Here is a 57,671-nt window from a genome sequence, read left to right as displayed (position 1 = left end):
TGAAGACCCGAATCTGCGGTGAGTTTTCCTGCAGTGCCCTCGGTTTCGGCTTCGATGAGCCCGATGATCTCGTGGGTGATCGCGCGCAATGTCGTCGGCGGTCCACCGGCTGTTGTCACTTCCGGGTTCCGCCCCACTGGATGGCGGCGGCCCCGGCGAAGTCTCCGGCATGCGCGAACCCCGCCATCATCACGATGTCGCCGGCACCGATCTGGCCGTCGAGGACCGCGGCCTCGAAGTTGATCGGGATAGCGGCCGCGAACAAGTTGCCGCACTCGTGGAATGTGTCCCGGTGTCGGTCGGACGAAATGCCCAGCGCCTCATTCCAGTTGCGCAGCAGCAGCCGGTTCGGCTGGTTGGTGACCAGCAGGTCGAGATCTCCCGGCTTCACCCCGATGCGGTCACACACCGCGCGCACCACCTGGGGTACCTGGCGGTTGCCGCGAGCGAGGACCTTGATGATCTTGCCCTCGTTGAACCCGACGTAGCCCTGTCCCGGGCCGGCCTCCCACCACCGGCGCGCCGGATCGGCCGCCAGGGTCATGTCGGTGGCATTCTCACCGAAGTAGCGGCATTCGATGTCGAGTACCGGCGAGCTGTCCGACAGGGTGACCAGACCGACCGCCGCACCGTCCCCGGGAACCGACGCCTGAGCCAATTTGCGCACCTGCTCCTGAGAGAAGATCTTGCCCGCGGCGTTCTGCGCAACCGCGATCAGTGCCGTGCGTCCGGCCCCGCCGGCCAGCAGTTGGCGTGCCAGTTTCAGCATCAACACGAATGCCGCGCAACCACCGTTGTGCACATCGACGATCCACTCGGGATTGATGCCGAGCCGCTTGGCGACCTCGCCGCCGGCGCCGAGGATGGGCAGATCGGGCAACTGCGAGTGGGTGAGCAGTACGTCGACATCGTCGAGCACCGACCGTCCGTGGCGGTCGACGAGCGCCGCCACGGCGCGCTCGATCATGTCGACGTTGGACTCGTCATCGGCGGCATGGTGGCGGAAGTCGGGGGGCCGGAACATCGGGTTGTCGCGTAGATCGTCCTTGCCGCTGAATTGTGTGTACCACTCTGCGGGAACGCGGTTTTCAGGCAAGTAGGTGGCGACGTCGAGCAGGCTGACCGCGGCGGTCATGACGCCCGCATCCAGTCCGGAGTGACGGGCAGTCCGTTGTGATGGCGATACTCGGCGATCGCCTTGAGGTTCTTCAGTTCCAGCAGATGACCGGCGCCGAACATCTCCCAGAAGTCGCCCACCCAGACCGGGCGCTGCGGCGGGGCGGTTTCCGGATACGGGTTGTCGTCGTAGAACGGGTGGTGGCAGTTGGTCCACAGCACCACCGAGCCGGGCTTGTTGAACACCACCTGCGCGTCGACCACCCGCATCAGGTAGATCATCCACAGGTGCCGGCCCTGATCCCAGGCGCAGTGGTAGTCGACGGTGCGGGCCTCGCGGTTGGCGACGGTGCGGGTGTAGATCTCGGTCTCGCTGCCGAGCCGGTCGTAGGCGAGCCACAGACCGTCCTCCTCGGTGCGGGTGAAACCCCGCAGGCTGTACGTCCACTCCTCCAGGGAGCGGGTGTCGGCCAGGTAGTCGAACAGCTCGTCGGGCGGGCAGTCGATGAAGTCGTTGACGGTGCAGAACTCGCCGAACACCTCGTCATGCGGATAGACCGCGTGAATCATCTCCATCAATATCGGCGTCGCCTTCTCCCTGGGCGACGTCTCGATGCGCATCAATCCCGGAATCGGATCGGTGCCGCCGTGGTGCGCGGTGATGTCCTCGAGCGCGGGCAGTGTCATCAGCTATTCCTCGATATCGTTGATTGATCTGCTGACTGGTTCAAAAAGGCTGTGAACGGCGGGATTTCGTCGGCCGAACACTCGACAGCGACCACCGAGGGTCCGTCGACGTCCAGCGCGGCCTTGACCGCCACCCCTAATTCGGCGATATCGGTTACGTCCACCGAGGGCAGTGCCGGGAACATCGCGGCCAGCCCGGCCCCGAGCCGGCTGGGACCGAACCGGTTGTAGCTGTATCGGTCGCCGTAGAACAGCTGCTCGCGGGTCACGCACATCGCGTGCGCGTGGTTGTCGAACAGCACAAAGGTCACCGGAAGCCGGTAGTGCAGCGCGGTGTGAATTTCCATGCCGTGCATGAAGAACGCACCGTCTCCGGCGATCACCACGGTGCGGCGTCCACGTGCCATCGCCATCCCGATCCCGGCGCCGAAGCTGTACCCCATGCCGCCCATTCCGAGGGCCACCAGGAACCTGCCCTCGCGGCGCGCCGGCAGCCAATGGATCGCGGCCGCCCCGATATTGCCCGCGTCGACGGCGATGTCGGTGCCGTGCGGCAGCACCGCGTCGAGGGCGAGCATCGCGTCGCGATAGCGCACGCCCGACCCGACGTGCGGTGGGGGTGTCAGCTCGCCGCGCGTCACCTGATCGCCCCCACGCCCCCGATTCGCGGGATCCTCGGCGGCCAAGGCGGCGAGCTGTGCCAGTGCGGCGCGCAGATCGTGGCTGTCGGCGTGGGTAGCCGGCAGGTATGGCGGCGCCGAGCCGATCGAGGCGACGGGCAGCGACGCCAACGACGCCTCCAGGCCGGCGCGCGCCATCAGCGGCAGCCGGGTTCCCACCAGCAGGCACACCGCACTGTCGGCCAGCGCGGCGCCGATCGCGGGATGGCCCATCACCCCCGTCACGCCCGCCGCCGAGGGCGCCGCGACGACGTCCTTGGCGTCGGGCACGGTGGCGATCCTCGCCCCCAGCACCGATCGAAGCGTCTCCAACTCGGCGCGCGCATCGTCGCGAGCCACCTGATCTCCGGCGATGATCGTCACGGGCCCACCGATGTCGCGAAGCAATCGCGCCACCTCGGACAGATCCCCGATCCGGCGCGGTGACTGTGCGGTGACATCCTCGGTCGGGGGGCCGATCAGGGCCTGTTGGACGTTCTTGGGCAGCAGCAGCACCGCCGGACCGCCGATGGTCATCGCGGCCGACAGCGCCGCCGGCAACACGCTCACGATGTCGGCCGGGTCGCGTACCCGCCGGCAGAAGACGGCTACCGCCGCGAACAACGCCTCCCCGTCCAGCGCGCCGCCCAAGCCGCTGGTGTCCTGAAACGATCCGAGGCCGTCCGTCGTCGTCGGGGTCTGACCGATAAGCGCCAGCACCGGCACCCGGCTGGCGAATGACTCCCCCAGTCCCGGGATGGTGTTGAGGGCCCCGCCGCCCGACGTCGCGGCGACGACGCCGATACCGGCTCCGGCGCGGCTGTAGGCGTCCGCCATGGCCGCCGCGGAGAACTCGTGCTTGGCCACGACCGCGGTGATCTCGACAGACGAGTGGGCGGCGTCGTAGAGGTCCTCGATGTTGGCGCCGTCCACCCCGAACACATGGCCGATACCGCGACGCCCGAGGTGTTCGACGATGTAGTCGACTACTCGAATGCGCCCATCCCCCGCGCCGTTGCGCTCAGAGCCGACCGGCATGATGTTCGAGCGCGGTCGCCCCCGGCACCTGCCTGCCAACAGCGCTCGCCATGACCCCCACCTAGTCTGTCTAATTGGCACGAACCCTAATCCAGGTCTCGGTGCTCGTGCGGGACTTTGGCGATCTCACAGGAGACCCGGGAGGTCGGTCGCCGGTTGTGACACCTGAGATCGCTTGCACCGGCGCCAGACCCGCTTCTCGGCGCCGTCGGCGAAGGCCCAGGAATACAACGACCGGAGCGAGGGATGGGTCAGAAGGGTCGGCTGATCGATTTCGTCGGCCGCGGCCGCGTCGAGACGTGTCGCCGCGCAACATCGTCCTTCGTCGTCACTGGGCTGGGCCGCCACAGACGTGCGGCGGCACCAACCGCAATCCGCGTTCGCGCACCCAGGCGTGGTGTTGTCGTCCGAGCGCGGTGATCGGTTCGGCGACGCCGTCGGTGTCGTCGAGGATCGCCCGTACCGGCAAGGTCGCGCCCAGGGTGGTGCAGATGTTGACCAGGTTGAGTTGGATCCGGGCGGTGAAGGCCATCATTGCGGGCAGACTCACCCGGGCCAGCGTGTGGTCACGATCCCGGAAGTCGAACATGCTGCGGATTCGGCGAGCACGGAATTCGGGCGTGTAGGTGACCGGCTGAGGTGCCGCGATGAAGTCATACATCAGGTCAACCGCCCACCGGTACAGCTCGTCGGCGGTCAGGGTCGGGTCGGCATCCAACAGGCCCATCTGCGCCGCGAGGTCCCGCATATCGGCCTTGCGCCCGTCCACCGCGGCCCGGATCAGTGCGGTCCAGCCGTAGCACTCGTGTTGGGTTTTGACCTGCACGCAGCCGAAGTCGAGGAACCCGACGGTCCCGTCGCCGAAGTACCGGTAGTTGCCCGGATGAGGATCACCGTGCAGCAGGTTGGACAGCCGACCGGTGCTGTAGTTGAACCGCATGATCGTCTCGGCCCAGGTGTTCTTCAGATCTTGGTCGGCGTGCTGGGCTTGAGCCCAGTCCATTCCGTCCAGGTAGGTCATGGTGAGCACCCGATCGCCGGATGCCTCGTCAACGACCTGCGGGATGCGGATGAAGGGGTGCCCCCGATAGAGCTCACCGAAGGCCTTGATCGTGGCCGCTTCGTGCCGGTAGTCGACTTCTTCGCGGATCCGCGCGGCGACCTCGCGCGCGACGTCGCCTACGTCCGTACGCATTGCCGTCGCGGCACGCACCACTTTCAAAAACGTCCCCAGCAGTTCGGCGTTGGCCAGATCGTCCTCGATCGCCCGGGCCACTCCGGGGTACTGGACCTTGACCGCGACCGCACGGCCGTCGCGTAACACCGCCCGATGCACCTGGCCGATCGAGGCGGTCGCGATCGGCTGATCGACGAATTCCGCGAACTGCCCGACACCGGCGCCGAGTTGGGCGTCCAGGAGCTGACGAACCAGCACCGGATCCATCGGCGGGACCTCGCACTGCACCTGTTTCAACGCGTCCAGGTAGGGGCCGAACCCGCCGCCGCCCCACTCCCGGGTATCGGCCATCGACAAGATCTGGCCGGCCTTCATCAACACCCCACGCGACCGACCGAGCAGTTCGGCATACCGCGCGGCCGTGCTGAGATGAAACCGTTCGAGGGCTCCGTCCTGGCCGGCCCTCTCCCGCAGCCCGGCGATCACACGACCGCACGCGGCGTGTGCGGTGAGACTTGCCAGTGGCATGCTCCGGCGAATCCGCCCACAGGGGACCGCGCGATCCCGACCTTCCACCGTGTATCCCTGACCCCGCTAGGCAGTAAAGTACCTTTGTACTCAAGCTAAGTGATCACTTCTGAGAGTTCAAATGACAGCACCCACACCCACCCGCGAACGACTGGTGAACGCAGCGATGCAGCTGTTCAGCGCCAATGGGTACGAGGCCACCAGCATCTCCCAGATCGAGGCCGCCGCAGGACTGGCCGCCGGCTCGGGCGCCCTTTACCACCACTTCAAGTCGAAGAACTCGCTTCTGGAGGCCGGCATCAACCGGCAACTCGACCGTCGCCGCGCCATGAGCGACATCCGCGCGCTGTTCGCCGGGCTGGGTGACCTTCGATCCGAACTGACGGCTCTGGGTCGCTACCTATTCGCGGTCATCGACCAAGAGACCGAACTGCTCCAGATCGCTGCCCGTACTCCGGCGGGCCGGTCAGCTCACCTCGACGCCGCCTATGCGGCCTTCAGCGACGGACTCAACGCCCAACTGACCGACTGGATCACCACCTGGGCGCCGAGACTCAGCCAGCAAGAGCGCGCCGTCCTCGCCGCACACGGAATCAACAGCCTCCTCGGCGCGCGTTTCGCGACAGCCCTTCTCCACCAGCCCGCCGCGCGCATCGCCGACGATGTCTACCTGGCCGAGTGGACAGCGCTACTGACCACTCGAATTCAAGGCGTCAGCTGACCCTTCGCCAGCCGATCATGGCCGTGGCCGGCACGCCGGGGCAGATAATCGCACCGGGTGGTAGCGGTATTTGCCCGAGCCCTGGGCCGGCCAGGCGTGCGCGAAGTGTGAACACAACGATCTCCGGTCGGGGTGCCCGGTGCTGCGCACGGCTTCGGCATGGCGAGCCACGATCCGGGAGGGTTCCATCCTCCGGCCCACCGCCAATTGAACACACTGTCAATTTCCTGTGTATTGCTCGGTCATTTGCGGCGGCCAGCCGGCGCCGAAAACATGGGTCGACTTATTCGAACTATGGGTGGAATCAGGCAACTTTCGGTCACCCACGGCCGCAACACGTGTCCTCGCACGTTATTGACCCCGCCGCAACAGTCGGCCGCCGCCGAGCGCCGCGGCGCGGCGTCGAGAGCCCTTGACGATCGTTTGTGGCGTACATCACACTGAACTTCTTTCCGTGAACACACCCCCACTGCCGCTGGTACAACGCACGTACTCGTACCGCTGGTAAACGCGCGACATCCAAGCTCGACCTTTGCTGGGGGAAGAAGCCACACCAGCGACTAAGGAGGTGCCTGCCGTTGACCGCAGGTGTCCATGACGGGACTGCGGCCCAAGCGGCGACCGAGACAGAAGGCAACGATCTCGCCCGCGTCGATGTCGACGAAAGCACCACCGACGGTGAAAACACTGCCGTCACCGAGCCGGCGGCGCCCGGCGTGCACGAAGAACGCGAGCCCGTTGCCGAGGCGTCGACCGGTCGTCAGGTCGTCGGGCTTCTCAGCAGGCCGATTAGACATGTGCTCGACCAAATGGATTCGTCGTTGCAGACGTTGGGCCGCTTCTTCGGCCTGGGGGCTCAGGCCTTCGGCTACCTGATCACCGATCTGATCCGGCTGCGCCACCCCTGGCGGGACACCATCAACCAGGCCTGGTTCATCATCAGCGTCACGGCGATACCAGCACTGCTGGTGTCCATCCCGTTCGGGGTGATCGTGGCGGTGCAGGTGGGCAACTTCATCCAGCAGGTCGGTGCGTCGTCGATGTCCGGTGCGGCGGGCGGCCTCGGCGTGATCCGGCAAGGCGCGCCGATGGTGGCCGCGTTGTTGCTGGGCGGTGCCGCCGGTTCGGCCGTCGCCACCGATCTCGGGGCCCGCACCATCCGCGAAGAGGTCGACGCGCTGCGCGTGATGGGCGTCGACCCGGTGCAGCGGCTGGTCACCCCGCGGCTGGCGGCGATCGTGTTCGTGGCGCCGGTGCTGTGCGCCTTCATCATCTTCATGGGGCTGGCGGCGGGCTACGCCATCAACGTCGGCTTCCAGTCCGGCACCCCCGGCAGCTATATCGCGTCGTTCGCGTCCTTCGCCAGCGTCAACGACGTGGTGGTGGCCATGCTCAAGACCTGGCTGTTCGGCGTCGTCGTCATCCTGGTGGCGTGCCAGCGCGGGCTGGAGGCCACGGGCGGCGCGCGGGGTGTGGCCGACGCCGTCAACGCCTCCGTCGTCATCGGTGTGCTCGCCGTGTTCATCCTCAACCTGATCATCACGCAGGGTGTGTCGATGTCCATGCCGCTGAGGATGGGCTGATGGCGCGGATCGCGGCCCCGTCCCGGTACCGCCCCGGGGTGCTCCGGGCGCCGTTGTGGATCGCCGACCAGGGCGACTCGCTGTTCCAGCGCCTCGGTCATCAGGTCAGCTTCCTGGCCCAGGTGCTGGGTGCGATACCACACACCGTGAAGCACTACCGGCACCAGACCGGTGTGCTGTTGGTGGACGTGATGTGGGGAAACGGTGCCTTGATCGTCGGCGGCGGCACCATCGGCGTGCTGGTGCTCATGGGCGCGGCGGTCGGGGCGTCGGTGGGCATCGAAGGGTACGCCGCCCTCGACATGGTCGGGATGGGCCCGTTGACCGGGTTCGTTTCCGCGTACGCCAACACCCGCGAGATGGCGCCGATGATCGCCGGGATCGGCTTCGCCGCCCAGGCCGGGTGTCGGATGACCGCCGAGATCGGCGCCATGCGGATCTCCGAGGAAATCGACGCGCTGGAAGCGCTTGGTATCCGGTCGATCCCGTTCGTGGTCACCACCCGGGTGATCGCCGGGATGCTGACCATCATTCCGCTCTATGTGGTGACGCTGGCGTTGAGCTATGTGTCGTGCGCGCTGGTCGTCAATGTGCTGCACGGGCAGTCATCGGGCACCTACTACCACTACTTCAACTCATTTATCGGTCCTTCCGACGTGGTGTTCTCGGTGCTCAAGGCGGTCATCTTCGTGACGCTGATCATCGCGATCCACGGCTATCAGGGCTATTTCGCCGTCGGCGGACCCGAAGGCGTGGGCCGGGCCTCGGGTCGCGCGATCAGGGCCAGCATCGTCACGGTGGTCGCCGCCGATATGGTGCTGACGCTGCTGTTCTGGGGCAACAGTCCCGGGATTCGGATTTCGGGGTAGGGCATGCCATTTTCCTCAGACCAGGGAGGACGGGCACCCAGTTCGCGCTCGTTGCGGATCCGGGGCCTCATCGCGGCGGTGGTGCTGGCCGTGGCCGGCACCATGCTGTATCAGTTGGGTACCGGCGGCTACGCCAACACGTTCAAGGTGACGGTGATGGCCGATACCCTCGGCGAGGGTCTGACGCCGGGCGCCGAGGTGAAGTTCCGCGGCCTGACGATCGGTTCGGTCAAGACACTGCAATCGGCCGGCTTCAACAAGCAGAAGATCACTCTGGAACTCGAGCCGCGCCAAGCGGCGGCCCTGGCCGCGGATACCACGGCGAATTTCATGTCTTCCAACACTTTCGGCCTGGCCGCGGTCGAACTGGTCAGCAGCGGAAGCGGTCCCCGGCTGAGCCCCAACCAGACGCTGGTCGTCGACACCAACAGCCGGTCGGCGTCCATCACCGGGCTGCTGCGGCAGGGCCAGAAATTCGGGCGGATCATGGACTCGCCCGACGTCGACCACATCATCTCGATAGTGCGCAAGCACGCCGACCTCACCGAGCCGGTGACCCGGTCGTACTTCGATCTGGTCGAGATGCTCACCGACTCGCAGAAAGTGCCCTTCTCCCAGTCGCTTTCGGTGCTCGCATCGGTGATCAACGGCGTCAACGACGCCGTGCCCCTGGTCAGCCTGGCCTACGACCTGCTCAACGGAATGGACTTCCTGGCGCACCCCGACGGCGTGGACCGGATGAACCTGATCATGGACCAGCTGGCGAAACTGCTCTTCACCACCGACGGGATCTTCGCCAAGCACATGACGTGGCTGGTGCCGCTCACCGGCGGGATCATGAGCGTGTGGCTGCCCGCCGCCTACTACTACGGCAGCATGTCGCCGGCCTATGACCGGATCTCGGGCCTGCTCGACCGCACCAGCACGGCGTTCCCGATCATCAACGGCAAGGTTCGGCTGAACATCGAGCTCACCCTGGACGCCATGCCCGGGCTGGCGGCGGCGCTGCCGACGGGTGCTGCTCCGGACTCACCGCCTGCGCCAGCACAAGGTGGTGGCCGATGAGAAGTGTCACCAGATCAGTGGTGTGGCTGACGATCTTCACCGCGGTGGCGGTGGTGTGCACGCTCATCGTGCTGACGGCGCTGCGCAGTCCGGTCACCGGGACGTTGTCCCGCTACACCGCGACGTTCTCCGACGTGTCGGGGCTCTACGTCGGCGACGACGTCCGCATCTCCGGGGTGCAGGTCGGCAAGGTGCACACCATCCGGCTCGACGGTCGGGTCGCCAAGGTGGACTTCACCGCCCAGGCCGATCACCCGGTCTTCACCAACACCGTTGCCGCGGTGCGCTATCAGACCCTGGTCGGTCAGCGGTATGTCGAACTCGTGCAGCCGGCCAAACCCGACCATCGACTACCGGACGGCGGCACCCTTCCCATCGGGCAGACGATTCCGTCCTTCGATGTCGCGAAGCTGTTCAACGGCTTTCAACCGATCTTCCAAACCCTGGATCCCGCGCAGTTCAACCTGCTCGGCGAGAACCTGCTGCGCCTGATCCAGGGTGACGAATCCGGCATCGGCCCGTTTCTGCACGACCTTGACGAGATCTCCAAGTTGGCGGTGAACCGCCAAGTGGTCATCACCACCATGATCCGCAATCTCAGCGCCATCTCCCACGACCTGGGCGGCAAATCAGAGCAACTGTTCCAGCTCATTTCCCAGCTCAACGACGTGCTGGGAAAGTTCGGCTCCAAGGCCGAGGAATTCCGCGAATCCCTGGACAGCGGGTTGCCGGTGCTGCGCAGCACCACCCACGTCATGCAATATTTCGAGCGGACTTTCGACGGGACGACCGGCCCGCTCTACGACCTGTTCAGCCGGATGTGGCCGCAGACCCCGACGATCATCGCCGGCCTCTCGTTCGCCCCGTCGCTGATCCAGGGAATACGGGATTGGCTCGTCGACGAACAACCCGCCACCCCAACGTTTTCCTGCTCGCAAGGCGAAGTGACCCTGCCCGGGATCGGGCAGGTGTCGTTCGCGCAGCAGAACCTGGTGGTGTGCCGGTAGTGGAACTCGACAAGCACCTCAGCACGCTGCGCGCGAAAATCGGTGGCAGGTACGCCGCACTCGACGAACGCACCACCGCCATCCGCAACCGCCGCAACGGCATCATCGGCGTCGTCGTGATCATCGCCTCGCTCGCCGGGACCGCGATGGCGTACCTGAATCCGGCCAACGAGGCCGGCTACACCGCGCACATGCCCAACTCGGCCGGATTGCGCGCCGGCGACCAGGTTCGGGTCGCGGGTATCCCGGTCGGCAAGGTCACCAGCGTCCGCCTCGACGGCCCCCTCGTCGAGATGAAATTCGACGTCCAGAACTCGGTGGCGGTCGGGTCGGACTCCACCCTGGACATCAAGCTCCTGACCCCGCTGGGCGGCCACTACGTGGCTCTGGATCCGAAGGGCGCGCAGCCACTGGGCCGCACCGGAATTCCGCCGAACCGCGTCACCTTGCCGTTCGAGATCAACGACATCATCCAGGCGGCCACCCCGGTGGTCAAAGAAGTCGATGGCAAGGTCATCCACGACACCTTCGCCGAGGTTGCCAACGCCGCCAACCGATATCCCGACGCGGTGCGCAACCTATTGCAGTCGGCCGACCGGCTGACGGAATCGATGAGCAAGTCCACCGCGGACTTTCACCGCGGCCTGGACTTCGTCAACGACGGCCTGCGCGCGATGACCGCGGGCCGTGGGCAGCTCATCACGCTGTTCGAGCAGTTCGACATCCTCGGCAAGATGTACACCTCGAAGGCCGTCGATATCGTCGAGTTCTTCAGTCTGATCAAGGAATTGACCCGCGTTCTCGACCGGTTGACGATGTGGTACGGCCGGGAGGTCGCACCCATCGCGCAAGGACTGGAAGATATCAGCGACACCCTGGCGGCTCATCCCGAGCGGTGGGGCATGGCCCTCGACGGCCTGGGTCAGACCCTCAATATCGTGGGCCCGATGCTCAGCGGAAACGGTGTCGTCTTCGACGAGAGCAACCGGCTGGTCCCCGGACAGGATCTGTGCCTGCCCAACATCATGAGGCAGTGCTGAGGATGGCCAGGATGTCCGGTATCGGCTCGCGGCTCCGCTCACGGCGGGTCATCGCGGCAGCCGTCGCCGTCCTCGCCGTCATCGCGATCGCGGTGGTCTTCGGCGTCAAGATCCTGACACCCAAGATCAATCCGACCCGGGCGATGTGCGCCGAATTCACCGACGCGGTCGGGCTGTATCCGGGCAACAAAGTCGCGCTGCTGGGCATCGAGATCGGTTCGATGAACGCGATCGTCAACAAACCCGACCACGTCGAGGTCGACTTCACGGTGCCCGCCGACCTGGTCCTGCCGGCCGACGTCGGCGCGGTCACCTACTCGCAATCGATCGTCACCGACCGCCATATCGAACTGACCAAGGCCTACACCGGCGGCCCGAAGTTCACCGGTCCGGGGTGCATCAAGCTGAAGTCCACCAAGACCCCGATCAGTGTCAGCGAAACATTCGCCGCCATCGGCAATCTCACCGATGCGATCCTGGGGTCCGAACCGGGTCAGGATCCCGCCAGCGCACCGGGTGTGCAAGCCATCAACGACAGCCTGACCGCGGCCAGCAATTCCTTGCAGGGCACCGGACCCGGCATCAACAAGACGATGCGCAATCTGGTCACCATGCTCGCCGACCCGTACAAGGCCGACGCCGACTATCGCCAACTGTTCGAGTACAGCGAGATCCTCACCTCGGACTTCCTCAACAACTGGGACAGCTTCGCCTCGGTCATCCGAACGCTCCCGGTCACCACCCAGTTGATGGAGGGACTCTCGGACAACTTCGGCGCGGCGATGGCTTATGTGTCGCATCTGCTGCCGACCTTGATCGAGGCGCTCAACCGGTTCGGGCCACGGTGGTATCAGAAGTTCGACGCCCGGTTCGGCGGGTTTCGCGACCTGCTGAACCGCCACATCCCGGCGATCACCGCGATGATCAACTCCTGGCCACAGTTCAGCCACTGGCTCGCCGATATCTACGAACCGGCGTGGGGCACGCACAACGTCACCTATATCCCGCCACAGGTGTCGATCGCCCCGACCCAGGCCGGCGCCATCTGCGAGGGACTCAAGGAGCGCAATATCCCCGGTGCCGCGGCGGCGTGCGGGTCGGGCACCCCCACGGACCCGATCACCCTCGGGTTGACCAATCTCGTTCTGGGGGCAGCACTGTCATGACCCGGCGATCGATCCGTACGTTCTGCGTCCTGCTGGCCACGCTGGCCATCAGCCTGACGGCGGCGTGCTCACTGGATCCCACCCGGCTACCGGTCCCGGGGGCCTACACCCCCCGGGACGCCTACAACATCAAGATCGAGTTCGCCAGCGTGCTCAACCTGCCCGCCCGGGCCAAGGTGGACGCCGGCGGGGTGCAGATCGGCGTGCTCGACCGCGTTCAGCTCGAAGGCAGCACGGCGGTGACCTATGTCGAAATAGCCGGCGGTACCAAGCTTCCCGTCAACACCCGCGCCGAACTTCGCCAGGCCACCCCGCTCGGCGACATCTATATCGCACTGCTTCCGCCGGACGATCGGTCCGGCCCGATCCTGCGCAACGGCGACACCATCCCGCTGCGCCACACCGCGCCGGCCGACAACGTCGAGGACCTGCTGCGGTCGATGTCGAACCTGGTGGCCGGCGGCGCGATCGGCACGCTGCAGAGCACCGTGGTCAACGTCAACAAGGCGTTCCCGCAGGATTCCGGCGAACTGACCCGGATGCAACACACCGTCGCCGGCGTGCTCAACGACCTGGCCGCCAACCAGGACACCATCGACGGCATTCTCGACGGCATGGGGAACATCACCTCCAGCTTTGCGGCCAACACCGAGGTGTTCAACCGGCTGGTCACCGAGGGGCCGACGAAACTACAGGGCCTGTCGGCGGTCACCATGGCCATCCTGAACGTGGTCGGTGCCTCCAAAGACGTCGGCAAGCTGGGAGGCGATCTCATCATCCCGATCGCCGGCGACCTGATGCAGATCCTGTCCTACATCACGCCGATGGTCGACACGATGGCCACCGCAGACACCACGATTCCGGTGATCGCCGACAAGTTCATGGCGCTGCTGCGCTACAAGCTGCTCGGGTTCTTCCGCGACGGCGGCCCGAAGTACACCATCACCGAGCTCCACACCCCGACCGGACGCGAAGGCGTGGATCCGGCGGACAAGGCCGACGCGGCGGTGCAGGCGATGCAGACGATGGGGTTGGTGCCATGAAATTCAGTGCACGCACCACGCTGGCCATCCTGGTGGTGATGACGCTGGCCGGCGCGGCCTACATGTCGTTCGGGGTGCTCGACATGGGACCGACCAAACAAGTCACCCGGCTCACCCTGCTGCTCAAGTCGTCTGGTGGTCTGATGCCCACCTCGGAAGTGACGATGCGCGGCATCAAGGTCGGCCGGGTGACCGGGATCCAGACCACCAATAGCGGACTGGCGGTGTCGATGGAGGTCGACCGCCAGCACCAGGTTCCCGCCGACAGCGCGATCAGCGTAGAGAACCTCTCCGCGGCCGGTGAGCAGTACATCGACTTCAGGCCGAAATTGATTGCACCGCCGTACTTCACCGATGGAGCGGTGATTCCCGCGGACCGGGTCGCGCCGATCGTCACGGCGAGTGACCTGCTGACCAAGGCCAATGTTCTGTTCACCGCACTGAACCTCGATCAGATCCACAGCATCGTCAACGACATGTCCGCCGCGTTCGCCGGCAACGACGACACCATCGACTCCCTGGCCGTCACGGCCCGGTTGACCGCCAACGTGGTCCGCGACGACAAGGACATTCTGGCCACCCTGTTCAGCAATGTCTCGACGTTCACCACGAACCTCGGTGATCTCCATGCCGGCGAAATCATCAGTGAGACAGGCAAAATTCTGCCGAAGTCGGTTCCGGCGTTCCTGCAGCTGGTCCACCAGATCGAGATCCTGTCGCACACCGGCATCGGCGTCATCGGGCCCGACGACCCGGCCGGGATCCTGGTGACCAAGTTCGGCGAATGGCTCGACATGCTGTCGGGCCCGCTGGGCACCTTCGCCACCATCCTGCAGCCGGCGGTGGCGCCGTTGCACGACGTGAAGATCGACGCCGGGCACTGGCTCGACTTCTGGGAGTCGACGTTCAACGACACCGGTGGTGTGCGGGTCCAACTCAACGTCCCCGAGTGGCACCAATGACCGCAGACGATCCCAACAGCAAGGACACCCCGGACATGACCAATTCCACTGTCGGCGAAGACGAAAAGGTCGAGGACACCGAACTGTCGGCGACCTCCGACGACGCGGCGGTCCCGGACGACGACGCGGAATCGGCCGACCCGGCAACCACGCCGCGACGCTGGCTCAGGAGCCGCTCGTTCTGGGTCGCCGTCGTGGTGGCGGCGCTGGTGATCGGCGGCGGCGTCTTCGGGTTCATCAAGTACCAGCAGGTGAGCGACCAGCTCGCCCAACTACGTCAGAGCAATGCCGATCGCGAGGCCGCGGCGCAGCTCGCCAGGGACTATGCGATGAAGTCGCTGACGTACAGCTTCGAAGACCCGGACGCGTTCTTCCACGCCGTCGAAGATGGTGTGTCGCAGCAACTCAAGGACAAGTACGTCAACGCCACCGACCTGCTCAAGGCCGTCATGTTGGAGGCAAAGGTCAGCTCCACCGGTGAAGTGCTGGCCACCGACCCGGTTCTGCAGCCCGACGGCTCCTACGAGGTGGTGGTATCGGCCCACCAGACCACCCGCAATCTGCAGAACCCGACGCCCAAGGTGTCGATCATCCTGCTGCGGGTGACGGTGAGCAAGGTCGACGGTGGCTGGCAGGTGTCCGATATCGGGCCCAAGACCGGCACCAAAGCACCTGAAGAGCAACAGATCCCGGGAGCCAGGGCTCCCGCGGCCCCTGCCCGTCCCGCACCTGCGCCGGGCGCCGGCCCCGCGCCCGCACCGGCTGCGCCCGCTCCCGCACCCGCGAAGCCGGCGCCACGTCCGTGAGACGGTTAGCGCTCCTGGTCGCCATCACGACGATGGCGGCTGCGGGCGTTGTAGGTCCCCGTGCGGCCGCCGACACCACCTTGCCGCCGTGCCCGCAGACGACCCCGGTGATCACCCCGACGGGCAAGTCGCCACAGGTCGACTGCTCGCTGCACTCCCGTGACCTCGATTTCGCCGTCGAATACTGGAGCGCGCCCGAGTTGCCCAGGCCGAGGGCGGTGAAGGTGACCGTGACCGATCCGTCGGGCGCGGTGGTACAGACGATCAATGAGCTGTTGGAACCGTCAGCCCCCGGCGGAGTCGGACTGGAGGACGTCGACGGTGACGGTCGCGAGGAGCTGATCATCCCGATCTCGCAGAATCTGCTCAACGGGCCGAATGCCAACACGCGGTTCTCGGTCTGGCGCGCGCCCGGGGACAGCAACCACTACGAACGCACCCAAATGATGGCGCAGGCCATCTACCCCAGCGGGGACGGCTATCTGGTCGCCAACGGCGGCGGGGTGTCCAGCCGGGATCTGACCTTCTATCTGCCGACCGGCGCCGGGTACACGCTCGTCGTGGTGTTGACCGTCGAAGTGCTGGAGGCCGATCCGGCCACCAACCAGGTCCTGACCGTCAATTGCCGCGCCCACCGGGAAGACGGCCTGCACGCGGTCGACATGACCGTCCGCCAGGCGGAGGACTACTTCTGCAATTCGCCGGCAGCGCGAGCCATTTGGCCGGACGCCAACCGCGTTCAGATCAAGCGTTGGGGCATCTTCGGGAACTAGGCGGGCGTTCGTTCGCCGAGCGTGGGGCTCGTCGTCGACGTCTCGCTGTTTGAACACCGAGATCCCGCACGCTCGGCGCCGCACAGAGGCTAAGGCGCGCACCATTCGCGGACCGCGACCAGCAGGTCCCTGGCCTTGGCGAGATCGCCGGCGAGTCGCTCCGGGGTCGCCGGCCGGTACGGGTCGCTGTTGTCGACCTGGGATGCCAGCATGTTCGACCGGATCCGCAGGTCGATGCCGGGCGGGCTGGTCAAGTTGTGCAACGGACTCAGCGGGGCCCGGATCTGGGCGGCTATCCAGGGCGGTGTCCCGGAGAGGTCGACCTCGTTGAACGCGGCCTCGAGCCGATCCGTCGCGGGCAGCAGGACACTGCAATCGTCGGCACCGGCCGTCGCCGCGGGCGCCGGCGCCAGGCACATCGCGGCCACTGCAAGCAAGACGGTGACTATGGGTTGACGCATCGGTTCCACCTTGGCATCGCGTCGGGGGTGTCATGACCGTCTTGGCGTGATCGGTGCACCCGAGCCGCGCGGGATGTCGCTATTATCCTGCCGGCACCGATTGTCGTCGTCGCGAACGGATTCCCCATGACAGAACACGTCGAACAGCTGGAGTTCCAGGCCGAGGCCCGCCAGCTACTGGATTTGATGGTCCACTCCGTGTACTCCAACAAGGATTCTTTCCTGCGGGAGTTGATCTCGAACGCCTCCGACGCGCTGGACAAGCTGCGCCTCGAGGCGTTCCGGAACAAGGACCTCGAGGTCGACACGTCCGACCTGCACATCGAGATCGACATCGACAAGGCCGCCCGCACGCTGACGATCCGCGACAACGGGATCGGGATGACCCGCGACGAGGTGATCGGCCTGATCGGCACGCTGGCCAAGTCCGGCACCGCCGAACTGCGTCAGCAACTCAAGGAAGCCCAGAACGCCGCAGCCTCCGAGGAGCTGATCGGCCAGTTCGGGATCGGCTTCTACTCGTCGTTCATGGTGGCCGACAAGGTCACCCTGCTCACCCGCAAGGCGGGCGAGAGTTCGGCAACCCGCTGGGAGTCCAGCGGGGAGGGCACCTACACCGTCGCCGCCGTCGACGACGCGCCGCAGGGCACCTCGGTCACCCTGCACCTCAAGCCCGAGGACGCCGAGGACGAGCTGTACGACTACACCGCGGAATGGAAGATCCGGGCGCTGGTCAAGCAGTACTCGGACTTCATCGCGTGGCCGATCCGGATGCAGGTCGAGCGCCGCAGTCCCGCGGAAGAGGAGGGTGGCGAGGAGGTGGTCACCGTCGAGACGGAGACCGTCAACTCGATGAAGGCGTTGTGGGCCCGGCCCCGCGACGAAGTGTCCGATGAGGAGTACACGGAGTTCTACAAGCACGTTGCGCATGCCTGGGACGAGCCGCTGGAAGTCATCCCGATGAAGGCGGAGGGCACGTTCGAGTACCAGGCGCTGCTGTTCATCCCGTCACACGCCCCGTTCGACCTGTTCAATCAGGACGCCCGGGTGGGTGTGCAGCTGTATGTGCGGCGGGTGTTCATCATGGCCGACTGCGATGACCTGCTGCCACCGTATCTGCGCTTCGTCAAGGGTGTCGTCGACGCGGCGGATATGTCGCTCAACGTTTCTCGCGAGATCCTGCAGCAGGACCGTCAGATCAAGGCGATCCGGCGCCGGCTCACCAAGAAGGTGCTCTCAACGATCACCGAGATGCAGAAGGAGCGGCCGGACGACTACCGGACCTTCTGGGTGCAATTCGGCCGGGTCCTTAAGGAGGGGCTGCTCTCCGACGTCGACAACAAGGACACGCTGCTGGCAGTGTCCTCGTTCGCCTCGACGCACAGCGACGAGGAGCCCACCACCCTGGCCGACTACGTCGCGCGGATGAAAGACGGGCAGGAGCAGATCTTCTACGCCACCGGTGATTCTCGTCAGCAGCTGCTGAGTTCACCGCACCTGGAGGCGTTCAAGGCCAAGGGTTATGAGGTGCTGCTGCTGACCGACCCCGTTGACGAGGTCTGGGTCGATATGGTCAACGAGTTCGACGGCAAGCGACTGCAGTCCGTTGCCAAGGGTGAAGTGGACCTCTCCTCCGAGGAGGACACCAGCGAGGCCGAACGCTCGCAGTTGGAGCAGGAGTTCGCCGGTCTTCTCGAGTGGCTCAAGGAGACCCTCTCCGACCACGTGAAGGAGGTGCGGTTGTCCACCCGGCTCACCGAGTCGCCGGCCTGCCTGATCACCGATAGTTTCGGCATCACACCCGCTCTCGCGCGCATGCTGGCGGCCTCCGGGCAGACGGTTCCTTCCGAGAAACGCATCCTCGAGCTCAACCCGGACCATCCGTTGATCGCCGGGTTACGGGACGGGTTCGCTTCGCGCGGCGGTGACGCCGGGCTGGCCCAGACAGCCGAGTTGCTCTACGGCACAGCGCTTCTGGCCGAGGGCGGCACGCTGGACGATCCGGCGAAGTTCGCCGGACTGCTGGTGGATCGGCTGGCGCGGACGGTATAGCGGCCTCAGGACCTTCGGCAAGCGTCGAGTTCGGCCCAAGCCCACTAGTCCCGCGGTCAACCCGAGGGAGCGGGGACTACTCCCAGCGCCCTCGGGTTGATGCGAACCAGGTGACCACAAGGTCGTTCTGGCAGGGTGGAGGTACTCGCAGGCCAATGCCCTAAAGAACGGTCGTATCCCACGGGCCGTATAGCGCCCAGCCGTCGTACCCATCATCCCCTGCCGCCAGGGGTGTGAGTTCGAAGTTGCTGACGTCACCGTCGGAGAGAACGGGGTCGTCGAACAGGTCACCCAATTCGTGGCCCTGCGCGAGATAGGACTCGAGGGTCGACGATCCGTCGTCCGAGATCGACCCGAGAACTTTCTTCACCTCGGGCTGCCGGTCGCCGCTGCTATCCGCGCTGGTCAGCGTGACGCCCGTCAGTTGCCAGGTGGTGTTGCCAACGTGCAGCGTGAAATCACCCTGCACGCTGTAGGTTGGCGTCCGCTCCACGTACGAGATCGACGAATGCGGGGGGATCTTCCCTTTGACCGTCTCGGACCACTTGTAACTTTCGGTCCAGGTGTGCCCATACTCTGCGGAAATCTCGATATCGACGATCTTCGCGATGGACGCCTTGGCTTTTGCACTGAGCTTGACGCTGTCGGAGTACGTGTTGATGATTTCGCGGGTGATGTCGTACTCGTCCTCGGTGTCGGAGTCGTTCGTGATCTTGCTGCCGAGGAACTTCCAGTCGGTCCAGGTCTCCGTCTGGCTTGTTGGGGTGAAGCTACACGTGGCGACCGAGCCGTCGTGACACAGCCCCTCCAGGACCTCCTTTTGCTGCTCGGTGCTGCTGACCGGAAGCGGGACCACCGTGTTCGGGGCGGCCAGCAAATACACCGTCAAATGTTCTTGATCGGCATTGCATGAGGCGCCCGAAGCGTCACACCACGTTGTCCCGACGCCGGTCCAGTTGTGGGAAACCAAATACGCTGTCCACGACTCCCCGCCAGCGGTGAAGGTCGGGTAGACATCGTTATCTATCAGAGTCGGTACGTCGATTTCCCAGTGGACGGATTCGCCGATGCCGATCTGTGTGCCGATCGTGGGTCCGCTTTCAATTCCCTCGGCTTGGTCGTCCTTGAAACCGGTGAACGTGACCGTGCCGGAGCTGAAGTTGTAGACGGTGAAGCCCCGGGTGCTCTGGAGGTCCTCGGCGCCCTCGACAGGGGTGAGGCTCACGGTCACGGGCACGTAGATCCGGTTGTGGGCGAACGGGTTCAGCAGGTTGATGTGGAAGCCAGGCTCGCGCACCTCGACAACGAAGCTGGTTGTGCCCCCATTGACGGCGTAGGCCGCACTCGGGGTGAAGAAGTAGTTACCTTCCTCATCGATCTCGACAGTCCCGTATGTGGGGTTGGGGGCTTGGGCCAGGGAGTAGACCAGCTTTCCGCCTTCGGGGTCACTGGCTCCGAGCGTGCCGACGACGTCGCCGTCCTCGAGTTGGGCGTACTGCACCGGCGTGGCCGTCGGCGTCTGATTGAAGAACGTTCGGCGCATGAACTCCACCGCTCCGGCGAACAGCAAGGACAGCGGATTCTCACCGGTCGGCAGCTTGGTCCAGTCGAACAAAGTCGTGGCCGCGCTCTGCAGGGCCTTCACCATCGGGCTCGTTGTGATGGTGGCCGCCGGAGTCACCGAGGCAGCCGTATCCGCCGCGGAATCGGCGATCGTGACGGCCCCCGCCGGGGCGACCCCGGCGTCGCGCTCTGGCGTGACCGACGTCGTGTCGACGTCGGTCGCGTCGGCAGCCGCCGAAGCGTCGTCGGTGCCGTCCGATCCGGGTTCTTCCGTTACCGCAACGGCAACGACGGGGTCGGCACTGTCCCGGCTGTGTACACGGGAGCTGGCCAGCCCTTTGCCGTGGTGAGCGGTTCCCGGTGCGCCACCGTCCGCCTCGGCAGGCTCAATGGCCTCGGGGGTGACCGACACCGCGTCGGAGGGTTCGGTCACAGCCGTGACACCGGAATCCGATGTGGCTGCCGTCTTGGGGTTGGCACCAGCATGGCCGCCAGATCCTGCCGTTGACGCGTGAGCGGCCCTGGCCCGGCTCGACGAACCGGTACCGGAATTCTTGGCACCCGCCGAGGACGATGAGCCGGCCGCCGACCCCGAATCCGACGGACTCGCCACTGCCACACCGCCATTGGCCATCGCAATGCCGAGACCCAGCGCAAACGTTGCCGCGCCGGCACGGGCACCATATCTGGTCGAACTCACTAGCCACTCCCCTCGATTAGGAATTAACTTGGCTAGAGTAAGTGATCACTTGGGTGACGTCGACGCAAGCCGCGGGACGGCACATGAACAGTGGATGACCACTTCGGCGCCATCCGGCTTACCGGTACGGAGTTGGCGATGCGTCGGGCACCCACTCGCACACTCTCGAAGCACTTGCCGCGCCGCGGGTTCACCGGCCGGCGCTGCGCCCTACTCAGACCACGGAAGTGGTTACGCCTCAGTCAATTTCATAGAATCCCCCGCCAGCCAACGCTTCCAACGACTCGAAGCCAGCAGTGGCCGACTGCTCACGGCACGTAGTGTCGCGCGGTTAGCGTTTCCGTCCGAAAGGGGCTGGTGATCATTCGGGAGGCCGTGAGCATGGTCGACAGCTTGGTTCTGCGCCCAATCCCCCGCGCCATCGGCGATGGCACCTACGAGGTAGAGCCCACGCGGGTGGTGGCGTGGGCTCTACGGTTCGCAGGCTCAGTACACGGTGTGGTGAAGACCCCGGATACTAACCAGCCGTCACCATCGGCTGATCGCAGCACATCTCGGCGTGCTCCGTGGGAGAGTTGCACGGGCATGGCTTCTCGTAGACCAAGACCGCCCCACACACCGTGCATTCGTACCGGTCTCCTGCATTGCGGGACATGACTTCTCCTCTTTGAACGTGCACCCCAGGTCATTGTGCCGCGATACCGCGCTGAAGGTCGGGATTATCGACGGTTCGCCGCAGTCCCGTGTGGTGTGGCGGCTCTGAGCGCCTCAAGAAAAACTCGAATGGCCACTTGTTACACGCTTTCCCGCGGCGATTTCTGTGCCATAAGTGGCCGCTCGGCGATCAGTAGGTGGAGATGCCGTCCTCGGGGGGCAATGTACCGGTAGCGATGAACACCACCCGGCGGCCGACCTCGACCGCATGGTCGGCGAATCGTTCGTAGAAACGGCCGACCAGCGCGGTGTCTACGGCGGCCGGTATGCCGTGTTGCCACGCCGGGTTCATCAGCAGGCCAAACAGGCGGCGGTAGAGATCGTCCATCTCGGTGTCCTCTTCACGCAGACGGGCGGCCTCCGCCGGATCGCCGGTAAGCAGAACCTGTCGCGCGCTTTCGCCGAGGCCCACCGCGAGCCTGCCCATTTCGGCGAAGCAGTCGCTGGCCTCGCCGTGCACAGCACGGTCGGGGTAACGCAGTCGGGCGATCTTGGCCACATGCACGGCCAGGGCATCCATGCGCTCGGTATCGGCGATGATCTGAATCGCGCTGAAGATGGCCCGCAGGTCACCGGCGACCGGCTGCTGCAGCGCCAGCAGCGCGAAAGCGGCCTGTTCCGCCTTCGCCCGCATGGCGACCATCCGGTCGTGGTCGGCGATCACCTGCTCAGCGACGGAGAGATCCGCGTCGAGCAGTGCGCGGGTTGCGTTCTTCATCGCCAGGCCCGCCCGGCCGCACATCTCGGCGAGCTGGACGGTCAGTTCGTCGAGTTTCTCGTGAAAGACGGTCCGCATGGAGTAATCCCCTCCCGATGTACCTGCCCGAGGCGCCAGCGCCATCATCGGCCCCCCGCCGGGCATCCACATTGCTGTTTCGGCGATATTTACCAACCGTTCACCGCCATACTGAACACCGCTACCCGCAGCTGGACGTCACGCATGCTTTGTCTTGAGTTAAGACGCCCGATCTAGGTTCGTAGGCGCTTTCTGAACAACGAGGTAGGCGATCTCATGACGGACCATGGCAGCGACATCAACCTCCCCGACTCTCTGCGTGGTCTGGACGATCTCGCCCTCGACATGCGGCTCATATCGTCGCACCGTGCCGATCGGGTGTGGCATCGGGTGAACCCGAAATTGTGGGCGGCGTCGCGCAACCCTTGGGCGGTGCTCACATCGATCGGCCAGCCCGAGCTCGAGGCGCTCGCCAAGGACCACGCGTTCTGCGCTGAGGTGCAGACACTGATCGAGGATCGCCGAAACCGCAACAGCGACCCCTTCTGGTTTCCGCAGTGCCCGGCGGCGAGGACGCTGAATCTGACGGCGTATTTCAGCATGGAGTTCGGCCTCTCCGAGGCGTTGCCGATCTACGCGGGTGGACTGGGCGTCCTGGCCGGCGACTACATGAAGTCCGCGACCGATCTCGGCGTGCCGGTGATCGGGGTGGGGCTGCTCTACCAGCAGGGCTACTTTCGGCAGGCCCTCGACTCCCAGGGCAATCAGCGTGAGTTCTACCCGTTCAGCGACCCGAGTGAGATTCCGGTGCAGCGATTGCGCGGCCAGGACGGCGCGTGGATTCGCATTCCGCTCGAGTTTCCCGGCCGGACGGTGTATTTGCGCGCCTGGGCCGTGAACGTCGGACGGCTGTGGCTGTATCTGCTCGACAGCAACGACCCGGCCAACGACCCCTCGGACCGCGGCATCACCGCACAGCTCTACGAAGCCGACTCCGGGGTTCGGTGGGAGCAGGAGATGGCGCTCGGCTTCGGCGGGTGGCGCTTGCTGCGCGAGCTGGGCCTCGATCCGTATGTCTGTCACCTCAACGAAGGGCATGCGGCGTTCGCCGTGTTGGAGCGGGCCCGCTGGATCGCACTGGATCACGACGTCCCGTTCGACGTCGCGCTGACCATCGCCCGCACGGGCACCGTGTTCACCACCCACACGCCGGTCGCCGCCGCCTTTGACCGTTTCGATCCCGGCTACGTCAGCGGGTATCTCGCGCCACTCGCCGCCGAGATGGGAGTCAGCATCAACGACATTCTCGGCTTGGGTCGCATGCGCCCCGCCGATGACTCCGAACCCTTCAACATGGCGTACCTTGCGATTCGCGGGTCGTCGCGGGTCAACGGCGTAAGCCGGCTACACGGCGAGGTCAGCCGCAAGCTCTTCGCGGATCTTTTTCCGCGCTACCCGATCGAGGAGGTTCCGGTCGGGTACGTCACCAACGGTGTCCACGTGCCGTCGTGGGACTCACCGGCCGCCGACGACCTGTGGACGGATGCCGAACTGCGCGAGCAGTGGCGCGGCGTTCCGACTCCGATCGTGGAGCGGATGGAGAAGCGCTCGACGGCCGAGCTGTGGGCGATGCGCAACAGCAACCGGGAACGTTTCGTCGGCTGGGCACGCCAGCGGCTGGCACGCCAATACACGATCGCCGGCGCCGGAGCTGACCGCATCGACGAAGCCCAGCGCATCTTCGATCCCAACACCCTCACGCTCGGATTCGCCCGGCGCTTCACCGAGTACAAACGCACCGCGCTACTGCTGCACGACCCCGACCGCTTCGCCCGCATTCTCACCAATCCCGAACGGCCCGTTCAGATTGCGGTTGCCGGCAAGGCCCATCCGGCCGACAGCCTCGGCAAGGCGATGATTCAGCGCTGGTATGAATTCTCCCAACGCGAGGATGTTCGCTCACGCGTCGCGTTCATCGCCGACTACGACCTGCTGCTGGCCGAGCAGCTGGTCAACGGCGTCGACGTCTGGATCAACACGCCGCGCCGGCCCTGGGAGGCCAGCGGAACCAGCGGGATGAAGGTGCTGGTCAACGGCGGCCTCAACCTCTCGGAACTCGACGGCTGGTGGGCCGAGGCCTATGACCCCGCGGTGGGGTGGGCGATCGGCGACGGCCGGGAGCATGACGGGGACCCGCAGTGGGATGCCCAGGAGGCCGAGGATCTCTACGCGCTGCTCGAAAACGACATCGTCGCGATCTTCTACGCCCGCAATGAAGACGGCGTTCCGGAGGACTGGATGGCACGGGTCCGCGAGAGCATGGCCACGCTGACACCCCGGTTCTCCTCCGAACGCATGGTCCGGCAGTACGTCGAGGAGTACTACGCCCCCGCGGCGGCCGCTTATCGCGCACGCATTATCGAGCACTGCCGAGTCGCCGGCGACGTACAAGCCTGGCGGGAGATGATCGCCAACCACTGGAGCGAGGTAGCGTTCGGCGCGCTGCACGTCGAGCCGACCGCGACCGGATACCACTTTCGGGTATTGGTCTCCCTGGGCCCGATCGGAACCGGAGCAGTACGTGTGCAGCTGTACGCGTCGGGTCTCGACGGCGGTGCCGCCGAGTTGATTCCGATGGAACGCGGCGACGAAGTCATCCGGGGCACGTTCAGCTACCACGCCCACGTGGACGGGTCGCGGCCGCCTTCGGACTACACCCCGCGCGTGGTGCCCCATCACCCGGACGCGTTGATTCCGATCGAGGCGCCGCAGATCTGCTGGTACGAGGGCTAGCGGGTGCCCTTGGCGTGGACGGTCGTCAGGTGGGGCATTCTCGCCGGTAGCGAGCTGCGCAATAAGTACACCGAACACCGCGGCGGGCAGCGCACTCATCGAGCAGATAATTCTTGCCGTGAGCGAAGCACTTCCGCTGAAAGCGAATGAGTTGACAGCTCCCCCCACCGAGCGTGCGCTCCTAGCCAACATCGATCGAGCACCTCCATCCGTTGCACGACCTCCGATCCGAACTAGTCATCCGAGCCTGGGAGAACCGTGAGCGTCGTCCGCGCCAACTTCCGTCCCGAGACCTCCTTCGGTGACGACGCCGTGTTACGAACCACGGACGGCGACCAGCCCGAGGTGTTCAAAGCGGCGGTAGGACACCCAAGAAACAACCGTTCATCGCAGCGTCTGCACGATCGCGTCGAGCAGGCGTTCCACATCGAGCCCGGCGCGGCACGTGTCGAGCCCGGTCCTGAGCGGGTGGTGAGGCGACTCGACGAGCCCAAAGCCGCTGCGATCGCCGACGATTTGACTGTGCTGAGCGCCCCGTGTGACGGCGGCAGGAAAAGCGTATCCTCGATGCTCGATCCGAGCCATCCGTTCATCGCTGGGTTGCGAGCCGGGTTCGCTGACCGTGGCGGCGACGCGACGCTGGCCGAGACGGCCGAGTTGCTCTACGGCACAGCACTTCTGACCCCACTGTGCCCGGCTCGGACCGACTCTGCCGGCTTGGCCAGGAGCCCATGCGGTCCTCTTGTCGCCGACGTGGTGGTTGCGCCGGGCACTGGGTCGACGGTTCGGGCACAGAAGGCGCCCGAGGTTGGTATGGGATGCCGAAAGTGACGAACGACGGCGCTTTTCCGGGCGGACCGCTCAGATGGATCCTCCTGCCTTTCCAGCTCACGGGATACGGTTGGTGGCTTCGCGTCATCAACCTTCGTTCCCAACGACCTGTCGTTGGCACCTGCGACGTCGATGTTTCGCTGGCAAGTCACGGCATGCGGGTTCGCACGGTGTGGAAGACGATCGAAACGATCGGGCGCGGTGTCGAACGGCCCCGGCGCGTGATCCTCTGGTTGGCCGACGAAGCCGCGGTCAAGAAACCGCCCCGCACGCTGCGGCGCCTGGCGCGGCGTGGCCTGGAAATCAACCACTGCGGGGACTTCGGCCCGCACAACAAGTACTTTCCCTACGTCATGGCGAGTGAACCGACGCGCACGCTGGTTACTGCCGATGACGACGTCTATTACCCGCGGAATTGGCTGTCGAGGCTGGTGGCCGCGCATCGCGCTGGCGAGGTCACCGCCTATCGCGCGCGGATTCGCTCCGACGCACCCTACTCGAAGTGGCCCATGTGCACGACCAGCGAACCCTCCGATCGGGTGTTCGCAACCGGCGTCTCCGGTGTCGCCTATCCGCCGGAACTGTTGTCGGTACTGCGACATCGTGGGGACGTCTTTTCGGCGGTGTGTCCGCATGCGGATGATGTCTGGTTGCACTTCGCCGCGGTAGCCAGCGGAATTCCCGTTCGCCAAGTGTCGAACGTGGCCGCGAACTGGTGGCCGCAACTGGGAGTGGCCGGCATCGGGCTGTGGCCAGAGAACGTCATGCACCATGCCAACGACCGGGTCATCGAGCCCACCCGTCGCGCGTGGTTGGACGTGAAGCGAACATGAAGCGGTGTCGCGCGCCGATCGGTCGCATGGTTTCGGTCCTCGGGGTACGTCGGTTCGAATTCCGCCGAATCTCGCCCGTGCCGCTTACCGGTACCCACCGTGCCCGGCCCTGAGTGACTCTGCTGACTTGGCTACGCACGTCTATCCGTGGGTCTCGCCAAAGCGGGCGCCATGATGAAAATGGCCCTCAGAGAGGTCTCTGAGGGCCATTTCCGCTGGTAGCGGGGACAGGACAACTGACGGGCTGACAGGATCTGAACCTGTGACCACTTGACCCCCAGGGAGCGCAAGGGTGCGATCTCGAATCGCAGCACATCGCGTTGGTGTAGGTCAGCGTGATTTCACACGCCTCACACGCCCCCAAGAAGGTCTGGCTGCGATCGAGCTATGGTTTGGACACGTACACGCCCGGGAAGAGTCAGAGCATGAAATCACTACGTCGTCGCGCGACGGCCGCCGTCGTCGCAAGCGTTTGCCTAGCCGCAGCAGCGCCGTTGAGTGTTGGCGTGAGTGCTGCGGAACCGCTGAACTGCGTGAACGGGCAGTTTTGGGACCCGATCACGAATACGTGCCAGACGCCACGGCCAGCGGAGGACTGCCCGGCAGGCCAGTACTGGAATGCGCTGTCCAATGTCTGCCGGCCGCTGGGCCAGCTATAGCCTGTGCCCGAAGGCCCGCGCGATGATGGTCGCGCGGGCCTCGTTGTGTCGGCTCATCCGGGAAGCTGCGCCAGCCAGTCTGAATCTTCGTCGACCGGCTGGTCGTTGATGACGACGCGCGGAACTCCCGGCTCGGGAAATCGGTGCAGCGCATCAAGATTGTTGACCGCGATCACGCGCGGGTCGAAACCGATGGGCAAACCGATCCGAATGAGGTCTTGGGCCAGCTGAGGCGCACCGACCCGATTGGCGATGTCGGCAAGCTGGTCGTTGCTCAGATCCGTAGGCCCGCCCTCCTCGGGCTGGGTATCCCTGGCATAGATCGACTCGATGAAGCGCCACGCGACGTCACTCGATCGCGATTGGTCGGCCACCACGTAGGCCGCGTAGATCGCCCGGCTGTCGTAGGTGCCACTGGCGGAGTACTTGTCGAGGAAGTCGACGAACCGCAGGTTGACGCGCAGCGCGCCGGTCTCGATGCGTTTGCTGATCTGTTCGCCGTGTGTCCGCACGAACTCGCCGCTGTACGGGCACAGCGGGTCCACGTAGAGGTCGATCTGCCCCAGTGCGTCGGGGTCGCCGATCGAGAGCGCGTCGCCGGCCGGTGCCGCTGCGGCTGCATGCGCGATGCCGCTGGCCGGCCCGCACATGACCAGCGCCACCAGCAGGCCGAGGACTGCCGCGACGGACCCAAGTGGCCGGTTTATTGCTCGCACGTGCATGACCCCATCTAACTCGCGACGTAGACGGTGCTGGTCGAGTGCCCGCCGGTCAGGGGGTTGGCGAAGCGGATGACCGAGGCCTCGGACCGGCCGAAGACCCCGGCGAGCACCGACTCGAAATCGGAGTCGGGTGGATCGTCGGACCACAGCGCGAAGACGCCGCCGGGGTGCAGGTGACCGGCGAGCTTGGCCACGCCTTCCGGCGTGTAGAACGCGGAGTGGCTGGGATGCAGGACGTGGCTGGGCGTGTGGTCGATGTCGAGCAGGACGGCATGAAAGCGCCGATGCGGCGTCTGCGGATCGAATCCGGCGCTGCTGTCGGCCATGGCGAAAAAGTCGCCGTGCTGCAGGCGCACCCGGGGGTCTGACGCCAGGCCGGCGGTGTCGGGGACCAACCGGCGCTGATGCCAGCCGATGACCTCCGCCAGTGCTTCCACCACGAGGAGCGAACGAACGCGGGGGCTGTCGAGCGCCGCCTGCGCGGTGTAGCCCAGGCCCAATCCACCGACCACGACATCGAGTTCGGCGTCGGCCGCCCGGGCCAGGGCGAGGCGGGCGAGCGCGACCTCGGCCACGGTGAACAGGCTCGACATCAGGAACTCGTCGCCGAGCTTGACCTCGTATACGTCGATGTTCAGTGACGGCTCAACCCGCCTGCGCAGGCTGATGACCCCCATGGGGGTCTGGGACCAGTCGAGCTCCTCGAAACGCGCACTCACGATGCACCCATCATCACCCCTCGGATCGATGGGGGTGACAACGCGCCCACGTCTGAGGGCTGTTTCCGCTGGTAGCCCTCAGTCAGTTCAGTCCGAACACATCGTTGACTGGTGTGCAAGATGATGTTTCTGAGGTTGAACATTCGCACGTGTTCGTTTCGCCGCCTCGGCAACGGCGCCGGATCACTGCCGCGCTACGGTCCGCGGTCGTCGAAGCGTACGAATCCGGGCAGACCAGTCGGCAAATAGCTGAGGAATGGGAGCTCGGTCGGACGACAGTGCTGAACATCCTGAAGGCTGCCGGGGTGACGGTACGGCCGCAGGGATCGAAGCATTAGACAGCCGTGCTTCTCGGTACTGGGAACATCCCAAGTCGTAGCTGCAGGCCCATGAAGGCAACGAACCGCCGGGTCTGATCTTTGGGGTATCGAGTGTCTGCCATCTCGGGTATTATTCGAACGTTCCGAACATTATTTCGGATAGTGCAGATAGGATCTGACATGAGTGCCGAAGCGGCGGAGACAGTCACCTTCATCCCGGAGGACCCCGATCAGTTGGCGACGGTCGTCGGGTTCCTGGCCAGCCATGAACGCATCCGGGGAAAGCTGGCATCGCCTAGTTACGCCCTGGTGGGGATCGGTGAGCATGACCGCATCGAACTGCCGCGTTCAGTCCACCAAGCCTTGACGAAGGTCGTCGCGGCGTTGCATGCCGGCAAGGCTGTAACCATCGCGCCGCAGACAATGACGTTGACCACCCAACAGGCCGCCGACCTACTAGGGGTCAGCCGCCCCACGGTGGTCCGCCTAATCACCGACGGCACGTTGCCTGCCGAGCGGATCGGGAACCGCCACCGACTGCTACTCGACGACGTTCTCGCCTACCGCGAGCAACGGCGCAATCGCCAGTACGAAGCCCTGGCGGCCACAACGGTCGACATCAATGCTGACGACGACCCCGAAGTCGTTCGCCAGCGGCTGCGTGAAGCGCGCCGAGTCGTTGCCGCGCGGCGTCGGGCCAAGGCCGGCGCACGCTGACACATATTCGAGAATGTTTGCCGCGCTGTTGGACACCTCGGTGCTGTGGCCCAGCCTGCAGCGCGACTTTCTGCTGTCGTTGGCGATCGAGGGCTTGTATCGACCGTTGTGGTCAACAGCGATCCTTGACGAATTGCGTTACCACGAATCGCAAAAGCTCATACATCGTGGCCACGACCCAGTCCTGGCAGAGCAGAAAGCCCAACGCCTCGTCGATCAGATGAATTCAGCGTTCGACGATGCCATAGTGGCGAACTGGGAAAGTCTGGAAGGCACATTCGGACTGCCCGACGTCGACGACGAACATGTTGTCGCCGCGGCACTGGTCGGAGGGGTGGACGTGATCGTCACGAGCAACGTAAGAGACTTCCCACCGCAACAGATCCCCAAGTCGCTCACCGTGACATCACCGGCAAAGTTCGCTGCCGACACCGTCGCCGTGTCCCCCGATGTCGCCCGCCAGGCGGTGATTGCTATGTCCTCCAGATTCGCCCGGCCGCCATCCGCCGTCGACGAAATTCTGGACCATCTCACTGCGCGTTACGCCATGGTCGAAGCCGTCGATCTCATCCGCGGCGCCAGATAGCGGATGTTCAAGGAGTACTGATCGTTAGCAGAATCGAGAATTTCCCCGGCGAGTTGGACACACTGCGCGCCGACAATACGCGTCTGCGTCGCCTCCTCCGATTGAGCGAGGAGCAGGCTCGGGCGGCGGTCAGCGACCAGGCAACACTGACAGGAACGCCGACCTCACCAGTCACCATGGGCTCGAACTCAGACGACAAGATGCGGTTCTTCTTCGACCTGTTCCGTTGTCGCACCGATGTTTACGCGGTGCGCTGGGAGAACCGGCGAGATGGCCGATCAGGTTGGATGCCAGCGATCAAGGGCTATTGGCGCAAGGGTATGAATCGCGCCGACGCCCCCTACCTGCCACTGACTCCAGAGGTCGTCGATGCCCACCTGCGCGGCGAGGCGCACATCGGCCTGTACCCGCTCAGCGACGACGACACCTGTTGGTGGGTCGCAGCGGACTTCGACAAAGAAGCCGCGATGCTTGACGCCCTCGCATACATGAAAGCAGCACGTTCCCAGGGTATTCCAGCTGCGTTGGAGGTTTCACAGTCCGGGCGAGGCGCTCACGTCTGGATTTTCTTCGCCCATGCCATCTCGGCGTCGGTCGCAAGAAGCATGGCGACAAGTTTGCTGGGTGAGGCATTTCGCCTGCGCGGCAGCATGCATTTGAGCAGCTACGACCGCTTATTTCCCTCCCAAGACGTCCACACCGGACGAGGATTGGGCAATCTCATCGCCGCACCGTTGAACGGCAAACGCCGGCAACACGGCACCACCGTCTTCCTCGACCCCGCCACCCTCGAACCATACGAGGATCAATGGGCCTACCTGTCGAGCATCGCCCGACTGTCCACCAAAGACGTGACCACGCTGGCGCGCCAGCTTCCCAACCCGCAGATCGGCCACGACGTCCGACGGCTGCAACTACCGACCTCGTCACGCATCGTCCCGCGGCCCGCAACTATCGTCCGCGCCCAGCTCGGCTCTCGAATCACATTGACAGCAAACGATCTTGGACCAGCAATGATATCGGCCGTCAAACACGCCGCATCCATCCGCAACCCCGAGTTCGATGTCCGCCAACGCGCCCGCCGCAGCACCTGGGACACACCACGATTCCTCTACAGCTACGACGAAACCCCTGAAGGTGATCTTGTGCTGCCCCGCGGTCTGCATCCACTGCTGACCGAGCTCGTCGAATCGGCCGACAGCACACTACGCGTTGACGACAAGCGCGTCCCCGGCGAGCACAACGCGTTTACCCTCGGCACGCCGCTGCGTCCCACCCAGGCCGCTGCCCTGAGCCAGCTCCTCACGCAGGACACCAGCGTGCTCATCGCGCCACCAGGTACCGGCAAGACGGTCATCGCCTGCGCGGCCATCGAATCAAGAGCTACCGCGACTCTGGTCCTGGTCGATCGCAAAGCCCTGGCCGATCAGTGGCGCGATCGGATCAGTAACCACCTCGGGTTCAAGTGCGGTCAGATCGGTGGTGGACGATCGAAAACGACCGGCATCCTGGACATCGCACTCCTGCCAACGCTTGCCCGCCGTGACAACGTCGAAAATATCACCGCCCACTATGGATTCGTGATTGTGGACGAATGCCACCATGTCGCCGCGAGCGCATTCTTCGGCGTCCTCAGTCACATACCGGCACGATTCTGGCTGGGACTGACCGCAACCCCGGAACGCCGAGACGGGCTCGAAGACCTCATATATCACCAACTCGGTTCGCACCATGTCGCCATCGACCAGCCCAGCACCGGACAGCTCCCCGTCGACGGCTCCGAGCTGCTCACGCCCCACCCGGTACTGCACATCCACCCAACCGAATTCAACTACCGCGGTGACGCCGACCCCACCGCACCGGGCGGAATGGCCGAAATCTATCGAGCCCTGGTCGCCGACCAAGCACGGCTCGACCAGATCGTCGGCGACGTGCTGACCTCCGCCGAAACCGGGGCCAACATCCTCGTACTTACTACGTGGGTCGACCACCTCAACGCCATCACCGAACGGCTCAAGGCCGCCGGCAAGCCCGTGACCGTCCTCAGCGGCGGCATGAAAGCTCGCGAGCGCCGCCAGATCACCGAGCAACTTGCCAACCACACGCCTGATTCGGAGCCGCTCGTGATACTCGGCACCAGCTCGTTCATCGGGGAAGGCTTCGACTGCCCCGCCCTCGACACCTTGTTCCTGGCCGCACCGATCACCTTCAAGAACCGCCTCGTGCAATACGTCGGCCGCGTAACCCGTCCCTATCCCACGAAGACCACCGCAACCGTCCACGACTACCACGACGAACTCACCCCCGTCATCGCCTCGTCGCTGAAGAAACGCGCCCCCGGCTACACGAAGATGGGCTTCCCCGACCCACGCAAGATGCTCCGATAGGAGTAGCGCGCTCTATCCCGAGGTAGATCACACTCTCGAATGAGGCGATTTCGGACACAACGAGGGTTACAGCCCAAAGCCAAACGGAATCGGCCCCCGGAGTCTCCTCCGAGGGCCATTTCCACTAGTAGCGGGGACAGGATTCGAACCTGCGACCTCTGGGTTATGAGCCCAGCGAGCTACCGAGCTGCTCCACCCCGCGTTGGTGAACGCAACGTTACCGAACGTCGAGCAGCGCTTCCAAATCGGCTGCTCAGAGCCCCAACGTGGCCCATCCAGCGCACTCCACAGCAGGAAGATCGCGTTCGTCACAGCCAGGGGTTTTAACTTGCTTCTTACAAAAGAACTCGACAGGCTCGGATGGACATGAAGAGACACCACGCCACCCGCGGCGCCGCGATCGCGATGATCGCCGCCGTCACCCTCGGCGCGACCAGCTGCGACGGTGAATCCGGCCTTACGACAGGTAAATCCGCGTCGTCCACTTCTGCGCTACCCGGCGTGACCGCCACCACAACGACGACCAGCACCAAGCCGAAGGGCACCAAGGTCGACTACACCCGGCTGCTGCTCGAGGCACGGGACATCTCCACGGCCGGCGACGCCTACACCGCCCAGCCCCCGACGCCGAACCCCGACACCCGACCCGGCGCCGAGGTGCTGATCGTCAACCAGGAGCAGACCAAGGCCGTCAGCATCCTCATCGTGGCGCTCGACGACCCCGCCGCGGGACCGTCCGCGCTCGCCGAGGCGCAGGCCAGCCTCGCCAAATCGGTGAACCCCGGCCCGGCGCGCACCTCCATCGTGGGCACCGGCGGCACCGTGGTGTCGGGCAACTCCCCCGACGGGACGAAGTCGGTGACCGTGCTGCTGTTCACCGAGGGGTCGATGCTGGCCCGCATCGAGTTCGACGGTCTGCCCGGCCAGCCGGCCGCTGCGGACTTCGTCACCAACGTCGGCCAAAAGCAGGCCATCGCACTGCGCGTGGGACAACTCGCGTCCTAACGCCGCGCGGGCACCGGCACGCGCATCAGATCCTCGGCCACCACGATCTCACCGGAGAACACCGCGCCGGCCTCGTCGGCGTAGTGGGCGGCGGCGTCGACATACCGCTGCGAGAAGTGCGTCAGCACCAGCATGCGCACCCCGCAGTCGGCCGCCACCCGAGCCGCCTGCCGGGCGGTCAGGTGCCCGTACCGCTGCGCCAGGTCCTCGTCCTCGGCCAGGAACGTCGCCTCGATCACCAGCATGTCCGCGCCGTCGGCCAGCGCGTACACCCCGTCGCACAGCCGGGTATCCATCACGAACGCGAACCGCTGACCGCGCCGTGGCTCGCTGACCTGCTCCACGCCGATGACCCGGTCCCCCACCCGGATGGAGCCGGCCCGGTCCAGCTCACCGACCGCCGCACCGCCGATCCCGAAGCGGGACAACAGCTCCGGGACGAACCGGCGGCCGTCGGGCTCGACGAGCCGGTAGCCGAACACGTCGGTCGAGTGGTCAAGTGCCCGGGCCTCGAGAACACCGAACGCACCGACCGCCACCGTCCCGTCCGCCGCGACCGGCTCCTCCCGCACGTCGACGGTGTCGTAGAACACCGAGGCGTGCCGCAGCCGGGCGAAATACTCCCGCCCGGACGCCGGAAAGTGCGCCACCATCCGATGACCCACCCGGTCCAGTGACGCCCGCTGGATGACACCCGGTACCCCGAGGCAGTGGTCGCCGTGGAAATGCGTCAGGCACAACCGGTTTACCGCGCTGGTGGCGACACCGGCCAGCACCATCTGACGCTGAGTTCCCTCACCGGGATCGAACAACACGCCTTCGTCGTCCCAGCGCAGCAGGTACCCGTTGTGGTTGCGGTAGCGGGTCGGCACCTGGCTGGCGGTGCCGAGCACGACCAACTCACGCATGCCCGCACCCCGCCCCAGCTGCTACTTGGCTGTGTTGTACTTCTTCATCGCGTCATCGAGGCGCTGCAGCGCATCCCCGTAATCGGAGAAATTGCCATTGCGTTGGGCTTCCTGCACGGCGCCGAGCGCGGACTCGACATCGGCCAACGCGGCCGCCTTGGCCGACGACAGCGACGTCGGGGCGCCCGATCCGGGGGGCGTCGCGACCGGTGTGGGCACCTCGGGTGCGCTGCCCGCCGCCGGAGCCGGGGTGGCCGCCGGCGGACGATTGCCCTGCGGCTGACCGCCCGGCGCATTGGCCGGTGCGGGACCGGTGGCCGTCGCACCCGCCCCGGCACCGAAGATGCCGTCCAGCGCGGTACTCACGGTCGGACCGTAGCCGACCTTGTCGGTGTACATCATCGCCACCCGGATCAACCGGGGATAGGACGACGCGGCGTCACTGGTGCCCGGTGAGGCGTACACCGGTGACACGTACAGCAGACCGCCCTGGCCCACCGGCAGAGTCAGCAGATTGCCCCACCGGATTCGGTTCTGGTTGTCGCGGCCGATCACACCCAGGTCTTGGCTGACTGCGGTGTCGGTACTGATCGCGTTGAACGCCAACTTCGGACCGTTGACCTGACCCGGAATTGTCAGCACCGTGATCTTGCCGTACGTGTCGGGATCCGAGCTGGCGCTGATGTAGGCGGCCAAAAAGTCGCGCCGGAACCGGTTCATTGCGGTGGTCAGCTGGAATGACGCCGAATTATTGTTGCGGGCAAGGTCTTTGGCGACGATGTAATACGGCGGCTGGTAGCTGCTGGCCGTCGGGTTCGGATCCAGCGGCACGTCCCAGAAATCCGAGGTGGAGAAGAACGTCACCGGGTCATCGACGTGGTACCTGGCCAGCAGCATGCGCTGCACCTTGAACAGATCTTCCGGATAGCGCAGGTGCGCAGCCAGATCCGGCGAGATGTCGCTCTTGGGCTTGACCGTGCCCGGGAACACCTTCATCCACGCCTGCAGCACCGGGTCGCTCTCGTCCTGGGCGTACAACGTCACGGTGCCGTCGTAGGCGTCGACGGTGGCCTTCACCGAGTTGCGGATGTAGGACACCTGCTTGTCCGGCGCCAACCGGTTGACCGCCACCTCGTTGGAGTCGGCGGTGGCCGACGACAACGACGTCGACTCCGAGTACGGATAGTTGTCCAAGGTGGTGTAACCGTCGATGATCCACACCATCCGCTTGTTGACGATGGCCGGATACACCGTGCTGTCGGTGGTCAGCCACGGCGCCACCGCCTTCACCCGCTCGGCTGGATCACGGTTGAACAGGATCTTGCTGTTTTCGCCGATCACGTTGGAGAACAAGAAGTTCCGCTCGGCGAACTTTGCGGCGAACACGCTGCGCGCCAGCCAGTTGCCGATCGGGACACCACCGGCGCCGGTGTAGGTGTAGTTCTTGGTCTCGGTGTTGGTCTCGTAGTCGTATTCGCGGTCGATGCCGTTCTTACCGACGATCGCGTAGTCGGCCGGGGTGTTGGAGATGACCGGGCCGAAGTAGATGCGCGGCTGATCCAGCGGGGCCGGTCCGGGCGAGATGACTTTGCCGTTGGCGCCGACGACGCTGGCCAGGAACTCCGGATAGCCGCCATTCTGGTTGGGGTCGTTGGCGATTCCGCGCACTGTGTTCGCCGGCGAGGCGATGAAGCCGTTGCCGTGGGTGTAGACGGTGTGCCGGTTGATCCAGTCCCGCTGGTTGTCCTGCAGCCGGTCGGGGTTGAGCTCACGGGCGGCCACCACGTAGTCACGCAGGTTCCCGTCGGGTCCCAGATACCGGTCGATCGACAGCTGGTCGGGGAAGTAGTAGAAGTTCTTGCCCTGTTGGAATTGGGTGAATGCCGGGCTGATGATCGTCGGGTCGAGCACCCGGATGTTCGACGTGGTGGCCCGGTCGTTAGCCACCTGCTGGGCGGTGGTCTCCGCGGTGCCGCTGTAGTCCCGGTAGGTCACATGCTCGCCGGTCAGGCCGTAGGCCTGCCTGGTCGCGGCGATACTGCGACTGATGTATTCGCTTTCCTTCTGCGCCGCATTGGGTTTGACGCTGATCTGCTCGACCACCAGCGGCCAGCCCGCCCCGATGATCAGCGAGCTCAGCAGCAGCAGCACCAGACCGATCGCCGGAATGCGCAAGTCGCGCAACACCAGCGCGGAGAACACCGCGGCCGCACAGATCAGCGCGATCGCCATCAGGATCAGCTTGGCGGGCAGCACCGCGTTGATGTCGGTGTAGCCGGCACCGGTGAACGGCTTACCGGTGCGGGTGTGGCTGAGCAATTCGTAGCGATCGAACCAATAGGCGACCGCCTTGAGCAGCACCAGCGTCCCGATCAGGGCAACCAGCTGGATGCGGGCCGGGCGGCTCAGCACACCACTACGACCGGCCAGCCGGATCCCCCCGAAGACGTAGTGGCTGACCAGATTCGCCAGGAACGCCAGGAACACCGCGACGAACAGATACGACAACACCAGCCGGTAGAAGGGCAGGTCGAAAGCGTAGAAGCCGAGATCCTTGCCGAACTGCGGGTCGGTGACCCCGAAGTCGCCGCCGTGCAGGAACAGCTGCACCCGCGCCCAGTAGCTCTGTGCGACAGCACCGGCCAGCACACCGATCACGGCGGGCACCCCGATGCCGAACAGCTTCAGCCGCGCCATCACCGCGGTGCGGTAGCGCGCCACCGGGTCATTGGGACCGGCGGTCGGCACGAACACCGGCCGGGTTCGGTAGGCCAGCGCCAGGCCGGCGAACACGATCGCCCCGACCAGCACCGTGGCCACCAGGAACACGATGAGGCGGGTAACCAGCACCGTGGTGAACACCGAGCGGTAACCCAGCTCGCCGAACCACAGCCAGTCCACATAGGCGTCGATGAACCGTGGCCCCACCAACAACAGCACCACGACCGTCAGCGCTACACCGATCAGAATCCGGCTGCGCCGAGTCAGCTTCGGCATCCGGGCGCCGGGCCGCATACTCACCTGTCAGACTCCTGGGTCTCGTCGGGCGGCCACGCCGCACCGTTGCAGCAGTACGGCCACAACTCTACGCACCCGCGCGACCGGCCTGTCCTGCAGCGACGGGTTAGCAGCTGGGCGGGCGTCCGCCGGAGGTCAGCGTGTGCAGCGAGTCGACGGCCCCGGCCAAGGTGTCCACCTTGACCAGCTCCATGCGGTCCTCGCGCATCGACTTGGCCTCGTCGCAGTTGTCGGCGGGCACCAGGAAGACGCTCGCCCCGGCTTCCTGAGCCGCCAACATCTTGTGGGTGATGCCGCCGATCGGACCGACCTTGCCCTCCTCGTTGATCGTCCCGGTGCCCGCGATGAACTTCGATCCGTTGAGGTCACCTGTGGTCAGCTTGTCGATCACGGCCAGGCTGAACATCAGCCCCGCCGACGGCCCGCCGACATTGGCCAGGTTGAAGTCGATGCTGAACGGGGCCCACGGCGCGTCCAGCACCGACACGCCCAGCAAGCCGGAGTCACGATCCGGACTGGCACCCAAGGTGATGCGCGCGGTACCGGCCGGGGCGTTCTTGCGGCGGTAGTCGATAGCGATCTCCTGACCCGGCTTGGTGTCCTTCATCAACCCGGTGAACTCGGCCAGATTGGCCACCGGCTTGCCGTCGACGGCGGCGATGGCGTCACCCGCCTGCAGTTTGCCCGCCGACGGACCAGGGTCGTTGACCTTCGCCACCCGCACCGCGTCGGGGTACTTCAGGTATCCGAGTGCGGCGTATTCGGCGGCGTCCTCGGAGTTCTTGAAGTCGGCGTCCTGGTCCTTTTCGACGTCCTCACGCGACTTGTCCGGCGGAAACACCAGGTCGCGCGGCACCAGCTGCTCGCGGCCGGACACCCACAGGGTCAGCGCCTGTCCCAGGGTCAGGCCGTCCCGCTGCGCGACGGTGGTCATGTTCAGGTGCCCCGAGGTGGGGTGGGTGTCGATGCCGTTGATGGCCACCACCTGCTTGCCGTCGACCTCGCCGAGGGTGTTGAAGGTGGGCCCGGGACCCAGCGACACGAAGGGCACCGTCACGACCGCCAGCAGCACGCCGAAGACGACGATCGGCACCAGCGCCGTCATCAGCGTCAGAATCCGCCTGTTCACGCCGCCAAGACTAGATCCGGCGGGCAGGAGCGAAGCGACCCGGGGAACAGACGGCGCCCTCCGCGGGCCAGGTTCACTGACAGCGTGATCGCCAGTTGGCGACGGGCGACGCAGGGTGAGTACGGTTGAGACATGGCTGACCTGCCCTTCGGGTTCTCCGGGGGAGACGACCCCGACCGCGACAAGCCGAAAAAGGACCCCAACCCCGGCCCCGGCGACCCCTTCGGGTTCAGTGGCGGCGATTTCAACATGGCCGACCTGGGCCAGATCTTCACCAAACTGGGCCAGATGTTCAGCGGCGCCGGCGGCGCGATGGGCGGTGGTTCGTCGGGACCGGTGAACTATGACCTGGCCCGCCAGTTGGCGTCGAGCTCCATCGGCTTCGTCGCGCCGATCCCGCCCACCACCAGCACGGCCATCGCCGATGCGGTGCACCTGGCCGACACCTGGCTGGACGGCGCAACCGCGCTGCCCGCCGGGGCCACCAAGGCCGTCGCATGGACCCCCAACGACTGGGTGGACAACACCCTGGACACCTGGAAGCGGTTGTGCGATCCGATGGCCGAGCAGATCGGGTCGGTGTGGGCGTCGTCCCTGCCGGAGGAAGCCAAGGCGATGGCCGGCCCGCTGCTGGCGATGATGACCCAGATGGGCGGCATGGCGTTCGGGTCGCAACTCGGACAGGCCCTCGGGAAGCTGTCCCGCGAGGTGCTCACCTCGACCGATATCGGACTGCCGCTGGGCCCCAAGGGTGTCGCGGCATTACTGCCCGGAGCCGTCGAAACGCTGTCCGAGGGTTTGGAACAACCGCGCAGCGAGGTTCTGACGTTCCTGGCCGCCCGGGAGGCGGCCCACCACCGGTTGTTCAGCCACGTCCCGTGGTTGTCCAGCCAGTTGCTCAGCGCCGTCGAGGCCTACGCCAAGGGCATGAAGATCGACATGAGCGGCATCGAAGAACTCGCGCAGGGGTTCAACCCAGCCGCGCTGGCCGACCCCGGCGCGATGGAACAGCTGCTCAGCCAGGGCATGTTCGAACCGAAAGCCACCCCCGAGCAGACCGCGGCGCTCGAACGCCTGGAAACCCTGCTGGCGCTGATCGAAGGCTGGGTGCAGACCGTGGTCACCGCCGCGCTCGGCGACCGGATCCCCGGCACGGTCGCGCTGTCCGAGATGCTCCGACGCCGGCGGGCCACCGCCGGACCTGCCGAGCAGACATTCGCGACGCTGGTCGGCCTCGAGCTGCGCCCCCGCAAGATGCGGGAAGCCGCGGTGCTGTGGGAGCGGCTGACCGACGCCGTCGGGATCGATGCCCGCGATGGTGTCTGGCAGCACCCCGACCTGCTGCCCAGGTCCGCGGACCTGGACGAGCCGGCCGGGTTCATCGACCGGATCATCGGCGGTGACACCAGCGGCCTGGACATCGACTCGGCGATCGCCGAGTTCCAGAAATCTTCGGAGTCCGGAGAGGGCGACCAGCCAGCCACGGAGTCCGGAGAGGACGACCAGCCAGCCGCAGCACCCGACGAGGACACCGACGGGCCTGTGGATAACTGAGCCGCGCCACGCCGCGCCGATGCCACAGTCGGCGTGTGCTGTACGCGCTCGATCCGGCGATGCCGGTGCTGCTTCGCCCCGACGGCGCGGTCCAGGTCGGCTGGGATCCGCGCCGCGCGGTGCTGGTCCACCCACCCGACGGCGCAACCCCCGCGACACTGGCCGCGCTGCTGCGCGGCATGCAGGTTCCGCTGGGCAAGGCCGACTTGCACCGGCTGGCCGCCAGCCACGGGCTTGACCAAGCCGTCGTCGAGCAGCTCCTCGAAGCCCTGGTGAGTAGCGGCGTGGTCCGCGGCCGAGCCCGTCAGCCGGCACCACGGGCGTTGTCGATCAGGGTGCACGGCTGCGGCCCGCTGTCGGATCTGCTGGTCGAGGCGCTGCGACGGTCCGGAGCGCGGCTCGCGCAGACCAGCCACGCAGGCGCCTCGGTGTCGGCGGCGAGCGCCGACATGGTGGTGCTCAGCGACTATCTGGTCGCCGACCCCCGGCTGGTCCGGGATCTGCACACCGCGGGCGTCCCCCACCTACCGGTGCGGGTGCGCGACGGCGCCGGGTTGGTCGGCCCGCTGGTGATCCCCGGCATGACGAGTTGCCTGTCGTGCGCCGACCTGCACCGCACCGACCGGGACGGGGCCTGGCCGGCGGTGGCCGCGCAGCTACGGGACGTGATCGGCAGCGCCGACCGACCCACCGTGCTGGCAACCGCCGCCGTGGCACTGGGGCAGCTGCAGCGCATCATCACCGCGGTCCGTGGCCTGGAAGCGGCCGGGGCACCGCCGGCCACGCTGAACACCACCCTGCAGGTCGACGTGAACAGCAACACGATCTCGGCTCGCCGCTGGTCACGGCATCCGAACTGCGAATGCTGACCATCGGTGGTTGCCAGCGGGGCATCGTCAGGGATGATGTTGTGGTGGCAGACATCAAGCGCGGCCGCGCGGCCCGCAACGCCAAGCTGGCAACCATCCCGGTGGGCTTTGCTGGCAGGGCGGCACTGGGCTTGGGCAAACGGCTGACCGGCAAGTCGAAAGACGAGGTCACCGCCGAGCTGATGGAGAAGGCCGCCAACCAGTTGTTCACCGTTCTGGGTGAGCTGAAGGGCGGCGCCATGAAGGTGGGCCAGGCGCTCTCGGTGATGGAGGCCGCCATCCCCGAGGAGTTCGGCGAGCCCTATCGCGAGGCCCTGACCAAACTGCAGAAGGACGCCCCGCCGCTGCCCGCGGCGAAAGTCCATCGGGTGCTCGACGGCCAGCTGGGCACCAAATGGCGCGAGCGATTCGCCGCCTTCGACGACACTCCGGTGGCCTCGGCCAGCATCGGCCAGGTGCACAAGGGGGTCTGGTCGGACGGCCGCGAGGTGGCGGTCAAAATCCAGTACCCCGGCGCCGACGAGGCGCTGCGCGCGGACCTGAAGACGATGCAACGCCTGGTCGGTGTCTTCAAACAGCTCGCCCCCGGTGCCGACATCCAGGGCGTGGTCGACGAGCTCATCGAACGCACCGAGATGGAGTTGGACTACCGGCTCGAGTCGGACAACCAGCGCGCCTTCGCCAAGGCGTACGACGGGCATCCGCATTTCGTGATTCCGCACGTGGTGGCCAGTGCACCGAAGGTGATGATCACCGAGTGGATCGAGGGCAAGCCGATGGCGCAGATCATCCGCGATGGCACCCCCGCGGAGCGGGACCTGTGCGGCACAAGGCTTATCGAGCTCACCTTCGACGCCCCGGCGCGGCTGGGCATGATGCACGGCGACGCGCATCCGGGGAATTTCATGATGCTGCCCGACGGCCGGATGGGCGTCATCGACTTCGGCGCGGTGGGCCCGCTACCGGACGGGCTGCCCGTCGAAATCGGCCAGATCATCTGCCTGGCCCGCGACAAGAACTACGACGAGCTGCTGCCCACCATGGAACGGGTCGGCTTCATCCAGAAGGGTGAGCAGGTCTCGGCGCAGGAAATCGACGACATGCTGCGCCAGTATGTGGAGCCGATCGAGGTCGAGGTGTTCCATTACACCCGCAGGTGGCTGCAGAAGATGGCGGCGGCGAACATGAACGTCTCGTCGCAGCAGATCAAGACCGCCCGGGCCATGGATCTGCCGGCCAAGCTGGCGATCCCGCTGCGGGTCATCGCGTCCACCGTGGCGATCTCGTGTCAGCTCGACGCCCATGTGCCGACGCGGGAGTTGGCCGCTCGGCTGGTGCCGGGGTTCGTCGAACCCGAACCCGTCCACTGACTCCGGAGCCGGAAGGCCGGCGACGTCAGACGGAGCCGGGCTCGACGCCCCGCTAAGCCGCAATCACGTCCTTGCGGGGACGCCCGCGCGGCCGCTTACGCGCGATGACGCTGCCCCGTTCGACGATCTCGCCGCCCCAAACGCCCCAGGGCTCACCGCGATCCAGTGCGGCGGCAAGACATTGCCGCCGGATGGGACATTCCCCGCAGAGGATTTTGGCGCGCTCCAGGTCGATCGGGTTATCGGCGAACCACAGGTCGGGATCCCCGACGTGGCACGGCAACACCGGCAGCTTCTCCTCGCGGACTGTCGATGTCGACATGTCCTGCTCACCTGCTTCCTGGTCGAATGGCTTGAGATATCTCTTTTCAGAGGGATCCGGGGCCAGGAATCTGGTGGGAAACACAATGGCCACGGATCCTTTGTGACTTCGGGTCCGTGGCCAGTGGCTGTGTCTGGGAGCTCTCCTAGATGAAGCTCCTGTCCACGGACGCGATGGTCGGGGCGGCGTTGGCGCGGCGCTTACGCTGCGCCGCAATAGCGGCGACCGCGCCGGCGGCATGAGCGGAATGCGCGGGAATCGCCGCGACGGCCGGGAAGGACCACACGCGATGCGCCATGCCAGCTACGCCAAAGTCAGCCGTAGTGGTGGTGATCATCGTCAGCCCCTCCTTTCGTTGCGCCGCCCTGAAGCCATCGATCGGCACAGGATTTCGGATTCGAGGCTAGACCCTAACACGATTTCGCCACAAGCGATTTTCTGACCTGCACTTTTGCCGGTTTGCGGAGCGCAGGGGGCGTCCGTCGAGATGGAGCTCACGCAGGGGTCTACTCGCACAACCGCTGCGTGGTTTCACTCTCGCGGCAGCTAGTGAGAGCCCCGGCCCACCGCCGCCTCGCCGGTCCTGACAAACTAGGGGCCATGGCACAGATAACTCTGCGTGGTAACCCGATCAACACCGTTGGAGACCTGCCCGCCGTCGGCGCCCAGGCCCCCGCCTTCGAACTCACCGGCACCGACCTCGGCGCCGTGGGCAGCGGCCAGTTCGATGGAAAAGCTCTGGTGCTCAACATCTTTCCCTCGATCGACACTCCGGTGTGTGCCACCAGCGTGCGGACTTTCAACGAGCGGGCCGCCGCAACGGGCGTGCCGGTGGTCTGTGTATCGAAGGACCTGCCGTTCGCTCTGAAGCGGTTCTGCGGCGCCGAGGGCATCGAAAACGTCGTCTCGGCCTCGGCGTTCCGCAGTGGCTTCGGTGAGGACTACGGCATCACCATCGCCGATGGGCCGATGGCGGGTCTGCTCGGCCGGGCCGTCGTGGTGGTGGGCGCGGACGGCAAGGTCGCCTACACCGAACTGGTGCCCGAGATCGGCGTCGAACCCAACTACGACGCCGCGCTCGCCGCGCTCGGCTAGTCCGACGGTGCCTGCGGTGACCCCGTCACCGGCTGAGATCCGGGCCATCGAGAAAGCCGCCTACACGTACGGCTTTCCGATGGTCGACAGTTACCGGATCCAGTACTCCTACTTCGTCGACACCGCCGACCCCGAGTACAAGGGAACCTGGAACCGGGTGCACAGCAGCGCGCGGGTGTACACCCCCGCCGACACCGCGGTGCAGACCCCCAACTCCGACACGCCGTACTCGATGCTGGGCGCCGACCTGCGCACCGAGCCGCTGGTGCTGACCGTGCCCGCGATCGAGGAGGGGCGCTACTACTCGCTGCAGTTCGTCGACGGCTACACCTACAACTTCGCCTATGTGGGCAGCCGGACGACCGGCAACAGCGGCGGCCGCTACCTGTTGGCCGGTCCGGGCTGGACCGGCGGGACACCGGCGGGTATCGACGCCGTGATCACGTCCCTCACCGAGTTCGCGCTGGTGATCTATCGGACCCAGCTGTTCGGTCCCGACGACCTCGACAACGTCAGGGCGATCCAGGCGGGGTATCGGGCGCAGCCGCTGTCGGCCTTCCTGAATCGAGCAGCCCCCGCGGCCGCCCCGGCGCCGGACTTCCCGACACCACTGTCCGCACAGAACCAGAAGACCTCGCCGACATTCTTCGAGTTGCTCGACTTCACACTGCGATTCGCGCCGGCTCTGCCCTCGGAACAGGCGCTGCGCGCACGCCTGGCGTCCATCGGCCTGACCGGTGACGGCACATTCGATGCCGAGCGGCTCGACCCGGAAATCCGCGAAGCCATGCAGTCCGGGATGGCCGACGCCTGGACCGAGTTCGCCGCGTTCAAGACCGGCAAGATCGATACCGGTCAGGTCACCTCGGGTGAAGTCTTCGGCACCCCGGACCAACTCGGGGACAACTACCTCTACCGAATGGCCGCGGCGGTGCTGGGCATCTTCGGGAACTCCGCCGAAGAGGCTATATATCCGGGCCTGACCACCGACTCCGACGGCCACCCGCTGAGCGGCGGCCATGACTACACGCTGCGCCTGGGCCCCGGCCAGCTACCCCCGGTCCACGCGTTCTGGTCGGTGACGATGTACCAGATGCCGCAAAGCCTGCTGGTGGACAACCCGATCAACCGCTACCTGATCAACTCCCCGATGCTGCCCGACCTGGTCAAGGACAGCGACGGCGGCGTGACGATTCGCGTTCAGAGCCGATCGCCGGGCCCGGGCCAGGACGCCAATTGGCTGCCCGCACCGCCCGGTCCCTTTGTTCTGATCATGCGGTTGTACTGGCCTCGACCGGAGGCTCTCAACGGAACCTGGCAGCCACCAAGGCTGACGAAAGCCTGAACTAGCGCCTTTTCAACACCCAGTTGGAGTTGGAGCAGCGTAGCCTCGCGGCTATATCACACGACTGCGACGACAAAACTAACGAGAAAGGGTGTGAAAATGAACAAACAGAGAATTATTTCGGGGGTCGGGGCGGCAGCCCTGTTTGTGGGAATGTCCTTGAGCGCCTCCCCTCTCGCGTCGGCCGACGACGACTCATCCGGAGCCGTGACCGGCGCCGGTTTCGGGCCCACCCTGGGTGTCGGCGGCCCGGAGAGCTACTCCGGCGGCTCGACCTCCAACAGCTTCTGTGGCGACCCGTGGACCGTGAGCGGCGGCTCGACGGCCAACGTCTGTGCGGGCGCCTCGCTCGGAGTCGGGGGGGCGTCGAGTTACACCGGCGGCTCGACGGCCAACAACTCATTCGGTACGGCAACCCTCGGCGTCGGCGGGGTCGAGAGCTACACCGGACAGGGCACCTCAGGGCTCGCCGAGAACGGGACCAACGCAACAACGAGGACCGTGAACTTCGGTCCCGGCTGAACCGACCGGCTGCCTCACCGGCGGCTGCGCACCAGCTCGAGCACGTCGGGACCGAACTGTTCGAGCTTGCGTGCGCCGATGCCGGGTATCGCCACCAGCGCCGCGTCGTCGGCGGGCAACGATTCGGCGATCGCGATCAGCGTGTTGTCGGTGAAGACAACGTAGGCGGGCACTTTCAGCTCCTTGGCGGTATGCAGCCGCCAGTCCTTGAGCTGGGCCAGCAGTTCGTCGTCGATATCGACCGAGCAGGTTTCGCAGCGGCGCAACATGATTGACGGCGCGGTCGTGAGCACGGCATTGCAGACCCGGCAGCGCGGTGTGGCGCCCTTCTGTCGGCGCGGCTTGTTCGGCGACGGCTCGGCCTGGGTCTGCGGGGCGATGCCGTTGAGGAACCGCGACGGGCGCCGGCCCTGACGGCCACCCGGTGTCCGAGCCAGCGCCCAGCTGAGCTCCAAATGTATTCGAGCCCGGGTGATTCCGACGTAGAGGAGCCGCCGCTCCTCCTCCACCGCTTCGCTGTCGGGGCCGTGGGCCAGCGCATGGGAGATCGGTAGGGTGCCATCGGCCAGGCCGACCAGGAACACCGCATCCCACTCCAAACCCTTGGCCGCGTGCAGCGATGCCAGCGTCACACCCTGCACGACCGGTGGGTGGCGGGCGTCGGCACGCACCCGTAATTCGGCGATCAGCGCCGGCAGGTCCAGCTGCGGGCGGGCCGCCACCTCGTCGTCGACCAGCTCCGCCAACGCGGTCAGCGCCTCCCACCGCTCCCGGACTTTGGTACCGTGCGGCGCTTCGGCGGTCAGACCCAGCGGTTCGAGAACGGTACGTACGATCTGCGGCAGCTCACCTTCAGGCCCGCGCTCGGCCGCCCGCTGCAGCGCCACCAGCGCCTGCCGGATCTCCTGGCGGCTGAAGAACCCTTCCCCGCCGCGCACCTGAAACGGGACGCCCGCCTCGGTCAACGCCTCCTCGTACGCCTCGGATTGGGCGTTGATGCGGTAGAGGACCGCGATTTCGGCTGGCGCCGTTCCGGATTCGATGAGCCGCTTGATCGAGCGCGCGACCGCAGCCGCCTCGGCGATCTCGTCGGGATGTTCGTGGAAGGTCGGCGACGGGCCGGGTTCGCGCTGACCGATCAGGTGTAGCTTGCTACCGGCGACCCGGCCGCGCGCCGCGGCGATCACCCGGTTGGCCAGCGACACCACCTGGGGGGTCGAGCGGTAGTCGCGCTCCAGGCGCACCACGGTCGCGTCGGGGAACTGCCGGGAGAAATCGAGCAGATAGCATGGCGATGCGCCGGTGAACGAGTAGATGGTCTGGTTCGCATCACCGACGACGGTCAGGTCGTCACGGTTGCCCAGCCACGCGTCCAGCACCCGCTGTTGCAGCGGGGTGACGTCCTGGTACTCGTCGACGACGAAACAGCGGTACCGGTCCCGGAATTCGGCCGCCACCGCCGGGTCGTTCTCGATCGCCCCGGCGGTGTGCAGCAGCAGGTCATCGAAGTCCAGCAGCGCGATCCCGTCACGGTTGGCCTTGAGTTTTTCGTACCCGGCGTACACGCCTGCCACCTTCTCGGCGTCCAGCGGAATATCGCGCGCGACCTTGGCCACCGCCGCGGCGTACCCCTCCGGGCTGATCAACGAGGCCTTCGCCCATTCGATTTCACCGGCGAGATCGCGGACGTCGTCGGTGCTGACCTGCAACCGGCTGCGGCTGGCGGCCTGCGCGACGACGGCGAATTTGGTGTCCAGCAACTGCCAGCCGGTATCGCCCACCACCCGCGGCCAGAAGTACTGCAGCTGGCGCCGCGCCGCGGCATGGAATGTCAGCGCCTGCACCGAGCCGACCGGGGTGCCGGTGCCTTGTGCGTCCATGGCGCGAAGGCGGGCGCGCATCTCACCGGCGGCGCGGGAGGTGAACGTGACCGCCAGCACCTGGCCGGCGGCGACATGACCGTTGGCGACCAGGTGGGCGATGCGGTGGGTGATGGTTCGCGTCTTGCCGGTGCCCGCGCCGGCCAGCACACACAGCGGCCCGCGGGCGGCCAGCACGGCCTCACGTTGTTCGTCGTCGAGACCGGTCAGATGGTTGACGGTCACCGGCATGGGGTCCATCTTGGCAGGGGGTGGGGACATTCCGCGTCGCGCGCCGCGCCGATTGCGGGCATACGCGCGGCCTCGGATAGGTTGATGAACTTATGAGTGCCAGTGATCCCCAGCTCACGATGTACACCACCGTCTGGTGTGGTTACTGTCGTCGCCTCAAGACCGCGCTGAAATCGGCGGGCATCGCCTTCGCCGAGGTCGACATCGAGCACGATCCGGCCGCGGCCGAATTCGTGATGTCGGTCAACGGCGGCAACCAGACGGTGCCCACGGTGAAGTTCACCGACGGCAGCGCGCTGACCAACCCCGACGTCCGCGAGGTTCAGGCCAAACTGGCGTCCTGATATCCGCGCCGAGATCGACGAAATGGCGCGGTTTTCTCGCACTTTGTCGGCTGTTTGTCGGTTTGGGCGAGAAGCTGGCCAGAGTCAGCCCTCGGCAGCCCAGGACTCGATGATCTCGCGGGCGATCGAGATCGACCCCGGCAGCAGCAGCCTCGACGACGAGTCGCTGCTCCAGTCGCCGTGTTCGAGAGCCTCGCGAACCTCGGCGCGGGTGAACCATGCCGCCTCGGCGATCTCGCCGTCGTGAAAGACGAACTCCTGCTCCGGATCGCCCAGGGCGTGGAAGCCCACCATCAGCGACCGCGGGAACGGCCACGGCTGGCTGCCCAGGTATTCGACATCGCTCACCGCCAGGCCGATCTCCTCGGCCACCTCGCGCACCACACACGACTCGAAGGACTCGCCGGCCTCGACGAACCCGGCGACCAGGGAGAACAGCCGCTGCGGCCACACGGTCTGGCGGGCCAGCACCGCCCGGTCGTGCCCGTCGTGCACCAGCACGATGATCGCCGGGTCGATGCGGGGAAACTCCTCGTGGCCGGTGAGCGGGTTCACCCGCGACCAGCCGGCTTTGACCGCTTTGGTGGGTGAGCCGTCCACCGCGCTGTACCGGGCATGGTCGTGCCAGTTCAGCAGCGCCAGCGCCGAGGCCACCAACTGGGCGCTGACGTCATCGAAGAGCTGACCACCGCGGCGCAGGTCGGATACTTCGGCGGGCCCGCCGCTCTCGGGTTCTTCCAGCGCGGCGCGCACCGCCCACACGTGACGGTCGTCGGGCAGCCGGCCCAGGAACACCGCATCCGCCGGCGGCTTATCCCCCAGCGTGGCCGCCGAACCCAGCAGCACCCGGCCGTCGGCGATCATCACCTGATTGCGGCGGTCGACGCGCAGCACCGCGGCGTCGGCCCAGCCGGCGATCGCGGCGTCGATGTCGGTGCGCAGATAGTCGGCGCGGTCGGCGCCCACCCGGGAGAGCAGCGGGACATTGCGCAGTCGGAAAGCCACCGCGCTCAGTCCCCGGTGGCGCGGACATAGAGCAGCCGGTCGGTGGATTCCAGGGCGTCGACATCGGGATCGTCGACGCGCAGCAGCTTCCCGCCCCTGACCACACCGAGCACGATGTCGGGCAGGTGCCGCGGCGAGCCGCCGACCTCCTTGTGCTCGACCTCGCGCTCGGCGATCGCGAAACCGGCGTCGGGAGTGAGCAGGTCTTCGATCATCTCGACGACCCTCGGCGTCGTGGTGGCGATGCCGAGTAACCGGCCCGCCGTCTCGGAGGACACCACCACCGAGTCGGCGCCGGACTGCCGCAGCAGATGCTGGTTTTCGGCCTCCCGGACCGAGGCGATGATCTTGGCCTTGGGGGCCAGCTCGCGCGCGGTCAGCGTCACCAGCACCGCGGTCGGGTCGCTGTTGGTGGCCACGATGATCGAGTTGGCGTGTTGGGCACCGGCCAGTCGCAGCACGTCGGACTTGTTGGCGTCACCGCGCACGGTGACCAGTCCGGCGGAGTTGGCGCGATCCAGCGAGGCCTGCTCGGTGTCGACGACGACGATGTCGGCGGGAGCCACACCGTCGCCGATCATCGCGGCCACCGCCGTCCTGCCCTTCGTCCCGTAGCCGATGACGACGGTGTGGTTGCGCACGGTGTTCCTCCAACGCTGAATCTTGAGAGCCTGCCGCGACGCCGTGGTCAGGGTTTCGACTGTGGTACCGACCAACACAATCAGGAAGGCCACCCGAAGCGGGGTGATGACCAGGACGTTGACCAGGCGCGCCGACTCGGTATAGGGCGTGATATCGCCGTAGCCGGTGGTCGACAGCGAGACCGTCGCGTAGTAGAGGCAGTCCAGGAAGGTCAGTGGCCCGTCCCGGACGTCGCGGTAGCCGTCGCGGTCCAGGTAGACGATGATCACCGCGGCGAACAGGGCGGTCATGGCGTAGAGCAGCCGACGGCCGATCCGGCGGCCGGGACTGACGAACCTCTCCGGGATGTGCAGATAGTCGACGAGCGCGCTGTCCGGCTTGGCTGCCAGGTTCTCGTCGATCGCCTCGAGCCTGCTCCGCAACCTACCCTTGGCCACGCGACTCCGTCATCGTGCCCAACCCTCTCGCCCTCGAATATTTCAGACCCCAGGCCCTTCGCCCCGGCGCCACCACTCCAGCATTATGTACACATGCCGACGACGACTACCGAATCCGAACCCCGACGCAGCCCCAGCCAGCTACCCGCCTACCGGACCGCCGCGATGCTCATCGGCATCGGCGTCGGGCATTTCGTGGCTCCCAAGCCGTTCGACGACATCGTGCCCGCCGAGTTGCCGGGCGATGCCCGGTTCTACACCTACGCGTCCGGGGTCGCCGAGGTCGGCATCGGCACCATGCTGCTGGTGCCCCGCACCCGCCGCGCGGGTGCGCTGTTCGCGATCGCGTTGTTCCTCGCGGTGTTCCCGGCCAACATCAACATGGTGCGGTTGTGGAAGGACAAGCCGTGGCCGATGAAACTGGTCGCGATCGCGCGGTTGCCGTTGCAGCTGCCGATGATCGCCCAGGCGATCGCGATCAGGCGCAACGCTCCGCGGTACTAGAGCGCGCCAGCAGCGCCACCAATTCGTCCGGACCCGGGAGGTTCTCCGGCCGCACGGTGGTGCCGGCGCGCACATAGTGGAACGCCGCGCGCACTGCATCTTCGGGGCAGCCTCTGATGGCGGCCCACGCCAGCCGGTACACCTCGAGTTGGACGGCGGCGTGCTGTTGGTGCTCCGCGTCGGCCGGTGGCTCGCCGGTCTTCCAGTCGACGACGGTCATCCCGCCGTCGGGATCGGCGAAGACCGCGTCGATCCGTCCCCGCACCACGGTGTCCCCGATCGCCATCTCGAACGGCACCTCCACGGCCACCGGCGTGCGCGCCGCCCACGGCGATGCGGTGAAGGCGTCCTGCAGGGTGGCCAGCTCCTCGGTCTCGGTGGCGGTGCCATCGACGGCGCCGGGTAGGTCGTCGAGGTCGAACAGCCGCTCGGCACCGTAGAACCGCTGCACCCACTCGTGGAACGCGGTGCCCAGGATGGCGTGCGGGTCCGGGCGCGACGGCAGCCTGCGGGCGAGCCGCCGCAGCGCAGCCGGATCGCGGTCCAGCTCCACCAGAGCGCTGACCGACAGGTGGGCGGGCAGTTCGGTGTGCGGTGGGGCGGCCGCCCGGGACCGCTCGGCCAGCAGCGCGTCGACGTCGGCGGCCCAGCCCTCGGGATCCTCGCCGGTGTCGGTGATGGCGCCGGCCATTGCCCCGCGCACCAACGCGGCTCCTTGCTCGATGTCAGCGCGGGCGCGCCCGAGCGGGTCGGCGGGCCAGACCACTTCGCGTACGTTGTCACACAACGGATTTCGATCACCGTCGGCGGGTGGTGGGGCCCACACCTCCACTTCGCCGCAGGGAACCCCAGCCGCGGCCGCATCATCGATGATGTCTTTGATCTCCTGCAGGAAGTCCGATGGCCCACGGGGCTTGGATTCGGTGGGCCCCCAGTGGTGACCGGAGAGCAACAGGGTGTCCTCGGCCCGGGTGATCGCTACGTAGAGCAGCCGGCGTTCCTCGTCGAGGCGGCGTTGCTCGAGCTGGTGACGGTGGGCCATGATCGTGTCGGACAACGCTTTTCGGTCGTTGACGGCCGATGTGTCGAGTACCGGTACCCCGTGCAGACCCTGCGCCGCCCGATCGCCGCGCAGCAGCGGCGGCAGATCGGCCGGATCGGTCAGCCACGAGCGCTTGGATGCCGTCGAGGGGAACACCCGGGCGGACAGGTGCGGAACCGCCACCACCTGCCACTCGAGGCCCTTGGCGGCGTGGACGGTCAACACCTGTACCCGTCCGGTCGCCACCCCGACCTCGGCGGGTGCCAATCCGTTCTCGACGACGGCGGCGGCGTCGAGGTAGGACAGCAGGCCGGTGACGGACGCGGCGGGCCTGGCCGCGTAGTCGGCCACCACGTCGGCGAACCGGTCGAGGTGCTCGGTACCGGCCCAGCCCGATGCGACGGGTCTGGCGGCCCGCACTTCCACGTCGACCCCGAGGACCCGGCGTGCCTCGGCAACGAGCTCGGTGACCGGGTGGTCCAAAAGTGTTCGCAGTCGTGCCAGTTCACTCGCCAGCCGGGTGATCCTCTGGTGACCCGCGGCCGAGTAGGCCGTTGGCGGTCCCGGATCGGCCAGTGCGTCGGCCAGGCTCGCGGTGTCGGCGTCGGGTGCTGCCGACGCGATGATCTGCTCGGCGGTGGCGGCCGCCGGCCGTGTGCCGTCAAGGGCCACGGCACGCCGCCACAGCGCGGCCAGGTCACGCGCCCCAAGCTGCCAGCGCGGACCGGTCAGCACCCGGATGGCCGCCGCCCCCGCAGCCGGGTCGGCAACCAGCCGCACCAGGGCCACCAGGTCGGCGACCTCCGGGACGGACAGCAGCCCGGCGAGGCCGACGACCTCGACGGGAACACCACGGGCGGACAGCGCCTCGGCGATGGGACCGGCGTCGGCGTTGCGGCGCACCAGCACCGCGGCGGTCGGCGGCTGATCTCCGGCGGCCCCGTACCGCTGCGCGATGTGGTCGGCGATCCACTCCCGCTCGGCAGCCACATCGGTGAGCAAGGCGCAACGCACCGTGCCGGGCTCGGCGCCCGGGCGCGCCCGCAGCGCCTGTACCGTCACCGACCGCCGACGCGCCTCGGCGGAGACGGCGTTGGCGACGTGCAGCGTGCTGGGCGGGTTGCGCCAGCTGGTCCGCAGCTCGAGGCTGGGCGCCGGGGACCCGTCGGCGCGGGGAAAGTCCGTGGTGAAGCGCGGCAGGTTGGTCGCCGAGGCGCCCCGCCAGCCGTAGATGGACTGAATCGGATCGCCGACCGCGGTGAGCGCCAGTCCCTCGTCGGCGCCGACGCCGAACAGCGACGACAGCGCGATCCGCTGGGCGTGGCCGGTGTCCTGGTACTCGTCGAGCAGTACCACCCGGAAGCGGTCGCGCAGCTGCTCCCCCACCTGGGGGCAGGCCGAGGCCAGCCGCGCGGCCGCCGACATCTGCGAACCGAAGTCCATGACCTTGTCGGCCCTCATCCGGGCGTGCAGTGCGTCGATGAGCGGCACCAGCGCGGCGCGCTCGGTCTGAGTGGCCAGCATGGCGAGCAGCCACTGGCTGGGGCCGCGGTCGCGCTGATAACGCCCGGCGGGCAGGTGATGCACCAGGCGTTCGAGTTCGAGGTGGGTGTCGGTCAGCTGGTCGGTGTCGACCAGGTGCTCGGCCAGCTCGCCGGACAGCCGCAGCACCATCGCGGTGACGCCGGCCGGGTCCTTCGCGGTGTGCAGCGGACCGGGATAGCTGCTGACCACCTCGAAAGCCAGCTGCCACAGTTCGGTTTCACTGAGCAGCCGGGCGTCGGGCTCCACCGGCAGCAGCGGCCCGTACTCGCGCAACAGGGCGCCGGCGAAGGCGTGGTAGGTGCTCACGGTCGGCGCTCCCTGCTGCGCGGCACCGCCGAGGTGCCCGGCCAACCGGGCCAGTCGGGAGCGCACCCGGCGCAGCAGCTGCGCGGCCGCCTTGCGGGTGAAGGTCAGGCCCAGCACCTGGTCCGGATCGGCGAACCCGTTGGCCACCAACCACACCACCCGCGCGGCCATGGTTTCGGTCTTGCCCGCACCGGCGCCGGCGATCACGACCAGCGGTCCCGGCGGCGCGGCGATGACCGCGGCCTGCTCCTCGGTGGGCATCGGAAGGCCAAGGGCATCAGCAAGTTCGGCTGGACTGTAGGTCACGGCTGCTCCGTTCGCGGCGCGGTGTGGGCGGGGCAGGCCGCCCGCATGGGACAGTGCGCGCATCCGTCGTTGACCCGGGCCAGGAACTGTGGCCCCGCGGTCGCGCCCGCCGCCTGCTGTACGGCCTGCCGCCACTGGGTCGCGCTGTCCGGGGTGAGGGCGGATTGCTCGCGTTCGGTGGCGCCGGCCGCGTTCGGTTTGGCGACGTAGACCAGCCGCCCGCCGCCGGGGCGATCGCCGTCGGCGAGCGCCCCTTCGGCGACGGCCAACTGGTAGAGGCCGAGCTGCGCATGCCGTTGCGCGGCGTCCTTGGTCACCGGGCTCTTACCGGTCTTGACGTCGACGATCACCAAGCGGCCCTGCGCGTCGCGCTCGAGGCGATCGACCCGGCCCCGCACCCGCACCCCGGGCAGCTGCTCGCCGGGAGCGGCGATCACGCCGTCGACGTCGACCTCGGTACCGATTTCGGTCAGCTCGTGGCGGCTCGCCGACCGCCACGCCACGAACGCCGCCAGCATGGCCCGGTGCCGGTCCAGCTCGTTGTCGGCGTACCACGGCGAGTCGAACGGCATGGTGTTCCAGAGCTGTTCCAGCCGCGCGACCAGCTGTTCGGCGCTGCTCGCCGAATCGGCGAGCAGCGCGTGCACCACCGACCCCAGCGTGGAGCGCAGTTCCCGGCGGTCGGCGCCGCCGTGACGTTCGGCAAGCCAGCGCAGCGGGCAGTCGGTCAGCATCTGCAGTGTCGAGGGGCTCAGGGTGACGGTGTGCTGGTCGCCGCTCCACAGCGGCTCGAGGGTGCTCACCGCGGTCATGCCGTACCACTGCGCCGGGTCGGCCCCCGCGACACCGTCGGCCGCCAGCCGCGCCAACTGCCGTGCGGCGGTGGCACGCTCACCGTCGGTGACCGCCCCGGCCGGGGCGCACACGACCGCGCGCAGCCGGCCGACGACCGCCGCCGGTGCCAGCACCGGCGGCGCGACGGCCGGCTGGGCACCACCGGTATCCGCACCGGTGGTGTAGGCGGTGAGCTCGGCGACGAACGGCGACGGCAGCGCCGCCTCGTCGCCGGCGTCACTGTCGACGGCGGTAATCAGCAGGCCCGATCGCGCTCGGCCCATGGCCGCGATGAGCAGCCTGCGCTCCTCAGCCAGCAGCGGCGCCCGCGCCGACACGTCGTCGCCCAGGCCGTCGAGCGCGTCGAGCAGCCGCTGCGTGCCCAGCACACCGCCGCGCGGGGTGGTGTTGGGCCACAAGCCGTCCTGCAGACCGGCGATGACAACCAGTTCCCAATCCCGGTCCAACGCCGCATGCGGACTCAGCACGGCGACGGTCTCGGTACTCCCGCGACGATCGGCGCTCACCGGTGGAAGTTGCAGACCCGCGACATGATCGAGCAGTCCGCGCAGCGATGCACCGGTGGTGCGGGATACATAGTCGTCGGCGATGTCGAACAGGGCGGTGACCGCCTCGAGGCTGCGGTCGGCAAGCGCCCCCTCGGTGCCACCGCGCTCGGCCGCCGACAGCCAGCGTCGCTGCAGCCCGCTGCGTTCCCAGGCCTGCCAGAGGGTGTAGCGGGGGTCGCGGTGCCGCCGGTGGCCGCGGCCCGCCGCGGCGAGCACGGCGCGCAGGCGGTTGACCGGGCGGGCCAGCGTGGCCGTCAGATCGACCGGGCCGCGGGTCAGCGCTGCCACCAGTTGGTCGCCGAAATCGCCGGGCCCGCCGCGGCGCAGCGTGCGGCGCAGCTGACGCAGCGTCACCGGGTCGACCCGGCCGATCGGTCCGGTCAGCAGCGACACCGCCCGCTCGCCGTCGAGACCGTCAACCGTCGCGGCCAGTACACCCAACAGCGCCCGCACTGCGGGCTGATCGGCAATCGGCCCGGCCAGCCGGTCCGCTGCGACCGGAACGCCGGCGCCGGCGAGTGCCCTGGGCAGCGCCGCGGCGGCCGACGGCGAGCGGACGATGACGGCCAGCTGTGACCAGGGCACTCCATCGAGGAGGTGGGCACGCCGCAGCGTGTCGGCGACCAGTGCCGCCTCGGCCGCTGCCGAGGCCGCCAGCCGCACCTGCACCGAACCGTTGTCACCGGTGTTGCCGTCCAGGGCACGCCAGGCGGTGGTGCCCGGCAGTGCCGCGGCGATCCCGCTGATCGCGGCTGCCACGGCGGGCGCACACCGATACGACCGGCTCAGTTCGACCACCGGGGTGTCGGTGCCGGTCAACAGCGCCGGATCGGCACCGCGGAAGCCGAACACCGCCTGGTTGGGATCACCGGCCAACAGCGTCAGCTCCGCGCCGGCCGCCAGCACCCGGACCAGCCGTGCGGCCTGCGGATCGAGGTGCTGCGCGTCGTCGACGAGCAGCAGCCGGACCCGGGAGCGTTCGGCGGCCAGCAGTTCGGCGTCGGAGGCCAGCGCCTCCAGCGCCGCGCCGACCAGCTCGGCGGCGCCGAGAGCCGGTACGGTGGCCTGGGGCGCGGCCGTGCCGACGGCCGCACGCAGCAACATCACCTGTTCGTACTGCTGGGCGAACCGGCCCGCGGCCACCCACTCGGGCCGCCCGGAGAGCCTGCCGATGCGCTGCAACCGCAACGGATCCACCCCGCGTTCGGCACAGCGGGCCAGCAGGTCACGCAGCTCGGTCGCGAAGCCGGCGGTGGTCAGTGCCGGGCGCAACGCATGCGGCCACCGCGATGCCGCAGCGTCCCCGTCGGCGAGGTCGCCGGCGAGCAACTCCCGGATGATCCCGTCCTGCTCGGCCCCGGTGACCAGGCGCGGTGGCGGATCGCCCGCGCGGGCGGCGGCCTGCCGCAGCACCGCGAACGCGTAGCTGTGTACCGAGCGGACCAGCGGTTCGCGCACCACGGCCCGGCACGGCTGCGCCGAGCGCGCCGCGAGCAGCTGGGCCGTCAGCGCGCTGCGGGTGCTGGCCGCCAGCCGGCCCGAACCCGTCAGCAGCAGAACCGATTCCGGGTCTGTGCCGGCGGCGATGTGCGACGCGGCCGCCGCCACCAGCAGACTGGTCTTGCCGGCGCCCGGCCCGCCGACGACGCGGACCGTGCCCCGCAAGTCCGGACGCAGCACATCGGCGGGCTCGGTCGCGTCGGCCACGAGTGCGGGTGTGCTCATGCCTGGCATGACACCACCGGGGTCCGACATTTAGATTTTGTGTGAGTCCACGGGCAGGTCCGAGGGTCCGACTGGGACACGTGGTGATTCCTGGAATCTGAGCGGCCTCCCGTGGACTTCGGTGTCTGGTC

General features: G+C 66.8%; 47 protein-coding genes and 1 tRNA gene (1 of these 48 running past the window's edge). 27 read left to right on the top strand and 21 right to left on the bottom strand.

Going from position 1 to position 57,671, the window contains the following annotated elements; genetic code table 11:
* The 5 genes from ORI27_RS17705 to ORI27_RS17685 all read right to left on the bottom strand — a co-directional run.
* Positions 1-119, bottom strand: partial view of an acyl carrier protein gene (locus ORI27_RS17705; RefSeq protein ID WP_265998283.1) — the 5' portion only. 151 nt of this gene lie to the left of the window's left edge; only the first 119 of its 270 coding nucleotides appear in the window; the start codon lies at positions 117-119; its stop codon lies beyond the left edge, outside the window.
* On the bottom strand, positions 116-1,135 hold the full coding sequence (locus ORI27_RS17700; protein ID WP_265998282.1) for a 3-oxoacyl-ACP synthase III family protein: 1,020 nt from the start codon (positions 1,133-1,135) through the stop codon (positions 116-118). The genes ORI27_RS17705 and ORI27_RS17700 overlap by 4 nt, the downstream gene beginning before the upstream one ends.
* The gene (locus ORI27_RS17695; RefSeq protein ID WP_265998281.1) at positions 1,132-1,803 is read right to left on the bottom strand and encodes an SRPBCC family protein; all 672 of its coding nucleotides are present in this window, start codon (positions 1,801-1,803) and stop codon (positions 1,132-1,134) included. The genes ORI27_RS17700 and ORI27_RS17695 overlap by 4 nt, the downstream gene beginning before the upstream one ends.
* Positions 1,803-3,500 carry a thiamine pyrophosphate-binding protein gene (locus tag ORI27_RS17690; protein ID WP_265998280.1) on the bottom strand — a complete coding sequence of 566 codons (1,698 nt, stop codon included), beginning with the start codon at positions 3,498-3,500 and terminating at the stop codon, positions 1,803-1,805. Before ORI27_RS17690 ends, ORI27_RS17695 begins: the two co-directional genes overlap by 1 nt.
* A gap of 328 nt (positions 3,501-3,828) precedes the next feature.
* Positions 3,829-5,205: an ABC1 kinase family protein gene (locus tag ORI27_RS17685; RefSeq protein ID WP_265998279.1), complete on the bottom strand. Its 1,377-nt coding sequence runs from the start codon at positions 5,203-5,205 to the stop codon at positions 3,829-3,831.
* Positions 5,206-5,326: 121 nt separating this feature from the next.
* Between ORI27_RS17685 and ORI27_RS17680 the strand changes: the two genes are divergently transcribed.
* The 11 genes from ORI27_RS17680 to ORI27_RS17630 all read left to right on the top strand — a co-directional run bounded on the left by ORI27_RS17680 (position 5,327) and on the right by ORI27_RS17630 (position 16,240).
* The gene (locus tag ORI27_RS17680) at positions 5,327-5,926 is read left to right on the top strand and encodes a TetR/AcrR family transcriptional regulator (protein WP_265998278.1); all 600 of its coding nucleotides are present in this window, start codon (positions 5,327-5,329) and stop codon (positions 5,924-5,926) included.
* Between the two features lie 578 nt (positions 5,927-6,504).
* Positions 6,505-7,509 carry an MlaE family ABC transporter permease gene (locus tag ORI27_RS17675; RefSeq protein WP_407666347.1) on the top strand — a complete coding sequence of 335 codons (1,005 nt, stop codon included), beginning with the start codon at positions 6,505-6,507 and terminating at the stop codon, positions 7,507-7,509.
* On the top strand, positions 7,509-8,378 hold the full coding sequence (locus ORI27_RS17670; RefSeq protein ID WP_407666346.1) for an MlaE family ABC transporter permease: 870 nt from the start codon (positions 7,509-7,511) through the stop codon (positions 8,376-8,378). Before ORI27_RS17675 ends, ORI27_RS17670 begins: the two co-directional genes overlap by 1 nt.
* Before the next feature lie 3 nt (positions 8,379-8,381).
* The gene (locus ORI27_RS17665; protein WP_265998277.1) at positions 8,382-9,443 is read left to right on the top strand and encodes an MlaD family protein; all 1,062 of its coding nucleotides are present in this window, start codon (positions 8,382-8,384) and stop codon (positions 9,441-9,443) included.
* Complete coding sequence (locus ORI27_RS17660) at positions 9,440-10,450, top strand: MlaD family protein (protein WP_265998276.1); 1,011 nt, start codon at positions 9,440-9,442, stop codon at positions 10,448-10,450. The genes ORI27_RS17665 and ORI27_RS17660 overlap by 4 nt, the downstream gene beginning before the upstream one ends.
* A complete protein-coding gene (locus ORI27_RS17655) occupies positions 10,441-11,490 on the top strand; it encodes an MlaD family protein (protein ID WP_265998275.1) in 1,050 nt (349 codons plus the stop codon). The genes ORI27_RS17660 and ORI27_RS17655 overlap by 10 nt, the downstream gene beginning before the upstream one ends.
* Before the next feature lie 2 nt (positions 11,491-11,492).
* Positions 11,493-12,656 carry an MlaD family protein gene (locus tag ORI27_RS17650; RefSeq protein WP_407666350.1) on the top strand — a complete coding sequence of 388 codons (1,164 nt, stop codon included), beginning with the start codon at positions 11,493-11,495 and terminating at the stop codon, positions 12,654-12,656.
* Positions 12,653-13,699: an MlaD family protein gene (locus ORI27_RS17645; RefSeq protein ID WP_265998273.1), complete on the top strand. Its 1,047-nt coding sequence runs from the start codon at positions 12,653-12,655 to the stop codon at positions 13,697-13,699. Before ORI27_RS17650 ends, ORI27_RS17645 begins: the two co-directional genes overlap by 4 nt.
* On the top strand, positions 13,696-14,661 hold the full coding sequence (locus tag ORI27_RS17640; protein WP_265998272.1) for an MlaD family protein: 966 nt from the start codon (positions 13,696-13,698) through the stop codon (positions 14,659-14,661). The genes ORI27_RS17645 and ORI27_RS17640 overlap by 4 nt, the downstream gene beginning before the upstream one ends.
* On the top strand, positions 14,658-15,467 hold the full coding sequence (locus tag ORI27_RS17635) for a hypothetical protein (RefSeq protein ID WP_265998270.1): 810 nt from the start codon (positions 14,658-14,660) through the stop codon (positions 15,465-15,467). Before ORI27_RS17640 ends, ORI27_RS17635 begins: the two co-directional genes overlap by 4 nt.
* A gap of 32 nt (positions 15,468-15,499) precedes the next feature.
* A complete protein-coding gene (locus tag ORI27_RS17630) occupies positions 15,500-16,240 on the top strand; it encodes a hypothetical protein (protein WP_323055624.1) in 741 nt (246 codons plus the stop codon).
* Between the two features lie 89 nt (positions 16,241-16,329).
* On the opposite strand, the gene ORI27_RS17625 is transcribed toward ORI27_RS17630, so the two are convergent.
* The gene (locus tag ORI27_RS17625; protein WP_265998267.1) at positions 16,330-16,701 is read right to left on the bottom strand and encodes a hypothetical protein; all 372 of its coding nucleotides are present in this window, start codon (positions 16,699-16,701) and stop codon (positions 16,330-16,332) included.
* A gap of 126 nt (positions 16,702-16,827) precedes the next feature.
* On the opposite strand from ORI27_RS17625, the gene htpG reads away from it, so the two are divergent.
* Positions 16,828-18,753, top strand: a complete 1,926-nt coding sequence (gene htpG / locus ORI27_RS17620) for a molecular chaperone HtpG (RefSeq protein WP_265998266.1) — start codon at positions 16,828-16,830, stop codon at positions 18,751-18,753.
* Positions 18,754-18,913: 160 nt separating this feature from the next.
* Here the strand turns inward: htpG and ORI27_RS17615 are convergent, their stop codons facing one another.
* Positions 18,914-21,016, bottom strand: coding sequence for an Ig-like domain-containing protein (locus ORI27_RS17615; RefSeq protein ID WP_265998265.1), 2,103 nt, complete (start codon positions 21,014-21,016; stop codon positions 18,914-18,916).
* Positions 21,017-21,860: 844 nt separating this feature from the next.
* On the bottom strand, positions 21,861-22,526 hold the full coding sequence (gene phoU, locus ORI27_RS17610) for a phosphate signaling complex protein PhoU (protein ID WP_265998264.1): 666 nt from the start codon (positions 22,524-22,526) through the stop codon (positions 21,861-21,863).
* A 216-nt stretch (positions 22,527-22,742) separates the two neighbouring features.
* Here phoU and glgP point away from each other — a divergent pair, with 216 nt between their 5' ends.
* From glgP to ORI27_RS17595, 3 genes are all read left to right on the top strand, one after another.
* Complete coding sequence (glgP, locus tag ORI27_RS17605; protein ID WP_265998263.1) at positions 22,743-25,259, top strand: alpha-glucan family phosphorylase; 2,517 nt, start codon at positions 22,743-22,745, stop codon at positions 25,257-25,259.
* A gap of 258 nt (positions 25,260-25,517) precedes the next feature.
* Entirely contained in the window at positions 25,518-26,090 is a 573-nt protein-coding gene (locus ORI27_RS17600) for a hypothetical protein (RefSeq protein WP_265998262.1), read from the top strand.
* 155 nt (positions 26,091-26,245) lie between these two features.
* Positions 26,246-26,923, top strand: coding sequence for a hypothetical protein (locus ORI27_RS17595; RefSeq protein WP_265998261.1), 678 nt, complete (start codon positions 26,246-26,248; stop codon positions 26,921-26,923).
* A gap of 712 nt (positions 26,924-27,635) precedes the next feature.
* Here ORI27_RS17595 and ORI27_RS17590 read toward each other — a convergent pair.
* Entirely contained in the window at positions 27,636-28,304 is a 669-nt protein-coding gene (locus ORI27_RS17590) for a DsbA family protein (protein WP_265998260.1), read from the bottom strand.
* A gap of 8 nt (positions 28,305-28,312) precedes the next feature.
* Positions 28,313-29,023 (bottom strand): spermidine synthase family protein, encoded by a 711-nt coding sequence (locus ORI27_RS17585; RefSeq protein WP_265998259.1) that lies wholly within the window; start codon positions 29,021-29,023, stop codon positions 28,313-28,315.
* Between the two features lie 500 nt (positions 29,024-29,523).
* Between ORI27_RS17585 and ORI27_RS17580 the strand changes: the two genes are divergently transcribed.
* The 3 genes from ORI27_RS17580 (at position 29,524) to ORI27_RS17570 (ending at position 33,033) form a co-directional block, all read left to right on the top strand.
* Positions 29,524-30,060 carry a helix-turn-helix domain-containing protein gene (locus ORI27_RS17580; RefSeq protein ID WP_265998258.1) on the top strand — a complete coding sequence of 179 codons (537 nt, stop codon included), beginning with the start codon at positions 29,524-29,526 and terminating at the stop codon, positions 30,058-30,060.
* Positions 30,061-30,073: 13 nt separating this feature from the next.
* On the top strand, positions 30,074-30,646 hold the full coding sequence (locus ORI27_RS17575) for a PIN domain-containing protein (RefSeq protein WP_265998257.1): 573 nt from the start codon (positions 30,074-30,076) through the stop codon (positions 30,644-30,646).
* A gap of 176 nt (positions 30,647-30,822) precedes the next feature.
* On the top strand, positions 30,823-33,033 hold the full coding sequence (locus tag ORI27_RS17570; RefSeq protein ID WP_265998256.1) for a DEAD/DEAH box helicase: 2,211 nt from the start codon (positions 30,823-30,825) through the stop codon (positions 33,031-33,033).
* 128 nt (positions 33,034-33,161) lie between these two features.
* Here the strand turns inward: ORI27_RS17570 and ORI27_RS17565 are convergent.
* Positions 33,162-33,235: transfer RNA gene (locus tag ORI27_RS17565), tRNA-Met, on the bottom strand.
* Between the two features lie 164 nt (positions 33,236-33,399).
* On the opposite strand from ORI27_RS17565, the gene ORI27_RS17560 reads away from it, so the two are divergent.
* Positions 33,400-34,038 carry a hypothetical protein gene (locus tag ORI27_RS17560; protein WP_265998255.1) on the top strand — a complete coding sequence of 213 codons (639 nt, stop codon included), beginning with the start codon at positions 33,400-33,402 and terminating at the stop codon, positions 34,036-34,038.
* On the opposite strand, the gene ORI27_RS17555 is transcribed toward ORI27_RS17560, so the two are convergent.
* The 3 genes from ORI27_RS17555 to ORI27_RS17545 form a co-directional block, all read right to left on the bottom strand.
* Complete coding sequence (locus ORI27_RS17555; RefSeq protein ID WP_265998254.1) at positions 34,035-34,946, bottom strand: ribonuclease Z; 912 nt, start codon at positions 34,944-34,946, stop codon at positions 34,035-34,037. The genes ORI27_RS17560 and ORI27_RS17555 overlap by 4 nt on opposite strands.
* 21 nt (positions 34,947-34,967) lie before the next feature.
* Positions 34,968-37,967 (bottom strand): UPF0182 family protein, encoded by a 3,000-nt coding sequence (locus ORI27_RS17550; protein ID WP_265998253.1) that lies wholly within the window; start codon positions 37,965-37,967, stop codon positions 34,968-34,970.
* A 103-nt stretch (positions 37,968-38,070) separates the two neighbouring features.
* Entirely contained in the window at positions 38,071-39,093 is a 1,023-nt protein-coding gene (locus tag ORI27_RS17545) for a YlbL family protein (protein ID WP_265998252.1), read from the bottom strand.
* A gap of 132 nt (positions 39,094-39,225) precedes the next feature.
* Between ORI27_RS17545 and ORI27_RS17540 the strand changes: the two genes are divergently transcribed.
* Genes ORI27_RS17540 through ORI27_RS17530 form a run of 3 tightly spaced genes read left to right on the top strand, consistent with a single transcriptional unit; the run spans position 39,226 to position 42,886 of the window.
* The gene (locus ORI27_RS17540; protein ID WP_265998251.1) at positions 39,226-40,647 is read left to right on the top strand and encodes a zinc-dependent metalloprotease; all 1,422 of its coding nucleotides are present in this window, start codon (positions 39,226-39,228) and stop codon (positions 40,645-40,647) included.
* Positions 40,648-40,706: 59 nt separating this feature from the next.
* The gene (locus ORI27_RS17535; protein WP_265998347.1) at positions 40,707-41,516 is read left to right on the top strand and encodes a TOMM precursor leader peptide-binding protein; all 810 of its coding nucleotides are present in this window, start codon (positions 40,707-40,709) and stop codon (positions 41,514-41,516) included.
* Positions 41,510-42,886: a macrolide-binding ATPase MABP-1 gene (locus ORI27_RS17530; RefSeq protein WP_407666344.1), complete on the top strand. Its 1,377-nt coding sequence runs from the start codon at positions 41,510-41,512 to the stop codon at positions 42,884-42,886. Before ORI27_RS17535 ends, ORI27_RS17530 begins: the two co-directional genes overlap by 7 nt.
* A 52-nt stretch (positions 42,887-42,938) precedes the next feature.
* On the opposite strand, the gene ORI27_RS17525 is transcribed toward ORI27_RS17530, so the two are convergent.
* Positions 42,939-43,208, bottom strand: coding sequence for a WhiB family transcriptional regulator (locus ORI27_RS17525; protein WP_265998345.1), 270 nt, complete (start codon positions 43,206-43,208; stop codon positions 42,939-42,941).
* A gap of 145 nt (positions 43,209-43,353) precedes the next feature.
* Positions 43,354-43,545, bottom strand: coding sequence for a hypothetical protein (locus ORI27_RS17520; RefSeq protein WP_265998249.1), 192 nt, complete (start codon positions 43,543-43,545; stop codon positions 43,354-43,356).
* Between the two features lie 263 nt (positions 43,546-43,808).
* Between ORI27_RS17520 and tpx the strand changes: the two genes are divergently transcribed.
* From tpx to ORI27_RS17505, 3 genes are all read left to right on the top strand, one after another.
* On the top strand, positions 43,809-44,303 hold the full coding sequence (gene tpx / locus ORI27_RS17515) for a thiol peroxidase (RefSeq protein ID WP_265998248.1): 495 nt from the start codon (positions 43,809-43,811) through the stop codon (positions 44,301-44,303).
* A 16-nt stretch (positions 44,304-44,319) separates the two neighbouring features.
* Positions 44,320-45,648, top strand: a complete 1,329-nt coding sequence (locus ORI27_RS17510; RefSeq protein ID WP_265998247.1) for a DUF1254 domain-containing protein — start codon at positions 44,320-44,322, stop codon at positions 45,646-45,648.
* Between the two features lie 159 nt (positions 45,649-45,807).
* On the top strand, positions 45,808-46,170 hold the full coding sequence (locus ORI27_RS17505) for a hypothetical protein (protein ID WP_265998246.1): 363 nt from the start codon (positions 45,808-45,810) through the stop codon (positions 46,168-46,170).
* Between the two features lie 14 nt (positions 46,171-46,184).
* Here ORI27_RS17505 and ORI27_RS17500 read toward each other — a convergent pair whose 3' ends face one another.
* Positions 46,185-48,281, bottom strand: coding sequence for an ATP-dependent DNA helicase UvrD2 (locus tag ORI27_RS17500; RefSeq protein WP_265998245.1), 2,097 nt, complete (start codon positions 48,279-48,281; stop codon positions 46,185-46,187).
* Between the two features lie 92 nt (positions 48,282-48,373).
* Here ORI27_RS17500 and ORI27_RS17495 point away from each other — a divergent pair, with 92 nt between their 5' ends.
* The gene (locus ORI27_RS17495) at positions 48,374-48,625 is read left to right on the top strand and encodes a mycoredoxin (RefSeq protein ID WP_265998244.1); all 252 of its coding nucleotides are present in this window, start codon (positions 48,374-48,376) and stop codon (positions 48,623-48,625) included.
* 84 nt (positions 48,626-48,709) lie between these two features.
* On the opposite strand, the gene nudC is transcribed toward ORI27_RS17495, so the two are convergent.
* Complete coding sequence (nudC, locus tag ORI27_RS17490) at positions 48,710-49,630, bottom strand: NAD(+) diphosphatase (protein WP_265998243.1); 921 nt, start codon at positions 49,628-49,630, stop codon at positions 48,710-48,712.
* Between the two features lie 5 nt (positions 49,631-49,635).
* Positions 49,636-50,709 carry a potassium channel family protein gene (locus tag ORI27_RS17485; protein WP_265998242.1) on the bottom strand — a complete coding sequence of 358 codons (1,074 nt, stop codon included), beginning with the start codon at positions 50,707-50,709 and terminating at the stop codon, positions 49,636-49,638.
* A gap of 93 nt (positions 50,710-50,802) precedes the next feature.
* Between ORI27_RS17485 and ORI27_RS17480 the strand changes: the two genes are divergently transcribed.
* Positions 50,803-51,213, top strand: coding sequence for a DoxX family protein (locus ORI27_RS17480; protein WP_265998241.1), 411 nt, complete (start codon positions 50,803-50,805; stop codon positions 51,211-51,213).
* Here the strand turns inward: ORI27_RS17480 and ORI27_RS17475 are convergent.
* Together ORI27_RS17475 and ORI27_RS17470 are read right to left on the bottom strand one after the other, a co-directional pair.
* Positions 51,188-54,475 (bottom strand): ATP-dependent helicase, encoded by a 3,288-nt coding sequence (locus ORI27_RS17475; RefSeq protein ID WP_407666343.1) that lies wholly within the window; start codon positions 54,473-54,475, stop codon positions 51,188-51,190. The genes ORI27_RS17480 and ORI27_RS17475 overlap by 26 nt on opposite strands.
* The gene (locus tag ORI27_RS17470; protein ID WP_407666349.1) at positions 54,409-57,549 is read right to left on the bottom strand and encodes a PD-(D/E)XK nuclease family protein; all 3,141 of its coding nucleotides are present in this window, start codon (positions 57,547-57,549) and stop codon (positions 54,409-54,411) included. The genes ORI27_RS17475 and ORI27_RS17470 overlap by 67 nt, the downstream gene beginning before the upstream one ends.
* Positions 57,550-57,671: the final 122 nt, after the last annotated feature.

The organism is Mycobacterium pinniadriaticum, assembly GCF_026242045.1.
GTDB lineage: Bacteria > Actinomycetota > Actinomycetes > Mycobacteriales > Mycobacteriaceae > Mycobacterium > Mycobacterium pinniadriaticum.
The sequence above is the reverse complement of the archived record's forward strand: the minus strand, read 5'-3'. Positions and strand labels throughout refer to the sequence as shown.

Bases quoted from the DNA above. Each gene is read 5' to 3' on its own strand.
- ORI27_RS17700 (WP_265998282.1), bottom strand. From the start codon at position 1,135: ATGACCGCCGCGGTCAGCCTGCTCGACGTCGCCACCTACTTGCCTGAA.
- ORI27_RS17695 (WP_265998281.1), bottom strand. From the start codon at position 1,803: ATGACACTGCCCGCGCTCGAGGACATCACCGCGCACCACGGCGGCACC.
- ORI27_RS17690 (WP_265998280.1), bottom strand. From the start codon at position 3,500: ATGCCGGTCGGCTCTGAGCGCAACGGCGCGGGGGATGGGCGCATTCGA.
- ORI27_RS17685 (WP_265998279.1), bottom strand. From the start codon at position 5,205: ATGCCACTGGCAAGTCTCACCGCACACGCCGCGTGCGGTCGTGTGATC.
- ORI27_RS17680 (WP_265998278.1), top strand. From the start codon at position 5,327: ATGACAGCACCCACACCCACCCGCGAACGACTGGTGAACGCAGCGATG.
- ORI27_RS17670 (WP_407666346.1), top strand. From the start codon at position 7,509: ATGGCGCGGATCGCGGCCCCGTCCCGGTACCGCCCCGGGGTGCTCCGG.
- ORI27_RS17665 (WP_265998277.1), top strand. From the start codon at position 8,382: ATGCCATTTTCCTCAGACCAGGGAGGACGGGCACCCAGTTCGCGCTCG.
- ORI27_RS17660 (WP_265998276.1), top strand. From the start codon at position 9,440: ATGAGAAGTGTCACCAGATCAGTGGTGTGGCTGACGATCTTCACCGCG.
- ORI27_RS17650 (WP_407666350.1), top strand. From the start codon at position 11,493: ATGGCCAGGATGTCCGGTATCGGCTCGCGGCTCCGCTCACGGCGGGTC.
- ORI27_RS17645 (WP_265998273.1), top strand. From the start codon at position 12,653: ATGACCCGGCGATCGATCCGTACGTTCTGCGTCCTGCTGGCCACGCTG.
- ORI27_RS17640 (WP_265998272.1), top strand. From the start codon at position 13,696: ATGAAATTCAGTGCACGCACCACGCTGGCCATCCTGGTGGTGATGACG.
- ORI27_RS17635 (WP_265998270.1), top strand. From the start codon at position 14,658: ATGACCGCAGACGATCCCAACAGCAAGGACACCCCGGACATGACCAAT.
- ORI27_RS17630 (WP_323055624.1), top strand. From the start codon at position 15,500: ATGGCGGCTGCGGGCGTTGTAGGTCCCCGTGCGGCCGCCGACACCACC.
- ORI27_RS17625 (WP_265998267.1), bottom strand. From the start codon at position 16,701: ATGCGTCAACCCATAGTCACCGTCTTGCTTGCAGTGGCCGCGATGTGC.
- htpG (WP_265998266.1), top strand. From the start codon at position 16,828: ATGACAGAACACGTCGAACAGCTGGAGTTCCAGGCCGAGGCCCGCCAG.
- phoU (WP_265998264.1), bottom strand. From the start codon at position 22,526: ATGCGGACCGTCTTTCACGAGAAACTCGACGAACTGACCGTCCAGCTC.
- glgP (WP_265998263.1), top strand. From the start codon at position 22,743: ATGACGGACCATGGCAGCGACATCAACCTCCCCGACTCTCTGCGTGGT.
- ORI27_RS17595 (WP_265998261.1), top strand. From the start codon at position 26,246: ATGCGGGTTCGCACGGTGTGGAAGACGATCGAAACGATCGGGCGCGGT.
- ORI27_RS17590 (WP_265998260.1), bottom strand. From the start codon at position 28,304: ATGCACGTGCGAGCAATAAACCGGCCACTTGGGTCCGTCGCGGCAGTC.
- ORI27_RS17580 (WP_265998258.1), top strand. From the start codon at position 29,524: ATGAGTGCCGAAGCGGCGGAGACAGTCACCTTCATCCCGGAGGACCCC.
- ORI27_RS17575 (WP_265998257.1), top strand. From the start codon at position 30,074: ATGTTTGCCGCGCTGTTGGACACCTCGGTGCTGTGGCCCAGCCTGCAG.
- ORI27_RS17570 (WP_265998256.1), top strand. From the start codon at position 30,823: ATGGGCTCGAACTCAGACGACAAGATGCGGTTCTTCTTCGACCTGTTC.
- ORI27_RS17560 (WP_265998255.1), top strand. From the start codon at position 33,400: ATGAAGAGACACCACGCCACCCGCGGCGCCGCGATCGCGATGATCGCC.
- ORI27_RS17555 (WP_265998254.1), bottom strand. From the start codon at position 34,946: ATGCGTGAGTTGGTCGTGCTCGGCACCGCCAGCCAGGTGCCGACCCGC.
- ORI27_RS17540 (WP_265998251.1), top strand. From the start codon at position 39,226: ATGGCTGACCTGCCCTTCGGGTTCTCCGGGGGAGACGACCCCGACCGC.
- ORI27_RS17535 (WP_265998347.1), top strand. From the start codon at position 40,707: ATGCCGGTGCTGCTTCGCCCCGACGGCGCGGTCCAGGTCGGCTGGGAT.
- ORI27_RS17530 (WP_407666344.1), top strand. From the start codon at position 41,510: ATGCTGACCATCGGTGGTTGCCAGCGGGGCATCGTCAGGGATGATGTT.
- ORI27_RS17525 (WP_265998345.1), bottom strand. From the start codon at position 43,208: ATGTCGACATCGACAGTCCGCGAGGAGAAGCTGCCGGTGTTGCCGTGC.
- ORI27_RS17520 (WP_265998249.1), bottom strand. From the start codon at position 43,545: ATGATCACCACCACTACGGCTGACTTTGGCGTAGCTGGCATGGCGCAT.
- tpx (WP_265998248.1), top strand. From the start codon at position 43,809: ATGGCACAGATAACTCTGCGTGGTAACCCGATCAACACCGTTGGAGAC.
- ORI27_RS17500 (WP_265998245.1), bottom strand. From the start codon at position 48,281: ATGCCGGTGACCGTCAACCATCTGACCGGTCTCGACGACGAACAACGT.
- ORI27_RS17495 (WP_265998244.1), top strand. From the start codon at position 48,374: ATGAGTGCCAGTGATCCCCAGCTCACGATGTACACCACCGTCTGGTGT.
- ORI27_RS17480 (WP_265998241.1), top strand. From the start codon at position 50,803: ATGCCGACGACGACTACCGAATCCGAACCCCGACGCAGCCCCAGCCAG.
- ORI27_RS17475 (WP_407666343.1), bottom strand. From the start codon at position 54,475: ATGCGCGCACTGTCCCATGCGGGCGGCCTGCCCCGCCCACACCGCGCC.
- ORI27_RS17470 (WP_407666349.1), bottom strand. From the start codon at position 57,549: ATGCCAGGCATGAGCACACCCGCACTCGTGGCCGACGCGACCGAGCCC.